Origin of the sequence: Stenotrophomonas sp. SI-NJAU-1, from assembly GCF_020883215.1 — a bacterium.
Taxonomy (GTDB): Bacteria; Pseudomonadota; Gammaproteobacteria; order Xanthomonadales; family Xanthomonadaceae; genus Stenotrophomonas; species Stenotrophomonas indicatrix.
Genome location: NZ_CP086598.1, coordinates 372501 through 429411, shown reverse-complemented (window position 1 = coordinate 429411; position 56911 = coordinate 372501). Strand labels below are relative to the sequence as shown.

The following is a 56911-nucleotide window of genomic DNA, read 5'->3' as shown; positions in this document are numbered from 1 at the left end:
CGGGTGTGCCGCATCGCACCTCGGTAGCGCCGAGCCATGCCCGGCGGGTGTCCCGCATCGCACCTTGGTAGCGCCGGGCCATGCCCGGCGGGTGTGCCGCATCGCACCTTGGTAGCGCTGGGCCATGCCCGGCGGGTGTGCCGCATCAGGTGCGCAGGCTCGCCAGCGATTCGGCCTGGATGCGCTCGTAGATCTCGAACTCATCGTTCACCGCCGCACCCAGCGCCTGTTCGAAGGCCTCGCGATTGGCATGGGCGGCGTACGCGCGCTGCTCACCGCCGCCCAGGTTCGACTGGAAGATGCCTGCGGCACTGACCGGCAGGAAGTCCTCGTAGACGATCGGGTCGGCCGTGGCCAGGCCCGCAGCAACCAGCACTTCGGCCGGCAGATCGGCCACGCGCTCCGGCGCGGCGCGGCCAGCGTCGGTCAGCTGGTAGCGGTAATACCCCAGGCCTTCCTGGCGCAGGGTGTCGTGGTCATCCGGGAAACTGGCGAACACCGCCTGCAGGCGCTGCCCATAATCACCACCAGTGCTGCCCGCGCCGTCGGCATCGCGCGCCTGCGTCAGCAGCTGGTCGTACAGCGCGCGGCCCTTGGCAGTCAGCGCCAGGCCGCGCTGCTCGATCTCGCCGAAGCGCGCGGTATGGGTACCGGCGTCTCCGCCCTCGTTGCCCGGGAAGTGCACCGCCTCTTCCAGCGCCTTGAAGCTGGTCTGCCGCAGCAGGATCGGGCAGACGCGACGCGGCGGGCCCTCGATCACCGCCTTGGCCGCCATGCCGTGCTCGATCATCGCCGCCTGCGCAGCGTCGATGTCCAGCGTGCGCGGGGTCAGGTGGTTGATGTGCGGGCCACGGAAGCTGACCACGTCGGCCACCAGCCGGTGCGCCTTGTGCAGGGCATGGTAGGTCGGCAGGTCGACGGTGGCGTCGCCATGCCAGCGGAAGGTCTCCAGCGCCTGTTCGACGAAGCGCTCGGCATCGGCCTGGGTCAGGCCACCGTCACGCTCGGCCTGGTCGATCAGCGCCAGTGCGTCGTCGGTGAAGATGCGGCGGCGGGCGAGGATTTCGGCCGACTGCGCACGCAGTGCCCCGTCTTCGATCAGCTCCAGGCGCAGCAGCGAGGTGAACACGCGGAACGGGTTCAGTGCCAGCGCGGCGGCGGTCAGCGGACGGAAGGCGGTGGAATGCACCGGCACGCCGGCCACCGACAGATCGTAGTAGCCCACCGGGTACATGCCCATCACCGCGAACAGGCGGCGCAGGGTTGCCAGTTCCTGCGGGGTGCCGACGCGGATCGCGCCATGGCGTTCTTCATCCAGGCGGGCACGCTCGTCGTTGCGCAGCAGCTGCGCGGCCAGCGCCGGGTCCTGCGCCAGGACCTGCGTGTTGATCCGCTCCACCAGTTCCACCAGCGTGCCGTACAACGGCACTTCGGTGCGGTACATGCGGGACATGGCCTGGGCGAACAGGCGGCGGATCACATCAGGCGAAACGAAAGAGGCGCTCATCAGTCACTCGATTACGGGAACGGGGAACAGCTCGGACCCGTATTGTCGCCGGAGCGCGCGGCGGCGGCGATACGCAGAGCAACATGACCTGCGATGGGTAGTGCCGGCCGCTGGCCGGCAACCTCCGTGCGGCGGGGGCATGCAGTTGCCGGCCAGCGGCCGGCACTACCGTTTGAGCTGGCGCTTCAGCGTGGCATCGAGGGTGATCGGCCGATCCCAGTGCTCGTAGCTGGCCACGATGGCGTGACGAACGGCCCGGTAGTGCAGGTTCTGCGGCTTGGCCGGCATCCGCCTCACCACCTCGGCCCAGCCGCCCTCGGGGTCCTGGCTGAAGGCACGCACGCTGTCGCGGCAGGTCTGGCCACTGGCCTTGGCCCAGAAACAGGCGAAATAGATGTCGCCGGCCTGCCACTGGTGGGTGGTGGCCAGCGCAGCGATGTAGCCGCGCGGTACACCGGCGTAGCGCGATACCTCGTCGAGGAAGGCATCGGGGTAGCGCTCGGCGTAGTGGTTGATGTCGGCCAGCTGGGTGTCGACCCAGGCATCGCCGGTATCCACTTCGTACGTCGCCGAACGTTCGGCGGTCTGCTGCGCCAGCACGATGGCCGGCGCCAGCAGCAGGGACAGCAGCAGGGCGCGCAGTGGCAGTTTCATGCTTCGATTCTGCCGCAGCCGCCGCGCCGTGTCAGGCCGCGGCAGCGGCCTTGGCCTCGATCGTCGCCAGCGCCGCCGGCCAGTCCCAGGCGGTATCGGCGTTGACCATGCGTGGTTCGTCGTCGGCCACGCCGTGCTGGGTCTCGTGCGCCCAGGTCACCGCGTAGGGGGTATGGATGCCCCAGCCGCCGAGGGTGATCACCGGTTCGATGTCCGAGCGCAGCGAATTGCCGACCATCACGAACTGCTGCATCGGCAGGTCGAATTCGGCCAGCACGCGGGCATAGGTTTCCGGGTCCTTCTCGGACACGATCTCGATGCGCGGGAACAGGTCCGCCAGCGCCGCGACCTTGATCTTGGCTTCCTGGTGGAACAGGTCGCCCTTGGTGATCAGCACCACCGGGTACTGTGCGGCGATGGCGGCCACCGACTCGCGTACGCCGTCGATCAGTTCGACCGGGTGGCGCAGGGTGTCATGGCCGATGTCGAGGATGCGCTGGATGTCCTTGGCTTCGATCCGCTGCGAGGTGATCTCGATGGCCGCTTCGATCATCGACAGCGTCATGCTTTTCACCCCGTAACCGAACACGCCGAGGTGGCGCTGCTGCACTTCCAGCAGGTGGCGGGCGGTCTGGGTGTCGTGGACGTCGATGTAGCGCGACAGCAGATCCAGGTAATCCTGTTCGGCCTTGCGGTAGTAGTCCTCGCTCTTCCACAGCGTGTCGTCACCGTCAAAACCGACCAGGCCGATGGCGCGCGAGGGCGCAGGCGTGGAGGTGTTCATCGGCCTAGGATACAGGCGCGGCGATGACGAAAAAAACCCGGGTGGCCGAAGCCACCCGGGTTGCCCATGCACCGGTTGTCCCGAATTCAACCGTGGATCAGCGACCCTGGCCTGCGGCCGTGCCACCGGCGCCGGCACCCGCCTGCTGGGCGGCCACGTAGGCCTTGTACTCGTCGGCGCTCAACTGGCCGTCCTTGTTGGCATCGGCCTGGTCGAACACCTGCGCAAGGCCCGCATTCACCTGCGACTCGCTCTTGCTGATGGTGCCGTTGCCATCGGTATCGATGCTGGCCCACGTTTGGCCACCGCCGTTGGCCTGCGCCGAGGCTGCTGCGGCCGCGTCGGTGGCCTGGTCAGCCGCCTGGCCTGCCTGTGCCGCCGCCTGCTGGGCCTGCGCCGCTTCGTTCTGTGCCTGCGCGGCCTGCTGCTTGGCCGACTGCGCCATCGCCGGGATGGCCAACACGCTGCCGGCGGCGACGATCAGGGCGATCAGGGGCTTGCGGTTGCGAATAGTCATCTGGGGTGTCTCCTGAAGGGTGGTAGTGCGCGGTCGTTGTCTCCGCACGGCACCCACCCTGCCACCGCGTTTCTGAATCGATTTTGCGCCGCGATTCCCTCGAACACGCATGGTTAACCACTGGCGCAGACGCATGCGTTAGCGCGGTGGTTAGTGCGAAGTGAGCAGGTAGTAAGACGAGCATTCAGCGCTGCAGCATTTAACCGGCAGCGAACGAAAAACCTGCGTCAGTCGACGGTTTTTTCCGATGACCGCGAACTGAACAACACCCATCCCAATGCAACACCGGAGAGCGCACCGGCGATCTCCAGCACCACGCGGCTGCCCAGTTCGTTCGGATCGTGGATGGTGGACAGGAACAGGCGCGCATACAGCGGCGACTCCAGCCGCACGATGCCCATGTAAAACAGCTTCCAGGCATCGATGCCGGCGGAGATGATCACCGCGATCACGCACGACCAGCCGATCGCATGGCCCACGGTCCAGCGCAGCACCCGGCACAGGTGGTGCCACAGGAAATACACCAGCAGGCCGACCAGCAGAGCGATGAGGCCCGCCTCGAGCGTACCGAGCAGGCCGAAATGCAGGGGAAGGTTCATCGGGTGAGAACGCAGGAGAAGGCGGCCAGTGTAAGGGGTATCGGCAGGGCTGCGCCCCTGCACCTGCAGAGGCCAGGGCAACAGCAACCGCAACCGCAAAAGCAACAGCGGGCATTCCGTGGGATGGCGGGGCGGTGTCGGATTGCGGGGACGCCGTAAACCCATCCCTGGGGGCTTGGCCGCGGCATCCATGCCGCGGACACCCCGCAATCCGACACCGCCCCGCCTTCGACAGGTTCCCGACGACGGTTGGATTTGTTCCGGTAGATCCACGCCATGCGTGGATGGATTTCCATCGAATCGAATATTTCGACAATTGAACGAAGAACATCCACGCATGGCGTGGACCTACCGTGTCGACCAAGGTCGACACCCACCAGGAGCACGCCATGCCATTCCGACAGATCGCGGAAATCTGTCGAAGGCGGGGTGGGTCCGGTTGCGGGGGCGTGAGCCGCATGGATGCGGCGACCGAGCTTACATGGACGTACTTGCAGCGGCCCCCGCAACCGGACCCACCCCGCCCACTCTCAGGAACCCAGCTTCTGCTGTTGCTGTTGCTGTTGCTGTTGCCGTCGATTCGGCGGGTGCAGGGCGCAGCCCTGCCGACACCCCCTTACCGCACTGGCACGTCGTAGGCGGTACCGGGGTCCGGCTCGGGCTGCAGCGTGTAGTGCCACCACTCCTGCGCATAGTTGGCGAAACCACGCCGTGCCATCGCCTGTACCAGCTGCTGGCGGTTGGCCCTCTGTGCGTCATTCAGGCCGGGCGTCTGCGTGTGCGCGCGCGGGCCGAAGAAGTCGAAATCGGTGCCCATGTCCATCGGCGTACAGCGCCCGCTGCGGCAATCCAGCACGCCCAGATCCACGGTGGCACCACGGCTGTGGCCAGAGCGCTCGGCGATGTAGCCGTCGCTCAGCAGCTGCGGCTTGTCCAGATCCGGATACTGCAGCGCCTTGCGCGACTGTTCCTGCGGATCACTTACCCAGGCCATGAACGCCTGCACCGCGCGCACCGGGCGGTAGCAATCGTAGAGGCGCAGCGCGAAACCCTGCGCGCGCAGGTCGGCCTCTACATCGGCCAACGCCTTTGCCACCGGCGCCAGCAGGTAGCATGCAGGCGCCTCATAGCCGGGCACGCGCGCAGCGGTGAAGTTGTTGGCACCGGCGTAGCGGATGTCCATCTCGATGCGCGGTGACAGCGTGCGGATCTCCACCAGTCCTGCCGCAGTGGCGTCGGTGGCGGTCGAGATGCGTGGTGGCTCAGCGGCGTGGGCCGCCGCTGCCAGGGCAATCGCCAGTACGAGTGAAATGCAGGTCCTGGAAGTCATAGCTGAAGTCGATCTCCGGATCGATGGCGCGCAGCTCCAGCGTCGGCGTGCCTGCATCGGGATTCAGCCACGCCTGTGCCGAGGGTTCCAGCGTATCCCACTGCAACAGCCAGCGCCCTTCCAACTGCTTCACTGTTGCCTGCAGCGCGGGCGATTTGTCCACACTCAAGCGCAGGCCATTGCTGGTGGGGCATAGCGAGGCGGGGCCAAGCCAGGGATCGCGGTAACGCCCCTGCCATTGCGCCAGATCAGTGGTTGCGGCCGGTCGGGCCGCCCGGGTAGAGGGCGCACGACTTCCCGTGGCGGCGCGCGCGGCCCGGTCGGCCTTCAGCTCGGCCAGGTAGTACCCCACAGGTTGCGCGTCATCCGGCGCGGTGAACTGTTTCAGCGTCGACTGCATCAACGCGGTGCGGGCTTCTTCGGCCTCGCCGTTGATCAGCATCACCACGCCGACCTTGCGATCCGGCAGCAGCGCCAGCGAGGAATACATGCCCGACAGCGTACCGGTGTGCGAGACCTTCCAGTGCCCGTCCATGTCCGACACCCGCCAGCCCAACCCATAGCCATAGAAGTGGGCGTTGTCCCACTTGCGTTGGCGTTCGCCCAATGGCATCGGCATGTGCAGCGTCCACAGCATGCGGCGTTGCTCGGCGCCCAACCACGCCGGTGCCAGCGCCGGGTCCAGCAGCACCTGCATCCAGCGCGTCATGTCGCGCAGCGAACAGCGGATGCCACCGGCCGCCATCGACGTCAGATCGGGGCTGAGCGTTCCATCGGCACCGGCCACCACATTGCGGCCATCGCGACGCACATGCGGTTGCGCAACATTGCCGACCTGCTTCACCGACCATGCACCCACCTGGCAACGGGTCATCCCCAGCGGTTCAAACACCTGCTCGCGCATCAGCTGGTCATAGGGCTTGCCACCGGCGGCCGCAGCCACCTCCCCGGCAACGACGTACATCAGGTTGTCGTAGGCGTAGCCGCTGCGGAAACTGGTGACCGGCTTCAGGTGTGCCAACCCGGCGATGACATCGCTGCGGGTGAAGGCATTGGGCTCAGGCCACAGCATCAGGTCACCGGCACCCAGGCCGAGGCCGCTGTTGTGAATCAGCAGATCGCGCACCTGCAGGTGTTCGCCCACCCACGGGTCATGCATGCGGAACGCCGGAAGATGGCGGCGTACCGGGTCGTCCCAGCGCAACTTGCCCTGCTCCACCAGCGTGGCCAGCAGCGCGGCGGTCATCGCCTTGCTGTTGGAGGCGATCTTGAACAGCGTGTCTTCGTCGATGCGGCCGCCGTCACCGCGCCCCCCTTCGGTGTGGCGATAGACCACCTGGCCATCCTCGACCACCGCCATCGCCAGCCCCGGCAGGTGCTCGTGCTGGCCCACGAAGGCGATGTCGGCGTCCAGGCGTGCGGTGTCCACTGCCCCTGCTGGGGCGGTGGGGCTGGCCAGTACTGCAGCCAGTAGCAACAGACGATGCAAGTCAGTCTCCGTCAGGCAGCGCGCAGGCAGGTACGGCGTTCATCACGCCACGCCGCCCCGCAGGGCGGCGCGCAGATGCATCCTCAATAATTCCAGGTCACCGTCAACTGCGCATAGCGCGGCGACTGGAAGCCCGTGCCATAACCATACATCGGGTTCGGCGTGCCGATGCTGTCCTGCGGTTCGTAGTCCTGGTCCACGGTGACCACGCGCTGCTGGTTGAGCACGTTGTACACCGCCAGCTTCAGGCGCAGGTCGGTGGGGATCGGCACCTTGTAGGAAACGCTGACGTCCAGATCGTAGGTCCACGGGGTACGGCCATCGCCACCGCGCGGCGAATGCACGAACACGCGTTCGGAGGGGACCGTCGACTGGCAGTTGGACACACACACGTAATAGCTGTGGAAGTCGGTGTCGTCGAAGGGATTGCCCGCACCGAAGCGGGTGATCGGGCTGCCCGACTGCACGCCCAGGGTGGCGGCCACGCTGAGGTTCTCGGTCAGCGCGTAGCTGCCGCGGAACTTGAACTGGTGGCGGCGGTCATTGGCCAGATAGCCATAACCGCGGTAGTTCACCCATGGGTTGTCGAAGTTCTCAGTGCGGCCAGCGTCGGCGAAGTCGGTATCGGAGTTGACCGGGCCTTCGGCGTTGCCGCGGCCGTAGGCCAGCGTATAGGAGGCATTGAAGCCCCACTTGCCATCCCACGCGCGATCGACCTGCAGTTCCAGCGCCTTGTAGTCACGCTTGGGCTTCACCCAGCCGCGTTGGCCCACGTAATTGCCGTCGTCGTCATACAGCGCCCAGCCTTCCTTGGAGGTGTCGATGTCGATCCAGCCATCGTTGCTGCCATCGCAATTGGTGTCCCCCCAGACTGTGTTCGTGCGCCCGGGGTTTCCCATGATCCAGACGCCGTCGATCGCACCACACTGGCCGGTGGCGGTGATGTTCATGTCATCGATGGCGTTGCTCAGGCGCCGGTAGGTGACGCTGGCGGCAACCGACCACGATTCACTCAGCATGTGCTGGAAGCCTAGAATCGCCTCATCCTGGTAGACCGGATCCATGTCCCGGTTCACCTCGGCGCGCAGGTCCGGCACGCTGCCATCGCCCTGCGAATTGTCGACCGGACCGATCTGGCCGCCCAGGTTCGGCACGTTGTTGGCGGCGCCGGTGTAACCCAGGAACTCATACCAGGTGCGCTCATCGAGGAAGCCACCGGCCTGCTTGATGTTGATGACATTGGCCACCGGCAGGTAGTAACGACCCAGGTTGCCGAACACCTTGGTGGTGCCATCACCACGAACGTCCCAGGCGAAGCCCAGGCGTGGCGCGATCATGTTGTCGATCTTGATGTAGCTGTCGCCGTCGCCGCCCTTGTTGTCGAACCCTTCCACGCGCGCGCCGATGTTGAGCAGGAAATTCGGGGTGACCTGCCAGTTGTCTTCCAGGTAGTAGGCTGAGTTGATGGTCTCGAACGAACCGGCCACTTCGTAGCGGCGGGTACGCGCGACCAGGCCGCTGGCGGGCACGGTGCCGCCGTTGAGTGAACTGCCCGGCGTGCGGTAGTAGATGTCGTAGCGCAGGCCACCGGGACCGGGATAGGCGCGCTCGTAGTCGGAGGTGTTTTCTTCGCGGTCCAGGCCAAAGCGCAGCAGATGGTTGCCGATGGACCATTCAAAGTCGGCGCGCGCGGCCTTGCGCGTATCCAGCGCCGACTCCAGCTGCGAACTGCTGGTGCAGCTGCGGTCACCCTGCAGGTTGGAAGGCACGCCCTGGCTGGCAGTGCGATTGTCGAACACGCGGTTGCAGTTCTCGTCCATCAACGAGCTCTGCGTGCGGTTGCGCTTGTTCTCGCCATACATCAGCTTCATGGTCAGATCGTTGTTGACCTGCCAACTGTAGGTGCCCGACCAGTTCCTGCCGCCCACCGTGTTGTAGATCTGGTTGTTGCGCTCGGCTGCGACAGTGCCGGTGTCATGGTCGTAGCGATAGACGTCGGTGACGGTATCGCTCTTGTCGGAGAATCCGAACAGCGACAGCATCTGGTTGTCGGTGATCTGCCAATCCAGCTTGCCTCCCCAGAACGGATCATCGGCAGTACCCCGGTTGAACACGGTACCGGCATCATTGGTCGAATTGGGCGTGTAGTCGCGCGCTTCGTACATGCCGAAGAAGAACAGCCGGTCCTGCACCAACGCACCGGAGGCGAACACATTCAGCGCACTGCGCGAGTAGTCGTCACGGCTGGCGGTGATGTAACGGCTGCCGTCGCCGTCATAGCGGTCGCGCGCCTGCGACTGCCAGGCGCGGGGCTCGAACACCAGTTCGGCACCGGCCTTGAAGTCGTTGCTGCCCGAGCGGGTGACGGCGTTGATGACGCCGCCGGTGCTGCGACCGAACTCCACCGAGTAGCCGCCGGTCTTGACCTGGAACTCCTGGTAGAACGAGAACGGTACCGACGAGAACCCGACCCGGTTGTAGAAGTCGGTGACGTTCAGGCCGTTGATGTAGACGGTGTTCTCCGCCACCGACGAACCACCGAAGGAGATGCCCTGTCCACCCAGCGAGCCCTTGCCCTTCACCGCGCCAGGCGCCAGCAGCGCCACTGCGGTGATGTCACGGTCCACTGGCAGCCGCGACAGTTCCTCGCGGGTGATGTTCGTGGCCGACTCGGTGGACTTCACGTCCACCATCGATACCACCTGCGGCGCGCGTACTTCCACGGTTCCCAACGTGCTGACCGCGCCCAGCGGCACATTCACCGTGGTTGCACTGCCCAGGCTGACGGTGACCTGGCCGACGCGGCTGGCAGCACCACCCGGCAGGCTGACCTCCATGTCATAGGTGCCGACCGGCAACAACGGAATGCGGTAGCTGCCCTTGCTGTCGGCCTGCACCGAACGCACAAAGCCGGTGGCGGGGTTGCGCACGGTAACGGTGGCACCGGCAGGCACCTGCCCGGCATCGCTGGTCAGGCGGCCGACCACGGCACCGTCCTGTGCGAATGCGCTGGGCGCCAGCGTGGCCATGCACGCGCCGAGGGCGACGCACAAGGCCGCCCGCTTGATGTTGTAAGCCTTCATCCCCTGCTCTCTCCTGCAAGAATTGAATGGTGGTGGGGTGGTGTGTCGCGCTAGCGTTGCCCGGCTGGCAGTACCCGCCACTGGAGGTCGTAGCTCCATTGGTCGAAGTACAGGTTGCCGCCTGACCACTCGGCCTCGCCGCGCTGCGAGTCGACCGTTTCCGAGCGGTAGTGCTGTTTGGCCGGCACGAACGCCTGGCCGAAATCGTCGTTGAAGGCGATGCGGTAGCCATCGAGGCCACCGAGGTAGAAGTCATGCAACGCGGGCGTGTCGCTGGCCAGCGCGCCGGTGGTCACATCCATCGGCAGCCAGCCATAGGGCGCCAGGTAGACCTGGCCCCAGTCGTGCAGGTTGTTGTAGCCGCTGCCATCGTCGGAGAACACCATGCCCGACTGCCAGCGCGCGGGTATGCCGTTCATGCGCAGCAGGGCGATCAACAGCAGTGTCTGCTGCCCGCAATCGGCATGGCCGGCGCGCAACGCGTAGTCGCTGATGTTGCTGAGGGTCGAGTACTCACGCGCACCGGCCCACGGAATACGGTCGACCGCGGCGAACAGCTTGCGCACCACTTCATACGGGCGCGTCTCGCCCTGCAGCACCTGGTCGGAGAACAGCTTCAGCGCGGGCGTGAAGCGCACGTGCGGCAGCTGCTCGGCCAGATAGGGCTTCAATGCTGGATCATCCGGCGTGGCCTGCACCTTCGTCGCATCGATTGCCGTGTGGCGCGCGAAGATCGTCAGCGCATAGCGGATTTCAAAGTGCGTCGGCTGCCCGGCCACCGCCTTGGCCTCCAGGTAGGCGGTGCGCTGCTGGGTGCTGGCCGGGGCGACTCGAGCCTTGCCTGGTGCACTGCCGATCCACTGCACGCGCTCCTGCTGGCCGGGAATCTCGCGCGGGTACGGAATCCAGGCACGTACGGTTTCGCCGGCCGGTACGGCATCCGCCTTGACCGTCAACGATTGGGTGAATTCGATGCGCTGCGGCAGCACGGATGCCATGCCGCTCTGTTCGGCGGCGGCAACCACGCGCGCGTGATGCGCGTTGAGCACCTCGTTGGGGCCCGGCGCCGGCATCGGCGCATCCGCGCGGCGGCGTGCACGCGCTTCATCGCTGAGCAGGAACAGGTTCGATGGTGCGCGCTTGAAGTACCGGCGCGTGCCATCGATGTCGAGATGCTCGATCAGGCCAAGCTGGTCCCAGCGCGCGAATTCCTCGTCGGTCAGGTCGGGAATCCAGCGGCGTACCGCTGCTTTGGCAGCGGCTTGGTCAAGGGAGAAATCCAGTTTGATGCGGCGCATGCGCTCGCGCTGGAACGCGCTTTCGGCAGCATCGCCTGCGGTCGCCAGCAACGCATCGGCATCGCTGAAACGACCGCTGTCGACCAGATCGATCAGCTGCGTTTCCCGTTCGCGATCAGTGGCGCTGCGCGGATCCGCGGCCGGTGCCGCCGACGCCCACAGCAGCAGCGCGGCACACAGGCCGGCAGCGGCAGGCAGAGACGGTTTGCGAACGGCAGGATCCACAGCGACACTTCCCAAGCGCGGGTGGTAACGGCTGTGTAACACGGGCCGGAAGACCGGTCAATAATTTATTCTTGCTTTCGAGGCCGAAAGGAATAAATATTCCAACAGGCATTCGAGGAGGGTGTGCAGCGCATGATCCTGGCTTCCCGCGAACCGCGTCGGCACTGGCCGCACCGGTTGACCTTGGCACTGGCCCTGGGCCTGCTGGGCGCACCCGCATTCACCCAGGCGGCCACGCCTGTACCCGACCCCGGCGCCCCGTTGCCTTACGTGATCGGCCTGCACGAGGCCTACCTCACCGCGGACTACTGGGCGGCACGGCTGGACAATGCCGACGCACCTATCCTGGACCGCGCGCAGATCGAGGCGCAGAACGCACGGATGCGCGCGCAGGACAAGCACATCCAGGACATCGCCACCCTGCCTGCGCAGCTCAGCGCGGCACAGGTGCGTGACAGCATCGGCGCGCTGTCGAGCTGGCCCACGCGGGCGCTGTATGACGACAAGGGCCGCGCCATCGCACCGGACGTGCGCAGCGCGATCGAAGCCAACCTCGGTCTCGATGCAGTTCCGTCGCAGGTGTCGCCGAACTACGCCCTGGTGGTGAAGCGCGCCGCGCTGCGCACCTTCCCCACCCGCCAGCGTGTCTTCAGCACCGTCGGCGACACCGACATCGACCGCTTCCAGGAGTCGGCGCTGTTTCCCGGTGACAAGGTAGCCGTCGTCCACCGCAGCACCGACGCCCGCTGGCTGTTCGTGCACAGCGAGCGCTACAGCGCATGGATCGAAGCCGACGCGGTGGCCAGCGGTGACAAGGCCACGGTGCTCGGCTACGGCGCGAAGGGCCCGTACCGCATCGTCACCGCTGCCACAGCGCACACCGCCTATACACCCGAGGAACCGCGTGTCTCGCGCCTGCAGCTGGACATGGGCGTGCGCCTGCCGGTGTTGGCCGACTGGCCCGCCGCCGAGCCGGTGAACGGGCAACAGGCGCACGCCTCGTGGGTGGTGCAGCTGCCGGTGCGCGAGGCCGATGGCCGCCTGAAGCTGGTGCCGGCGCTGCTGCCGCGCTCGCAGGACACCGCCGCCGACTACCTGCCGCTGACCCCGCGCCTGCTGCTGCAGCAATCGTTCAAGTTCCTCGGCGAGCGCTACGGCTGGGGCCACGACTACGACACCCGCGACTGCAGTGGATTCGTATCGGAGATCTACCGCAGCTTCGGCGTGCTGCTGCCACGCAATACCAGCGCACAGGCGGTCAGTCCCGCGCTGGACCGCTTGCCGTTCACCGCCAAGGACGGCAAGGCCGTGCGCGACCGCGCCGTCACCGATCTGCAGGTGGGTGACCTGGTCTACATCCCCGGCCACGTGATGATGGCCATCGGCCACGTCGATGGCCGCACCTGGGTGATCCACGATACCGCGGGCGGCAGCTGGTTCGGCGCCGACGGCAAGCGTGTGCAGGCCCACCTCAATGGCGTATCGGTCACCCCGCTGGAGCCGATGATGGCCAGCGACAGCGTCCGCTACATCGATCGCATCACCAACATCCAACGCCTGCGTGCCAAGAACCCCTGAATGAAGATCACCGCCATCGAACTGGGCATGCTGCGCGTGCCGCTGAAGACCCCTTTCAAGACCGCGCTGCGCACGGTGGAAACCGTGGAGGACGTGGTGGTGCTGATCCGCACCGACAGTGGCCACACCGGCTACGGCGAGGCGCCTGCCACCGCGGTGATCACCGGTGACACCCACGGCTCGATCATCGAAGCGATCCGGCACTTCATCGCCCCGCGCCTGATCGGCCAGGAGGTGGTCAACCTCAACCGCCTGTGCACGCTGGTGCAGACCGCAATGGAGCGCAACACCAGCGCCAAGGCGGCGGTGGAGATCGCCCTGTACGACCTGTGGGCGCAGCTGCATGGCGCGCCGCTGTACCAGATGCTCGGTGGTGGCGACCCGGTGATCACCACCGACATCACCATCAGCGTGGACTACATCGACAAGATGGTGGCCGATTCGCTGTCGGCGATCGAGCGCGGCTTCGAGTCGCTGAAGATCAAGGTCGGCAAGGACATCGGCGTGGACATCGAACGGGTCAAGGCGATCCATGCCGCCGTCGAAGGCCGTGCGCTGCTGCGCCTGGATGCCAACCAGGGCTGGACCGCCAAGCAGGCGGTGCATGCGATGCGCACGCTGGAAGATGCAGGTGTGGTGCTGGAACTGCTGGAGCAGCCGGTCAAGGCCGCCGACATCAGCGGCCTGAAGTACGTGACCGATCGGGTCAACACCCCGGTGATGGCCGACGAGAGCGTGTTCAGTCCGAGCCAGGTGATGGACCTGATCCAGCAGCGCGCCGCCGACATCATCAACATCAAGCTGATGAAGACCGGTGGCCTGTCCAACGCAATCCGCATTGCCGACATCGCCGGCATCTACGGCGTGCCGTGCATGATCGGCTGCATGATCGAATCCAGCATCAGCGTGGCCGCAGCGGTGCACCTGGCGGTAGCCAAGAGCGATGTGATCACCAAGGTCGACCTCGACGGCCCATCGCTGGGCCAGTTCGACCCGGTCAGCGGCGGGGTGCGCTTCAACGAGTCGGAGATCAGCATCAGCGATGTGCCGGGGCTGGGTATCACCGAAGTGCGCGGGTTGGAGATGCTGGGTTGATCCGCGCAGTCGAGCATGGCTCGACTCTACAAGGGCCGCGCCCCGGTAGATCCACGCCATGCGTGGATGCTCCTGCTCTTGCTTCTGCCCTACCCCGTACCCCCTTCGCGGCTGGCACGCGCGCGATCTGTCCGAGGTCGGGCGGGTGGGGTTTGCAGGGGTGTCCGCGCCATGGGCCCGAGGCATGCCTCGGGCGGGTTGGGCAGGACGCCCAACCCCGGTCTTGCCGTTTGCGCAGGACAGCGCAAACGAGCAAGCGCGGCCAAGCCTCCATGGACGGATTCACGGCGTCCCCTGCAAACCCCACCCGCCCGACCCATCCCATGACACGCTCTACGCTGCCAACCGCAACGCCGTTGCAGACACCCGGACGCCCCGCATGCCGCCCCTGCTGAAAATCCGCACCGAGCGCGGGCAGATGTCGGCCATCGAACGCCGCATCGCCGACTTCATCCTCGACAACGCGCACCTGCTGCGCGACTACTCCTCGCAGCAGCTGGCCAGCGCGCTGGGCATCAGCCAGTCCAGCGTGGTCAAGTTCAGCCAGAAGCTCGGCTTCAAGGGCTACCCGGACCTGAAATATTCCATCGGCGAGGACGTGGCCCGTGCCGGTGCCGACCCACAGCAGGCGCCCGCCGAACCGGACATCAGCGATGACTACCTGCGCCTGGGCGACGCCCTGCGCCGCAGCAAGGCCCAGGCCGAGGAAGAAACCCGCCAGGCCAACCCACGCGAGGAGATCGAGCGCATCGTGCAGCTGCTCGACGGCGCGCCCAAGCTGTTTGTGTACGGCCTGGGTGACGACGGCCTGTACGCGCGCGAATTCGCCATGCGGCTGTCGCTGCTCGGCCTGCTGGTGGTGCCGCATACCGATCCGATCCTGATGCTGGCCAACCTGTCCGCCGCGCGCCCGGGCGATGTGCTGCTGATGTTCTCCGAGTTCGGCAAGTTGCCGCAGCTTTCGCAGCTGTCGCGCCAGTTCCAGGACATGGGCGGCAAGGTGGTGTCGATCACCCGCCACACCGCCAATCCGCTGCGTGCGCATGCCGATGCGGCACTGGTGGTGTGTGCGCACGACCGCGCACCGCAGGTGGCGCAGCTGCTGTACCGTAGCGCCATGCATGCCCTGCTCGATTTCCTGTTCGTGCTGCTCTGCCACGCCAATCCGGATCGCCAGCAGCAGCTGGCGGTGAACCTGGAACGGATCGACCACCTGCTGGATTCCTGACCGGAGCGCCCGATGAACCTGCTGCTGGCCCGCCTTGCATCTGCCGCGCTGCTGCTCGTTGCTGCAGCGGCTCTCCACGCTGCCCCGCTGGACAACGCTCGCCAACTGATCGTGGTCACCAGCGAGACCTGGGACAGCACGCAGGGCCAGCTGCAGGCCTTCGTGCGCGACGGCAAGCACTGGCGCAGGCACGGCCAGGCCTTCCCGGTGGCGCTGGGCCGCACCGGCAGTGCCTGGGGCCTGGGCCTGCATCCTGCCCAGACCGACGGTCCGCAGAAGCAGGAAGGCGATGGCCGCAGTCCGGCCGGTGTGTTCGCGCTGGGCAGCGCGTTCGGCTACGCCATCACCCGGCCCGGCACGGCGATGACCTATCAGCCGATGCTCGAGAGCAGCTACTGCATGGACGTGCCAGCATCGCCGTTCTACAACCGCATCGTCGATGCGAAGAAGGTGGGCAGCGCCGCCATCGCCGGTTCCACCGAACCGATGCGGCTGGACCTGCACAACCAGGGCGACGTGCGTTACCGCGAAGGCTTCGTGATCGCGCACAACCCGGACAACCAACCCGGCAAGGGCAGCTGCATCTTCGCCCATCTGTGGCGCCAGCCCGGCGAGGCCACCGCTGGCTGCACTGCGATGCCAGAGGTGCGCATGCAGGCGTTGCTGGACTGGCTGCGCCCGCAGGACACGCCACGCTTCGTCCTGTTGCCAAGGGCCGAATACCGGCGCCTGCAGGCGCAGTGGAAACTGCCCGCGCTTGAAGGAGCCGTACGTTGAGCGCCGCCGACGAACCGCAACTGCAGCGCGCGGTCAGCCGCTGGCAGATCGTCGGCCTGTCCATCAACGATGTGGTCGGCAGCGGCATCTACCTGCTGCCGGCGGCCACGGTCGCCCTGCTCGGTCCCTTCAGCCTGTGGGGCGTGGTCGCCGCCGGCATCGTCGTCGCCCTGCTGGTGCTGTGCTACGCGCAGGCGGCCAGCTATTTCGATGAACCCGGTGGCAGCTACCTGTACGCGCGCGAAGCCTTTGGCCGCTTCGCCGGCTTCGAGATCGGCTGGATGATCTGGCTGACCCGCATCAGCTCGGCCGCAGCGCTCAGCAATGCGCTGGCCGACGCCGTGGCGCGGTTCTGGCCGTGGGCAGGCGCAGGCATGGGCCGTATCGCGATCATCGTTGTCTCGCTCGGTTTCCTCACCGGGGTGAACATCATCGGCGTGCGTTCGGCCGCCCGCACCGGCATCGTGCTGGTGATCGGCAAGATGCTGCCGCTGCTGTTGTTCGTGGCCATCGGCGCGTTCTACATCGACCCACAGCTGGCCTTCTCCGGCCAGCGCCCGGACCCGCACGACCTGCAGCGCATGGGCGAGGCGGCGCTGCTGTTGCTGTATGCCTACGCCGGTTTCGAGAACATTCCGGCCGCGGCCGGTGAATACCGCAACCCACGCCGCGACATCCCGTTCGCGCTGATCACCATGATCGTCACCGTCACCGTGATCTACGCGGCGGTACAGATCGTAGCGCAGGGCACGCTGCCCGGCCTGGCCAACTCGGCCACGCCACTGGCCGATGCGGCCTCCAGCTTCGGCGGCGAGGCGCTGGCGCTGATCCTCACCGTGGGCGCGACCATCTCCATCCTCGGCACCAACAGCAACACGATGATGATGGGCCCGCGCTTCCTGTTCGCCCTGGCCCGCGATGGCTACGGCCCGAAGGTGCTGGCGCAGGTGCACCCGCGCTTCCGCACCCCGGCCGCGGCGATTTTCTGCCAGGGCCTGATCGCCCTCGGCCTGGCGCTGTCCGGGTCGTTCGTGCAGCTGGCACTGCTGTCGATGACCACACGCCTGTTCGCCTACATCGGCACGGCCGCCGCAGTGCTGGTACTGGCCAAGCGCTATGCCGACCGTCCCGGCGCGCTGAAGCTGCCCGGCGGCCCGTTGATTCCGGTGCTGGCCCTGCTGCTGTGCGTGGCCCTGTTTGCCAGTGCCAGCTGGCAGAACATCGTCGCGGCGCTGGTCGCCTTCGCCGTTGGCGCGGTGATCTACAAGCTGCCGCGCAAGGATGCCGTTGCTGATTGACCTGCCGATCACGCTGCCGGTCCGGCGCGTTAACCGGCCGATGGGCACGATCAGGCTTCGTCCACTGCGGAGCCTCCTGCCCATGAGCCCCGATTACCAGATCCCCGGCCGCGTACCGGAAGACAGCACCCCGCGCGAGGCAATTTCCGACTACTGGCGCGACCGCTACAGCGCCGAACCATATTACGACGCCAGCCTGATGTTCGATGACTACGAGCCGGCCTATCAGATCGGCCACGCAGCACGCTTCAACGAAACCCGCGCCGATCAGGTGATCCGCGCCTACGAACAGGTCGAAGCGGAGTTGCAGTCCCGCTGGGCGACCGAGCGCGGCAAGAGCCGCCTGGAATGGGATCAGGCCCGCGCCGCTGTCCGCCGCGGTTGGGATGAAGCCCATGTGGCCGATCCGCGGCTGGCGCGCCACGGTTGACCCCTCCAGCTGTTGACTGATGCAGCCACAGCAGCGCCGAGCCCCTGCTCGGCGCCTTCTGCTGTGCAGGCCTGGGCCGGGCAGGCGCTCGGCGCTACCTCAGCGGGTCATTCCTGTTCCGGCAGCGGCGGAATCGACGAAGCGCGCTTGGGCTCGGCCGCGTTGGCGGCAATCAGGTCGCGGGTGTTCTTCTGCACCGCCACCGCGCCAAACAGCGACAGCGCGAATGCCATGCCGTAGAAGCCCTTTTCGCTCAGCACCAGGGTGGCGTTCCACAGGCCGACCAGCAGCAGCAACAGCGCCGACAGCAGTGCGAACCAGCACAGTGCGTAGTACAGGCCGCTCACCGGAATGGCCTCGACGCGGTCGCGCACGCTCTTCTGCAGCGATACTGCCGCAAACAGGCCGAACAGCAGCAGGGTCAGGTAATAGCCCTTCTCGTTCAGCGGCATCTCGGCATTGAACAGGCCGACCAGGTAGGCCACCGCGCCCAGCAGCAGGGCCACCCACGAAGCGGCGATGAAGGCGGGCGAGGGTCGATGGATGAGGGGTGCGTTCATTGCAGGTCCTTGGCAGACAGGCGGGCAATGCTTTGCCCGGGCGACAACACCCTAGACGATCCGCGCCATGCCGCACAGGGGGGAGCAGGACCTTCGGGCCACGACCGTCACCGCCTCGGTGGTATACAAGGGAGAGCCTGGCCATCCGCATCCCCTTCCGCTGGAGATACCCATGACCCGCACGCCCCTGCTGCTCGCCCTCGGCCTGCTGCCGATCCTCGCCACCACCGCCTGCAACGCGGCCGGCCCTGATGCGTCTGGCCAGAAGGCCCCGGCCACCGCCGCGGCCAGCGCAGACCAACGCCCCTTCACCGCCACCGAGGTCAGCCGGTTCGACCAGCCGTGGGCGATGACCTTCCTGCCCGATGGCAGCCTGCTGGTCACCGAAAAGCGCGGCAAGCTGCAGCACCTTGACCTGGCCAACGGCCAGAAGCATGAGATCACCGGTGTGCCGAAGGTCGCCTACGGCGGCCAGGGTGGGTTCGGTGACGTCATCCTGCATCCGGATTTCGCCCGCAACCGTGTGGTGTACGTCAGCTACGTCGAGGAAGGCACGCTGGACACGCGCGGCGCGGCCGTGGCCCGTGCCACGCTTGCCCTCGATGCCAACGGTGGCGGCCAGCTGAAGGACCTGAAGGTGATCTGGCGGCAGACGCCGAAGGTCAGTGGCGAAGGCCACTACGGCCACCGCCTGGCCTTCGGCCCGGACGGCAAGCTGTGGATCAGTTCCAGCGAACGGCAGAAGTTCGATCCTGCGCAGGACATGAGCGGCAACCTGGGCAAGATCATCCGCCTCAACGACGATGGCAGCCTGCCGGTCGACAACCCGTTCGCCTCGCAGGGCGGTGTGGCCGCGCAGGTGTGGTCGCTCGGCCACCGCAACGTGCTGGGCATCGCCTTCGATGCCAACGGCAAGCTGTGGGCGCAGGAGATGGGCCCGGCCGGCGGCGATGAGCTGAACCTGATCGTGCGCGGTGCCAACTACGGCTACCCGATCGTGTCCAACGGCGACCACTACGACGGCCGTCCGATTCCCGACCATGACACCCGCCCGGAGTTCGCCGCACCGAAGGTGACCTGGAACCCGGTCATTTCCCCGGCCGGCCTGATGTTCTACAGCGGCAGCCTGTTCCCGCAGTGGAAGGGCAGCGCCTTCATCGGTGGGCTGTCGTCCACCTCGCTGGTGCGGGTTGCCTTCGACGGCGACAGCGCGCGCGAGGCCGAACGCTTCAACATGGGCGAGCGCATCCGCGAAGTGGAACAGGGCCCGGACGGCGCGCTGTGGCTGCTGGAAGACGGCAGCAAGGCACGGCTGCTGAAGCTCACGCCGAAGGCCTGATGGCCGGGTGGTGCCGGCTGCTGGCCGGCACCTGCAGGAGCCCTGGTTGCCGGCCAGCGGCCGGCACCACCGATCTGGAACGGCCCTGCATACGGGGCCGTTTTCGTTACTGGATGGTGCCGACCTTCACCTCGGTGCGCGTGCAGGCCTTGTCCAGGCACTGGCCGGTCAGCCAGACCTGGCCATCGCCGATCATCACGCCCTGCTGGTTGACGAACACCGTGCCGAAGTCCTGCGCGGACACCGCCTTGACCACCGCCGGGGTGATGATCTTTTCGTAGTTGCGCTGGAATTCACCGGGCCCGGTGATCTTCCTGCCATCGCTGATGTTCAGCGGGAAACGCACTTCTTCAACCACCGCCGCGCGATCGCCACCGACCACTGCGGTCTTGAAGGCAGTGAATACTTTTTCATACTGCGCCGCATCGCCGAGCAGCGTCTCGATGCGCGCGCGGGCGTCGTCTGCCGCAGGTGCTGCGGGGTTGGCAGCATCGGCCGGCGTCGCAGCCGCATCCTTGGCGTGCTCCGCCGCAGCCTGTGGCGCGGCGACGGCATCGGGCGTGGTGCTGGCGGCCGCCTCGGCCGGCGTCGCGCCCGTCATCGGCGGAGGCGCATCGGCGGCAGGTTCGGGCGGCGGTGCCGGCTGCGAGCACGCTGCCAGCAACAGGACAGGAACAAGGTAGGCCATCGTACGCATGCGCGGTCTCCATCGGATCAGGCTCCGATGGTAGCGCCGGGCCGTGCCCGGCGTGTTCGCCATGGGTGAGGACACCGGCCATGGCCCGGCGCTCCTCATTGCCAGTAGATCCACGCCATGCGTGGATGCTCTACCGATCAGGCCTTCAGCAGTTCGAACTGCACCGCGTCACCGGCCATCGACGAGGCGCACACCCACACGTCGAACAGGCCCGGCTCGGCACGCAGCACGCCGTCGCGGCCGGTGAATGCCAGCTGTTCACGGGTCAGGGTGAACACCACCTCGGCCGACTCGCCCGGCTGCAGGGCCACCTTGCGGAAGTCCTTCAGCTCGCGTACCGGCCGCACGCGGCTGGCCACGCGGTCGTGGATGTACAGCTGCACCACTTCCTCGCCAGCCACGCTGCCGGTATTGGTCAGCGTGGTGGTCACGGTCAGGGTGTCGTCCCAGCCGACGCGCGCACTGCTCAGCTGCGGCACGCCGTAGGCGAAGGTGGTGTAGCCGATGCCATGGCCGAACGGGTACAACGGCTCGTTCGGAATCTCGCGCCAGCGTGCCTTGAATTCCGACATCGTCGGCAGTTCCGGGCGACCGGTGCGCGGGTGGTTGTAGAAGTACGGCTGCTGGCCGGACACCTGCGGGAAGCTGACCGGCAGGCGGCCGGACGGGCTGTAATCGCCGAACAGCACATCGGCCACGGCATGGCCGGTCTGCGTGCCCAGGTACCAGGTGATGGCCACGGCATGCGCATTGCGCACCGCGCCCTGCAGGGCCAGCGCGCGACCATTGCGCAGCAGCACCACCAGCGGCTTGCCGGTCATCGCCACCGCTTCGGCGAGCGCCTGCTGTGCCGGCGGCAGGGTGATCTCCACGCGCGACTGCGCCTCGCCGCTGTAACGCTGCGGCTCGCCCAGCGCCAGCACCACCACGTCGGCGCGCAGCGCAGCGGCCACGGCCGCCTCGGTGCCACCGGCAATGGCGGCTTCCAGTTCGCAACCCGGCACCACTTCCAGCAGCGCGTCATCGCCGATGGCCGCGCGCACGCCGGTTTCCAGATCCACGTAGCGCTGCTTGTCGCCGAACAGCGTCCAGCAGCCTTCGATGTTGTCGCGATCCTGCACGAACGGGCCGATCAGCGCGATCTTCTGCCCGTTCTTCTGCAGCGGCAGCACGTTGTCGCGGTTGTTCAGCAGCACGATCGAACGGCGCGCGGCATCGCGCGACAGTTCGTCATGGGCGTCGATATGGGAGGTATCGGCTTCGCGCGCCGGGTCCAGCGAACGGTACGGGTCGTCGAACAGGCCGATGGCTTCCTTCAGCCACAGGATGCGGCGCACGCCTTCATCCAGCACGCTCATCGGCACCTCGCCGCTCTCCACCAGGCCCGGCAGGTGCTCGGCGTAGAAGCCGCTCTGCATGCTCAGGTCCAGGCCGGCGGTGAACGCCTTGGCGGTGGCATCGCGGTCGTCGGCGGCATAACCGTGCGCGACCAGTTCCATGTCGGCGGTGTAGTCGGAGATCACCACGCCCGGGAACTTCCATTCACCGCGCAGGATGTCGGTCAGCAGCTCGGCGTTGGCGCTGGCCGGCACGCCGTTGATGTCGTTGAACGAGGACATCACGGTGATCGCGCCAGCGTCGAAAGCCGCCTTGAACGGCGGCAGGTGCACATCGCGCAGGGTCTGCGGCGAGATGTCCACCATGTTGTATTCCATGCCGGCCATCACCGCGCCATAGGCGGCAAAGTGCTTGGGCGTGGCCAGCAGCGAGTCGGCGGCCCGCAGGTCGCTGCCTTGGAAGCCACGCACGCGGGCAGCGGCGAAGGCACAGCCCAGTACCACGTCCTCACCGGCACCTTCGGCACCGCGTCCCCAGCGCTGGTCACGGGCGATGTCCACTGCCGGTGCGTAGGTCCAGTGCAGGCCGGCAGCGGTGGCTTCAACCGCAGTGGCGCGCGCGGTGCGCTCGGCCAGGTCCGGCTCGAAGCTGGCGGCCTCGCCCAGCGGAATCGGGAACACCGTGCGCATGCCGTGGATGACGTCGGCCGCCAGGATCACCGGGATGCCCAGGCGGCTCTCCTCGGTGGCGACCTGCTGGATGCGGCGGCCGAGCTCGGCGCCGACACCGTTGAACAGCGAGCCGACCTTGCCCTCGCGCACCTGCTGCAGCACCTGGTCGGCATTGCGCACGTTGGCTTCCGGGTTCACGTCCGGGGCGAACGGGCGGACCATGTCCGCGAAGACACCCAGCTGGCCGACTTTTTCCTCGACGGTCATCTGGGCAATGAGGGATTCGATGCGATCGGAGGCCACCGGCAGTCCTTGATGAAAACGTTTACAAGCCCGGCATTCTAGCGATCCCGGACGATTTGGCGAGAGGTTTCGTCATTCAGTTTCAGCCACCAGCCGGATCCGTACGGTCCGGCCGGGGGCATCGCAGCTTACTCCGAGCCGGCCAACTGGCGCTGCCCGGCCATCAACATCGCGTCGCTGGACGCCTGGAACACCCGCAGGCCAAAGGCCGGCAGGATCGCCAGCAGATGGTCGAAGATATCCGACTGCACCGCCTCGTATTCGCCCCAGGCGGTGCTGCGGGTGAAGCAGTACAGCTCCAGCGGCAGGCCTTCGGTGGTCGGCTGCAGCTGGCGCACCAGCAGCGTCATGTCGGTATGGATGCCCGGGTGGCTGGCCAGATAACGCTCCACGTAGGCACGGAAGGTGCCCAGGTTGGTCACCCGGCGGCTGTTGACCTCGGCCACGCCCTGCTCGCGCAGGCGCCCGTTCCACTGGCCCAGCTCCTGCTGCTTGCCGCGCAGGTAGTCGCCCAGCAGGGCGAACTGGCCGAGGAAGGCCAGGTCTTCCTCCTCCATGAAACGCACGCTGTGCTGGTCCAGGAACAGCGCGCGCTTGATCCGGCGGCCACCGGCCTCCTGCATGCCGCGCCAGTTCTTGAACGACTCGGTCACCAGCTTCTTGGTCGGGATGGTGGTGATGGTCTTGTCGAAGTTCTGCACGGTGATGGTGTGCAGGGCGATGTCGATCACGTCGCCGTCGGCATTCTGGCTGGGCATCTCGATCCAGTCGCCGATGCGCACGCGGCCGTCGCCGCTGATCTGCACGCTGGCCACCAGCGACAGGATGGTGTCCTGGAAGATCAGCATCAGTACTGCGGTGGCCGCGCCCAGGCCGGTGACCAGGTAGCGCAGGTCGACACCGGCGAGGGTGGCAACGATCGACAGCCCGGCGATCACGAAGATGATGATCTTGGCGACCTGCAGGTACCCCTTGATCGGCTTGTTGCGCGCCTCGGGGCGACGTTCGTACAGGTCGTTGGCCGCATCCAGCGCATGCGACAGCGCCAGCACCACGGTCAGGATCGCCCACGCCTGGCAGGCACCGATGATGAAGCCGACCAGGCCCGGCGGCAGGTCCGGCACGATACGGATGCCCGAGGCGATCACCTGGCTGGGCACCACGTTGGACAGCCGCGAAATGACCCGCATCAGATGGCTGCCGCGGCCGGTATCGGCGCCGGGCAGGCGGTTGAGCAGGCGACGCAGGCCGCGCAGCAGGATGCGCTTGGTCACCCAGTTGGCCAGGCCGGCGGCAACCAGCAGCGCCGAGATCATCAACGCCAGGTAGGCGCCAGGATAGGGTTCCAGTGTGTTCTGCAGCTTTTCCAGCCACTGTACCGCCACCACTGCGTCCACCATCGGTTGTCTCCTTCTTCATTGCTGTTGAGGTTGCCGGCCAGCGGCCGGCATTACCGGGGGTTGCCAGCCGACGGCCAGCACTACCGGCGTGTCAGTCCCGCGAGCGTTCGATGATCACGCCGACCGCACGTGCACCGCGCACCGCCCCGGGCTTGCTCAGCTTCAGGCGCAGCCACTTCACGTCGAACTCGTCCAGCACGATCTGCGCGCAGCGCTCGGCCAGGGTCTCCACCAGGCCGAATTCCGATTCGCGCACGAACTGCTCCAGGCGCTTGCTGACTGCCTTGTAGTTCAGGGTATGGGCAATGTCATCGCTGGCGGCCGGGCGACGGTTGTCGAACCCCATCTCCAGATCGAACACCAGGTCCTGGCGGATCCGCCGCTCCCAATCGTAGATGCCGATCAGGGCGTCGATCGTCAGCCCTTCGATGAAAACCTTGTCCATTGCGGTTACCAGCCGGAAAACAGGCGGCCATGGTAACGGGACGGCAGTGAGCCTGCCCGGAACGGAGGCGGGCCGCCGGGCATTCGCAAGGTCTGGAAAAGACAAAGGGCCCTGCTAGCGGGGCCCTTTGGTACTACCGTTTTGTCCCCGGGGGGAGCTTTCTCAAGCCGCGTGTCCCGGTGGCGCAGGCACTGAGGTTAGGCAAGGACCCAATCGCCGGTCAAGGCCAATTGCGACAAAGCAACTCACGGAATTCGTCCGAGCCGAAACACAGGAAATCGGTCACGCAGGCAACGGCGTTCCCCGATGGTGATCGCCGCCGTCTCTGGCCAGCATCGACCCTTCCTTCACCACCGCACATCACGATGGCTGCATACGATGCATTGAGGCGCGCTCTGTCAGCGGAGCGCCTGTCGACCTACGAGAGAATTGCATCGGCCTGCAGCCCGGGTGTCACCGCCGAATCCCTGTACCTGTGGAACATGCGGATGTGCGGTGCGCTGATGATGCCGGTGCATCTGTGCGAAGTTGTCATCCGCAACGCAGCCGCATCGGCGCTGGCCCGGCAACATGGGCCTCGATGGCCGTGGAATGATGCCTTCCGACGCAGGCTGCCGGCATCTTCATCCGCTTCGGCGAGAACCGCACTGGAACTGGTCACCGGCCGTACCACCGACACGCCCGAGATCGTCGCCAACCTGCCGATGGTTTTCTGGCAGCAGCTCTTCACCTGCCGCTTCGACGCTTCGCTGTGGATACCAGCACTCAGCGGCGTTCTACGCCATGCGCCTTCGGCCCATCCCAGTGTCACCAGGAAAGCCATCCACGCAGATATCGGACGCATCCGCCACCTGCGCAACCGCATCGCCCACCACGAACCGATCCTTGAGCGCGACATCGGCGCCGACCTGGCCGCGATCGGGCGGCTGATCCACGCCCGGTGCCCGCACACGCTGGCATGGCTGCAGCGCCATGAACGGGCGACGACGGTATTGGCGGCGTCGCCGTTGGCAGGGCGCCCATGATGCGTCCGCCGGGCATGGCCCGGCGCTACCGTTTGCGGGGCTTCACACCGCCGGCAGCGTGGCCATGTCCCAACGTGGGGTGACGTCCACCTTCGGCGGGCTGTGCTGGCCCGCCAGCAGGCGCAGCGCGCCGGCGAAGGCGATCATCGCGCCGTTGTCGGTGCACAACGCCGGCCGCGGGAAGCAGGCGCGGCCGCCGAGGCGCTCGGCCATCTGCTGCAGGCGGGCGCGCAGGCGCTTGTTGGCACCCACGCCGCCGGCCACCACGATCACATTGGTGCCGGCCGCTTCCAGCGCGCGTTCGCACTTGATGCACAGGGTCTCGACCACGGCGTCTTCAAAGCCACGGGCGATGTCGGCGCGGGTCTGCTCGCTCTGGTCGCTGTCGCGCCAGGCCATCAGGACCTGGGTCTTCAGGCCGGAGAAGCTGAAATCCAGGCCCGGGCGATCGGTCATCGGCCGCGTGAAGCGGTAGACGCACGGCGTGCCCTGCTCGGCCAGCGCGGCCAGCTGCGGCCCGCCCGGGTAAGGCAGGCCCATCATCTTGGCGGTCTTGTCGAAGGCTTCGCCTGCGGCGTCGTCCAGGGTTTCGCCCAGCAGCCGGTACTGGCCGATGGCATCGACGGCCACCAGCTGGGTATGGCCACCGGACACCAGCAGGGCCACGAACGGGGCCTGCGGCGGATCGTCTTCCATCAGCGGCGCCAACAGGTGACCTTCCATGTGGTGCACGCCCACGGCGGGGACCTCCAGCGCCCAGGCCAGCGACCGGGCCACGCCGGCGCCCACCAGCAGCGCCCCGACCAGGCCGGGGCCGGCGGTGTAGGCCACCCCGTCGATGTCGTTCACGCCAAGCCCGGCCTCGGCCAGCGTCTGCCGGATCAACGGCAGCAGCTTGCGCACGTGGTCACGGCTGGCCAGTTCAGGCACCACACCGCCGTACTCGGCGTGCAGGGCGATCTGGCTGTAGACCGCATGGGCGCGCAGGGCAGCGCTGCCGGCCAGGTCGGTGTCATACACCGCCACGCCGGTCTCATCACAGGAAGATTCGATGCCAAGGACTCGCATGCCTGCTATTATGACGCCCCTGCCAACCCCTCGGGGGAACTGGCAGGTCTTACTGCAATCCAACAACTTGCCCCTATTCAGGATTTGTGGCTTGCAGTTTGTTTATTCGCCACTATAATGTGCGGCTCGCCGGGCGTGACCCGGTTCTACTGTGTCCCGGAGATTCCATGCCCAGCGTCAAAGTCCGCGAGAACGAACCCTTTGAGTTTGCTCTTCGCCGCTTCAAGCGCACTTGCGAAAAGGCCGGTGTGCTGGCCGAAACCCGCAAGCGCGAGTTCTACGAAAAGCCGACCCAGGAGCGCAAGCGCAAGGCCGCCGCTGCTGTGAAGCGTCAGCTGCGCCGCTCGTCGCGCGACGTTACCAAGCGTCAGCGCCTGTACTGATCGGACGCATCTTCATTGCGGTGGGCATTCCCTGCCGCAATGGAGTCGAAGCCGGCACGCGCGAGCGTCGCCGGCTTTTTGCGTTTCCGGGCCCGGGCATCCGCCCTGCCCCACTACCACCACGAGGTTCGTCATGAGCATGAAGCAGCAGCTCACCGAAGACATGAAGGCCGCCATGAAGGGCGGCGAGAAGCACAAGCTGGGCGTCATCCGCCTGATCAACGCGGCCATCAAGCAGAAGGAAGTCGACGAGCGCATCGAGCTCGACGACACCGCCGTGATCGCGGTGCTCGACAAGATGGTCAAGCAGCGCAAGGACTCGGTCAGCCAGTTTGAAGCGGCCAACCGCGAAGACCTGGCGGCCATCGAGCGCGCCGAAATCGTGGTGATCGAAGCCTATCTGCCGGCCAAGATGGGCGAAGCCGAGATCGTCGCGGCCATCCAGGCGGCCATCGCCGAGACCGGCGCCAGCAGCGCGGCCGACATGGGCAAGCTGATGGGCGCGCTGAAGCCCAAGCTGGCCGGCCAGGCCGACATGGGCCTGGTGTCCAAGCTGGTCAAGCAGGCGCTGTCGTAAGCGACGCCTGACCCGGGTCCCTTCCGCACTGCGAAGGGACTGCGGGACGCGCTCCTGCGCACCTGCTTCACCGCGTCTTCGACGTGGTGCTGCTACAACTCCGGCATGGTTGATCCAACGTCCCACGCCCCCGAAGACCGCGCGCCGCACGGCGGCCCCGCGTCCCTGCACAAGTACATCAAGCGCCTGCAGGACAGTTTCCCGATGGCCGTCGTCAAGCGCTTCGTCGAAATCGACGTGCTGACCCAGGCCGCCTCGGTTTCCTTCTATGCCCTGCTGTCGATGGCGCCGCTGCTGGTGCTGCTGCTGTGGCTGACCGCCTCGCTGTATCCGCCGGCACAGCAGGCCCTGGTCGACCAGATCAGCTCGGTGGCCGGCAGCAGTGCCGCGACCGTGGCCGAAACCGTGCTGAAGAATGCCGACAACCAGCCCGACGTCGGATCGCTGGCCGGGCTGTGGAGCACGCTGCTGCTGTTCGTTGGCGCCACTGCGGTGTTTGCCCAGTTGCAGAACGCACTGAACCTGATCTTCCGCACCAGCGGCGAACGCCTGGAGGGCATCAAGGCGTGGCTGCGCAAACGCGTGTTCTCCTTCGGCGTGGTGCTGGCGCTGGGCTTCCTGCTGATCCTGTCGATGACCGCCACCACCGTGCTGCAGGTGGCCTTTGCGCAGCTGCCCTCGATCCTGCCGGCCATCGGCTACCTGACCAGCCTGCTGCTGTACGCGGTCGGCTTCGCCTTCATGTATCACTACCTGCCGGACCGGCGCGTGGCGTGGCGCCAGGCCTTCATCGGCGGCCTCATCACCTCGGCGCTGTTCGCACTCGGCCGCTATGGCATCGGCGTGTACATCGCCACCGTCGCACCGGGCAGCGCTTACGGCTCGATGGGTGCGCTGGTGATCTCGCTGGTCTGGATCTACTACGCCACCGTGGTCTTCTTCGTCGGCGCGCTGATGACCGCGGTGATCGATGAACGCCTGCGCGCACGCCATCATCTGCTCGCTGCCGGCATCGACCCTGGCACTGCGGCGAACGCGCCCGGGAACGTGGCCGGCAAGGGGTAAACTAGGGGGACTGACTTCCCCCTTCCGCGTGGCTGCCGCCGCGCCCTGCCTCGTTGCCCATGGCCCGTATCCCCGACGCTTTCATCGACGACCTGCTGGCCCGCTCCGACATCGTCGAGGTGGTGGGCAGCCGCGTGCCGTTGAAGCGCCAGGGCAAGGAGTACGCCGCGCGCTGCCCGTTCCATGACGAACGCTCGGCCTCCTTCACCGTCTCGCCGACCAAGCAGTTCTATCACTGCTTCGGCTGCGGCGCGCACGGCACGGCCATCAGCTTCCTGATGAACTACGACCGCCTCGAGTTCCTCGACGCGGTGGATGAACTGGCCAAGCGTGCCGGCATGGAAGTGCCGCGCAGCGAGAACCCACGCAGTGCCCAGCAGCAGGATGACAGCCGCGAGCTGTATTCCGCGCTGGACGCGGCAGCCAAGTTCTTCCAGAAGAACCTTGAGGGCAGCGAGAAAGCCCGCAGCTACCTCGACGGTCGTGGCGTGGATGAAGAGAACCGCGCGCGCTTCCAGATCGGCTATGCGCCTGATGGCTACAGCGGCCTGCGCGATGCACTGGGCAAGGACGAGCGGCGGATGAAACTGCTCGACCGCGCCGGCCTGTTCTCCAAGAACGACCGCGGCCACGTCTACGACAAGTTCCGCGACCGGGTGATGTTCCCGATCTTCGACCGCCGTGGCAGGGTGATCGCCTTCGGCGGGCGCGTGTTCGAGAAGGATGACGGCCCCAAGTACCTCAACTCGCCCGAGACCGCGCTGTTCCACAAGGGCCGCGAGCTGTACGGCCTGTGGCAGGTGCGCCAGGCCAACCAGAAGATCGAGCGCTTGATCGTGGTCGAGGGCTACATGGACGTGGTCTCGCTGTTCCAGTTCGGCGTCACCCAGGCGGTGGCGACGCTGGGCACGGCGACCACGCCGGACCATGCCGAGCTGCTGTTCCGCAACGCGCCGGACGTATTCTTCTGCTTCGACGGCGACGCCGCCGGCCGCCGCGCCGGCTGGAAGGCGCTGGAATCGGTGCTGCCACGCATGAAGGACGGCCGCCAGGCCTTCTTCCTGTTCCTGCCCGACGGCGAAGACCCGGACAGCATCGTGCGCAAGGAAGGCGCCGAGGCCTTCGACGAACGCCTGAAGCAGGCCACGCCGCTGTCGCAGTTCTTCTTCGACGAGCTGACCCGCGAGATCAACCTGGGCACGCTGGATGGCAAGGCACGGCTGGCCGAGCGCGCCAAGCCGATGCTGGCGCAGATTCCCGATGGTGCCTTCGGCGACCTGATGAAGCAGCAGTTGGCGCAGCTGACCGGCCTGGGCGGCAACGCGCAGGCCGGCCGGCCGCAGATGCCGCAACGCGCCTCGCCGCGCACGATCCAGCCGGCGGCCAAGCGCAGCTTGGTGCGTGGCGCGATCGCCGTCCTGCTGCAGCAGCCATCGCTGGCCCTGACCCTGGGCGGCAAGCACCACTTCCAGGGCCTGCGCCTGCCCGGCGTGGAGCTGCTGCTGGAACTGCTGGGGCTGGTGGAACAGCGCCCGGACATCAGTACCGGCGCCCTGCTGGAGCATTTCGACGGCCGCGAAGAACAGGCCTCGCTGCACACCTTGGCCGCGCAGACGCTGGCGGGCGATGAAGCGATGTGGACGGTGGAACTGCATGACGCGGTCGGCCAGCTGGAGAAGCAGCTGCTGTTCCAGCGGATCGACGACCTCAACGCCAAGCAGCGACAACAGGGTCTGGACGATACTGACAAGTACGAGATGCGCGAGCTGCTGAAGGCCCGCGCCAATCTGCGCCTGTAGCGGCAGAGCACATCCCCGGAGAGAGCATGCTGCTGCGCCTGACCTGCCTGCTGTTGTTGTCGCTCTGCCCGGTCCTGCCGGCCTGGGCTGCGGACCCTGTCCTTGCTGAAGTCCGCCCCGGCCTCTACGCCGGTGGCCAGCCCACGGCCGCGCAACTGCGCGAACTGGCTGCGCAAGGCGTGCGCACGGTGATCGACCTGCGCCAACCCGATGAAGATCGCGGCTTCGATGAAACACGCGAGGCCGAAGTGCTCGGCCTGCGCTATGTGCGCATCCCGGTAGCCGGCGCCGAGGGCCTGGATGCCACCAACCTGCGCGCCGTGCACCAGGCGCTGCAGCAGAGCCAGGGGCCGGTGCTGCTGCACTGCGCTTCCGGCAACCGCGCCGGTGCCGTGCTCGGCCTCGTCAACGCACGCTACGAACACGCCAGCCCGGAACAGGCGCTGCAGCTGGGCCAGCGAGCCGGCCTGAAGTCGTTGGAAGCGGCCACCCGCGAGCGTCTGGCGATTCCTTCTTCCCCCCCCCTGATTCCCGGGGTAATCCCCCCGCACCAAGGAGCCCATCCACCATGACCCGCTGGTGGTCGCGCCTGCGACCGGACAACTTCACCCTCGCCCTGCTGTGCACCGTCGGCCTGGCCTCGCTGCTGCCGATGAAAGGCGCCGCCGCCCTGGTGCTCGACGATGTCACCACCGTCGCCATCGCCGCGCTGTTCTTCCTGCATGGCGCGCGCCTGCCGCGCGAATCGATCATCGGCGGCATGCTGCACTGGCGCCTGCACCTGACGATCCTCGCCTGCACCTTCATCCTGTTCCCGCTGCTGGGGCTGTTGTTCAAGCCGTTGTCCGGCTGGCTGCTGACACCCGAGCTGTACCTGGGCGTGCTGTTCCTGTGCACCCTGCCCTCCACCGTGCAGTCGTCCATCGCGTTCACCTCGATGGCGCGCGGCAACGTGCCGGCGGCCGTGTGCAGTGCCTCGCTGTCGAGCATCCTCGGCGTGTTCCTCACGCCCCTGCTGCTGACCGCACTGGCCGGTACCTCCGGCGGCGTGCATGACCCGCTGCATGCCATCGGCGGCATCATGCTGCAGCTGCTGGTGCCGTTCGTGGCCGGCCACCTGCTGCGGCCGTGGATTGCCGGCTGGGTGGAAAAGCAGCGCGCGCTGCTGCGCTACACCGACCAGGCCACCATCCTGCTGGTGGTGTACTCGGCATTCGGCGAAGCGGTTACCGAGGGGTTGTGGAGCAAGACGCCGCTGCTGTCGCTGCTGGCGGTGGCGGTGGTGTCGGCGGTGCTGCTGGGCATCGCCATGCCGCTGATCACCTTCATCGCCCGCCGCCTGCGCTTCAACCGCGAAGACGAGATCGCCATCGTGTTCTGCGGCTCGAAGAAGAGCCTGGCCACCGGCGTTCCGATCGCCAAGGTGCTGTTCGCCGGTGGCAGCCTCGGCGCGATCGTGCTGCCGGTGATGATCTATCACCAGATCCAGCTGATCGTCTGCGGCGTGATCGCGCAACGCTATGCCAAGCGCGCGCCCTGACCTGTGGAGCAGCCATCCACGCATGGCGTGGATCTACTCCAAACCACGGAGGGCGTGAACCCGCAGTAGATCCACGCCATGCGTGGATGGTTTGCCTGACGCTACGGATCCACCAGCGTGCCGACGCTCAGCTCCGGCATCCACACCCACAGGTCGTACGGCCGTCCCGCATGGGCATCGACCCGCGGCCGCGTGGCCACCTGCTCTGGAAGTGACCGCGCCATGCAACTGCCCGCGCATCCCCACGCCTGACCACGCTGCGCGCCCAACCGTACGCTGTAGATCTCCAGGTCCCGCAGCTGGGAGGCCATCGGCTGCGTCTGCATTTCCGGCGGCATACCTTGCGGCCGCTGCAGCATGGCGTGCACGTTGCCGGTCAGCACCAGCATGCGTGCGACAGCCGGCAGGCGCCCGTACAGGCGCCGCAACTCGGCGGCCATGCGGTCATCGCGTGCCTGGTTGCCGCCCTTGCTGGCATTGACGTCATAGCCAACCACTTCGATCACACGCCCCTGCGACTTCAGCACGCGCAGGCTTTCGATCATCGCCAGCATGTCGCGGCTGCGACGGCCATCGTGCTGGTCATCGCGCACGGTCCAGAACGCACGTCCGCGCAGCTGCTGGCGTGCCTGCTCCCCGCCATCGGAAGCCAGGTAATCGCGCAGCGTGGGGGTTTCCCCACGTGGCAGTTCCAGCGCCAGCACGACAGGGCCGTTGCGGCTGTAGTCGTCCACCAGCTGGCGCACCAGCAGCGGCGTTTCGCGTGTCCCGTGGAATTCGCCCAGTACCAGCAGGCGGTGGTCACCGGCGTGCTGCCGGATCTGCGCAGCGGTGTCGTCGGCGCGCGCACTGAGGGCCATGCCCAGCGCCAGCAGCAGCGCGGCGGTCCAGCGGAAGATCGAATGCATCCCTGCGCCTTCCTTTTCTTGGGGTCTGGAAACAGCAATGACGACGCCTCGACCACAGTTCAAGTGTCGACGATCAACCCTCAGCCGAGCATGGGTTCGGCTCTACAGTAGATCCACGCCATCCGTGAATGAACGCCGCTGCCCGATGAATTCAGCCCATCACAACCAAGGCAGGATCCAGTGGTCCACCAGCAGGAAGGCGAACAGCGCCATCAGGTAGACGATGGAGTAACTGAACATCTTCATCGAGAACAGCTCGTCCGGCGGGTTGAGCATGCGCCAGGCGTACCAGAGGAACACCGCGTTGAGCACGACCGCCCCGCCCAGGTAGAACGCTCCGCTCATGCCAACCAGGTACGGCAGCAGGCAGACCAGCGCCAGCACCACCGAGTACGCCATGATCTGCTTGCGGGTGTGCACCACGCCATGGGTGACCGGCAGCATCGGGATTTCCGCCTTGGCGTAATCCTCGCGACGGAAGATCGCCAGCGCCCAGAAGTGCGGCGGCGTCCAGATGAAGATGATCAGCACCAGCAGCGACGAGTACGCCCAGTCCGACTGCCCCTGCATGCCGGTCACCGCCGCCCACCCCAGCATCGGCGGCATCGCACCGGCCAGACCACCGATGACGATGTTCTGCGAGGTCGCACGTTTCAGGTAGACGGTGTAGATCACCGCATAACCGATCAGCGAGGCGAAGGTCAGCACCGCGGTGATCCAGTTCACCCACAGCACCAGGATCGCCATCGACAGCACGATCAGCACGCCGGCGAACACCAGCACCTGCCACGGCTTGACCTTGCCCACCACCAGCGGACGCCACGAGGTGCGCGCCATCTGCGCGTCGATGTGCGCATCCAGCAGCTGGTTGATGGCTGCAGCGGCGGACGCGGCAAGCCAGATGCCGAGGAAGCCGAGCAGGCCGGCACGCACCTGCTCCCAGCTAGGCACGCCGGGAATGGCCAGGACCATGCCGACCAGGGCGGTGAAGACGATAAGGGCGACGACCTTGGGCTTGGTCAAGTCCCAGTACTGGCGATAGTTGGAAAACATGGGATCAGTCCGGGGCACGCAGGCGGGCCAGCAGGCTGACCAATACAAACAACAGGGCAACGGCAACGCCGTTGTGCGCCACTGCCACTTCCAGCGGCAGCGCCAGCTTCACGTTGAGGATGCCGAGGGTGACCTGCAGCACCAGCAGCGCGACCAAGGCCGAAGCCCAGCCGCGCATGCTCGGCAGCCGGAACAGGCGCAGGCCCAGCCACAGCAGGTAAACGGCAACGACGATGGCAAACAGGCGATGGGCCATCTGGATGGCGATGCGCGAGGCACCGTCGAGCACGCCGCCTTCGTAGTCCACACCGATACCGCGCCACAGGGTGAAGCCCTCGGCGAAGTTGTGCTGCGGCCACCACTGGTTGGCGCAGCGCGGGAAGTTGTCCAGCGAGGCGCTGCCGCCGCCGCACGCCAGCGCCGCGTAGTTGGCGCTGACCCAGCCACCGAGCGCGATCTGGGTGACCAGCACCGCCACGCCAATGCGCAGCAGCCACTTCAGCTTCGGCGCCTCGGCCAGGGTGATCGGCATGTGCGTGGCACGCCAGGCCATCCACACCAGCAGGCCGAACATCAGCATGCCGCCCAGCAGATGCCCCATCACCACGATCGGCTTGAGCAGCAGGGTCACCGTCCACATGCCCAGCAGGGCCTGGAAGATCACCACCGCCAATGTCAGCAGCGCAGCGCGCGCCAGGTCGATGTTGCTCCAGCGCAGCGCCGCGATCAGCAGGATGGCCTCGCCGACCAGCGCCAGTGCGCTGGCGGTTCCATGCCAGCCCATCATGTACAGCGGTATGCCCGCGGCCACCAGCACGCAGGCGGTGACTACCGCCGTGCTTCCGAAACGCCGCTTGCGCGTGGCCAGCAGGGCCAGGGTCAGGATCTCGATGCCGAGCGCGCCAGCCAGGAAGCGGTGCACCTGCTCACGCCAGGCCTTGTGTGTTTCCAGCGGACGGATCTCCGCTGCCGGGTGGCCGATGGTCTCTTCCACGTGCTGCGGCCAGGTTGCCTGCCCATAGCAGGTCGGCCAGTCCGGGCAGCTCAGGCCGGCATCGGACAGGCGCACGAAGGCACCGAACATGATCGTGCTCGCGGTCATGATCATGGCGAACCACGCCAGGCGGTGGAAATTGCGGTGCAGCGCCGGACGCGCGGAAAGGCTCATCAAACGGGACTCACTTCAGTTTCAGCAACGTGGCCATGTCCTTGCGCAGGCCGCCGAGATCGCTCCCGGGGGCATGACGCATGATCACGAAGCCGTTCGGATCGATCACGTAGACCGGCAGACCCGCCGGATCATCGACGCCAGGCAGCGCCGCGCGCAGGGCTGGCGCCGGGGCCAGCGGCCGCAGCGCGGGCAGCGAGGCGATCGACGCCGGTGGCGTTCCCAGCCACAGGATCTCGACATTATCGGCGTTATGGCCGAACAGCTGCCACACCTTGCCCAGTCCCTGCGACAAAGTGACGCACTGCGCGTCGCAGGCTCCGGCCGGGGCCACCAGCAGGCGCCATGTGCGCGCCTCGGGGTTCCAGGGGTAGGCCGCGCCATTGGCCAGCGTCGGCGGTTGCTGGCGCAGATCCACCGGCGGCTTCAGCAATTGCCCTGCATTGCGGTGCGCGGTTGGCTGCCAGCCGGAGAAACGCAGGAGGGCGGCCAGCGCCATCGCCCCGAAGAAAACGGCGAACAGCAGCACCAGGGTCCGGCGGCCGTTGCCGCGCGCCTGCGGGGAGGTAGCAGTGTTCATGCAGGGCATTTTCTCATGGTTGGGAAAGGGATGCCGGCCAGCGGCCGGCACTATCGGGCAACGGGCCGCCTTCTGCGCCATTCCAGCACCAGCGCCACCACCAGCACGGTCAGCGCCAGCCCGAACCACTGCACGGCGTAACCCAGGTGGCGCTGCGGCGGCAGCGTGTTCGGCAGCAGGTCGAGATCGCGCTCATCGCCGAACGGCAGCGCCGGGTCCAGCCGCAGCACGCGTTCGGGCAACGATGGCAGGCCCAGTGCCGCAGCCAGGCCATCGGCCGGAAGGCGACTGGCCAGCCAGCGCCCTGCAACATCGGTGGTAGTGAACGCCGGCCCCAGCGCCAGCCCGGACGAAGGGGGCGGCGCCAACAGGCCTCGCACGGCCACCGGCGACGGCGGTGCCGGCACCACCGGCAACCTGCGGTCCGGCGGCAGCGCGCGCCAGCCAAGGTCCACCAGCAACACGCTGCCCGCATCGCTGCGGAACGGACGATAGATCTTCACTCCGGCGCGGCCGTGGCGGGTCTGGTTGTCCAGCAGCACCACGCCCGGCAGGAAGCGACCGTGATCGGCCACGCCGTGCAGCGCGCCCTGGGCCGCCAGCGCCTGCGCCAACGGCAGCGCCTGCGCCACGGCCGGGCCCTGTGCATCCAGCAACGCCTGCTTGGCCTGCATCCGCTGCAGCTGCCACAGCCCCAGCGCGGTGAATCCGGCCATCGCCAGCAACGCCATCAGCCAGCCGATCAGGCGCGTGTGCTGGCGCATCATGACAAGTCCGCGCAAACGCGGTCAGATAGGCACATCCACCCTGCCCTCGAGCCGCGCATGAGTGATTCGCTGAAGACCCTGCTGGTAATCGCGTTTCTGATCGTCATCGTCTGGAATCTGGGCGCCGGCCTGTATTACCTGCTGGTGGACCGCGGCCAGACCAAGCGCACGGTCAATGCACTGACCCGCCGCATCGGAGTGTCGGTGGCGTTGATCGTACTGGTGATCGTCAGCATCTACATGGGCTGGATCAAACCGCACGGCATCGGCGGCTGACGCCCCATCAGACCAGGCAGCGCCGGCGGCTGACGCTGCCGACGCCTGCGCGGTCAAAGCACGTAGACGAACAGGAACAGCATCAGCCACACCACGTCGACGAAGTGCCAGTACCACGCGGCCGCTTCAAAGCCGAAATGGTTGTCGCGGCTGAAGTGTCCCTTCGCCGACCGCAGCCACATCACGATCAGCATGATCGTTCCCAGCAGCACGTGTGCGCCGTGGAAGCCGGTCAGCATGAAGAAGGTCGAACCGTAGATGCCCGAGCCGAGCGTCAGGTTCAATTCCTTGTAGGCGTGGATGTACTCCTCGGCCTGCAGGGTCAGGAAGCCCAGGCCGAGCAGCACGGTCAGGCCCAGCCAGATCAACAGCTGGCGGCGGTTGCCCGCCTTCAGCGCATGGTGGGCGATGGTCAGGGTCACGCCCGAGGTCAGCAGGATCAGCGTATTGATCAGCGGCAGGCCCCAGGCCGGGATCGTCTGGAACGCGCCACCGATCGCTGCCGGGCCATTGGTCGGCCAGCCGGCCGAGTAGCCCTGCCACAGCAGCTCGTTGGTCATCACCCCGCGCCCTTCGCCGCTCAACCACGACAGGCCGAGGTGGCGGGTGTAGAACAGGGCACCGAAGAAGGCACCGAAGAACATCACTTCGGAGAAGATGAACCAGACCATCCCCATCCGGAACGAACCATCCACCTGCCGGTTGTAGTTGCCGGCCTGCGACTCGCGCACCACATCGCTGAACCACCAGAACAGGGTCAGCACCAACATCGCCACGCCGATGTAGAAGGTCCAGCGGCCCCAGCTGGCGTCATTGAGCCAACTGGCCACGCCGACCATGGTCACCATCATCGCAATGGAACCGACGAACGGCCACTTGCTCTGGGCCGGGACGAAGTACACGTTGGCGTCGGTAGGTGTCTGGGCCATGGTCGGTATCCGGGTCAGGGAGCAGCGTGGGCGCCTTCCGACGTGGCGGCGGGCGCCAGCCGATCGGACAACGCATCGTTGCGGTAGAAGGTGTAGGACAAGGTGATCGTGCGGATTTCCGGCGGCAGGTCCGGATCGACGATGAAGCGCACCGGCATGTCACGCTTCTCGCCGGCCTGCAGGGTCTGCGCGGTGAAGCAGAAGCATTCGGTCTTGCTGAAGAACCCGGACGCGCGTGCCGGCGCCACCGACGGCACCGCGCTGCCGACCACGGCCTGCTGGCTGTCATTACGGGCGAAGTACAGCGCCTCGTTGAGCTCGCCAGGCACCACATCCATGGTCAGCTGCTCGGGATGGAACGACCACGGCAGCCGCGAATTGACGCCACCATCGAATTCCACCCGTACGGTGCGCTTGCCGGTGGCAGCACCGGTACTGGCTTCGCTGCCCGGGCCACGTTCCAGGCGCACGCCGAATACCTTCTCGCAGGCGATGCGATACAGCGGTACCAGCGAGAACGTCAGCAGGAATACCACCACCGCAACGCCGATCAGGCGCGGCAGGCCGGCGCTGCGTGACGGAGCGGTGGCCGGTGTTTCGCTCATCGACCGATCACGCCGCTGAGGATGAAGCCGACGTACACCAGCACGGCGATCGCGCCCACCCACAACGCGGTGCGCTTGGCGCGCTGGCGCTGCTCCGCATAAAGCGGCGCGGTGCCCGGCCGCTGGCCTGCCGATGCGCTTGCGGCCACGCGTGGCTCGGCTCTGGCCGGGGTGATCGGGCTCTCGTTATGCATGCACCACCTCAATGACCGATATCGTCGTGGGCCAGGTCACCCGGGCGGATGGTCGGCGGCGTGGTGAAGGTGTGCGCCGGTGCCGGCGACGGCAGCGTCCACTCCAGACCGCGCGCGCCTTCCCAGGAGCGGGCCTCGGCCTTCTCGCCGTTGCGCAGCGAGGACAGCAGGATCGCAGCCATCATGAACGGCGTGGCGAACATGCCGAACGCACCGATCGAGCTGATCAGGTTCCAGTCGGCGAACGCCACCGAGTAATCGGGGATGCGGCGCGGCATGCCGGCCAGGCCCAGGAAATGCTGCGGGAAGAACAGCAGGTTGACGAACACGATCGACCACCAGAAGTGCACCTTGGCCCACTTCTCGCTGTACATGCGCCCGGTCCACTTCGGCCACCAGTAGTACACCGCCGCGATCAGCGCGAACACCGCGCCGGTCACCAGCACGTAGTGGAAGTGGGCGACCACGAAGTAGGTGTCGTGATACTGGAAGTCGGCGGCCACGATCGCCAGCATCAGGCCGGAGAACCCACCGATGGTGAACAGGATGACGAACGCCACCGACCACAGCATGGGGGCTTCGAACGTGAGCGAGCCGCGCCACATCGTGCTGACCCAGTTGAACACCTTCACCCCGGTCGGGATCGAGATCAGCATGGTGGCGAACATGAAGTAGATCTCACCGCCCAGCGGCATGCCCACGGTGAACATGTGGTGGGCCCAGACGATGAACGACAGGAACGCGATCGCCGCAGTGGCATAGACCATCGCCTGGTAGCCGAACAGCGGCTTGCGGCTGAAGGTCGGAATGATCTCGCTGACCACGCCGAAGGCGGGCAGGATCATGATGTAGACCTCGGGATGGCCGAAGAACCAGAAGATGTGCTGGAACATCACCGGGTCACCACCACCGGCCGCATTGAAGAAGCTGGTGCCGAAGAACTTGTCGGTCAGCAGCATCGTCACCGCACCGGCCAGCACCGGCATCACCGCGATCAGCAGGAACGCGGTGATCAGCCAGGCCCAGCAGAAGATCGGCATCTTCAGCAGGTCGATGCCGGGCGCGCGCATGTTCAGCACCGTGGCGATGATGTTGATCGCGCCCATGATCGAACTGATGCCGGCCACGTGGATGGCAAACACGGTGAACGCCACGTTGTAGCCGCCCTGCAGCGACAACGGCGGGTACAGCGTCCAGCCACCGGCCGGCGCGCCACCGGGCAGCAGGAAGGTCAGCAGCAGCAGGCTGAAGGCCACCGGCAACAACCAGAACGACCAGTTGTTCATGCGCGGCAGCGCCATGTCCGGCGCACCGATCTGCAGTGGGATCATCCAGTTGGCCAGGCCGACGAAGGCCGGCATCACCCCGCCGAAGATCATCACCAGCGCGTGCACGGTGGTCAGCTGGTTGAAGATTTCCGGACGGATGTACTGGATGCCGGGCTGGGCCAGTTCCAGCCGGATCAGCACGCTCATGAACGCGCCGATGACGAACATGATGAAGCTGAAACCCAGGTACAGCGTGCCGATGTCCTTGTGGTTGGTCGAGAAGAACCAACGCTCGAAGAAGCTCTGCGGGTGATGGTGATCGTCGTGCCCAACTGCCGAGTGCGCCATTGCAAAACACCTCTCAGGATCGGTTGTCGCCGCAGCCGCAATACGGCCGCGGGCAGTTACATCAGGCTCCGCTGGCCGCCGCCGCAGGCGTGTTGCCGGCCTCGGCGGCTGCCGGTGCCGCCGGCTGCGCCGGCGTTTCACTGGCAGGTGCGGTGGGTTCGGCGGGCGCGGCAGGGGCTGCCGGTGCAGGCGCCGGTTTGCGCTGCGCCAGCCACTGCTTGAATTCTTCCTTGGACACCGCCTCGACCACGATCGGCATGAAGCCATGGTCCTTGCCGCACAGCTCCGCGCACTGGCCGCGGTAGACACCGGGCTGCTCGATGCTGGTCCAGGCTTCGTTGATGAAGCCGGGAATGGCGTCCTGTTTCCAGCCCAGCGCCGGCACCCACCAGGCGTGGATCACATCGTCGGAGGTGATGACGAACCGCACCTTGGTGTCCACCGGCAGCACCAGCCGGTTGTCGACATCCAGCAGGTAGTGCGGATGGCTCTCGCGGGTCGGTACCTTGCCACTCTGCCGCATGCGGTCGGACTCGCGGTCCAGGCGGCTGGTGAAGGTCACGTTCTCGCCCAGGTACTCGTACTTCCACATCCACTGGTAGCCGGTGACCTTGACCGTCATCTCGGCATCGCGGGTGTCGTACATCTTGATCAGGTTGGCCGTGGCCGGCCACGCCATCACCACCAGGATGATCACCGGGATCACCGTCCAGATGACTTCGGCCTTGGTGTTGTGGCTGAAGGTGGCAGCGACCGCGCCCTTGGACTTGCGGAACTTGAACATCGCGTAGGCCATCGCGCCGAACACGATCACGCCGATCACCGTACAGACGATCAGCGAAAGGTTGTTCGATTCCCAGGCCAGGCGCGAGGTCTGGGTCACCCCCTTGCCCATGTTCAGCTGCCACGGCTTTGGATCGGCCGCCTGGGCCAGCACCGTCCCCGTCATCGACAGCAGGGCCCCCATCGCGGCGGCCATTGCAACGCACTTCGTGCCCCACCCTCTGCTTTGCTTCATTGCCTAGACCCTTAGCGTCGTCGGTTGCCGCCATCGCTGGCGGCGAGCAAATCTTCAAGCGTTTCAACAAGCGTTTGACGTTCGGCCGGCGCGAGGAAACTCCCCACCTCCACCTGCCGGCCGCTGGATGCCAGCCGGACCCTCTGGTCGTCGGTGAGCAGGCGCACCCAGTGCGGATGAGCCCGGAACACCGGCGATCCACCGGGCACGGGGATGACCTCCACGCACGCCGGCACTACCCGGATTTCCTCCTGCCGTTCACCACTGCGCCACAACGCGCGCAACGCAGCTGCCAGCAACAGGCTGTACAGCAGCGCGAACAGGGGGGCGAATGCATTGCCGGCCACCCACCCGAAGGCGGACACCAGCCACATCACTCCCGACAACACAGCAAACAACAGGACGAACTGCCGGGCATCGAGCGCCCGTGGGGGACGCAGTCGCAGCTGCGTACCTGACCCATCCGGAGCTGTAAGCACCTCGATCATGTCGCAACCGCGTTCCTGCCGCGGGAAACGTCTCGATGGTAGCCCTGCCCTCTCGCCGGTAGCAAGGGTGCATTCACACTTTTTCCGATGCTGCAATACAGCATGGGCCCAGCGGCACGAATGACGAATTCGGCACAAAACGGCCCAACTTTGCTGAACACGCTGAATCCACCACCGCTAGGGGCTATCAGCATTCATGAAGGTGGCTGCGCGGGCCTTCCTGAAGTCGAAAAAATGATTAAAATCGCCAAGTTTTCCACTGGCCGGACCGGCATGAACGCACCCTCCTCTCCCCTTGCCGCCAGCGACGCCCCGCGTCCCTCGGCGCTGCTGTCGCCGGAACTGCCGGCGTCCCCCAACCCCTTCCGCCAGGCCATCACCGATGCCTGGCTGAAGGACGAGGCCAGCCATGTGCGCGAACTGCTGGAGCAGGCACGCCTGCCGGCCGACGAGCAGGCCAAGGTGCAGGCGCTGGCCGCCGACCTGGTCGCCCGGGTGCGTGTGCGCGCCAAGGACCAGGGCGCGATCGAAGCCTTCATGCGCCAGTACGACCTGGGCAGCGAGGAAGGCGTGCTGCTGATGTGCGTGGCCGAAGCGCTGCTGCGCATTCCGGACCAGGAGACCGCCGACAAGCTGATCCGCGACAAGCTGGCCGATGCCGACTGGGAAAAACACCTGGGCGGCAGCGACTCGGTGCTGGTCAACGCCTCCACCTGGGGCCTGATGCTGACCGGCAAGCTGGTGCAGATGAACGACGCCACCCGCGCCGATGCGCCCAGCGCGTTCAAGCGCCTGGTCGGCCGCGTCGGTGAGCCGGTGGTACGCCTGGCCGTGCGCCAGGCAATGAAGATCATGGGCCACCAGTTCGTCATGGGCCGCACCATCGGCGAAGCGCTGGCACGCTCGCACAAGGGCGACAGCGCCAGCTACCGCTACTCGTTCGACATGCTCGGCGAAGGCGCGCTGACCATGAAGGACGCCCTGCGTTACCTGGAAGACTACCGTCGTGCGATCCACGCCATCGGTGGTGACCACAAGTCGCGTGGTGGCCGCGCCGATGGCGACGTCAACAACGCCCCGGGCATCTCGATCAAGCTGTCGGCGCTGTACCCGCGCTACGAGCACGCCAAGCGCGCGCGCGTGCTGAAGGACCTGGTGCCCGGCGTGCTGGAACTGGCGCAGCTGGCCAAGAGCTACGGCATCGGCTGCACCGTCGACGCCGAAGAGTCCGATCGCCTGGAACTGTCGCTGGACATCATCGAGCAGGTGTTCGGCGATGCCTCGCTGGCCGGTTGGGATGGCTTCGGCGTGGTCGTGCAGGCTTACCAGAAGCGTACGCCGTACACGATCGATCACCTGGCCGACATGGCGCGTCGCGCCGGTCGTCGCCTGCAGGTGCGCCTGGTCAAGGGCGCCTATTGGGACGCCGAGATCAAGCGCGCGCAGATCGAAGGCTATGCCGGCTACCCGGTGTTCACCCGCAAGCAGAACACCGACGTGTCCTACCTGGCGTGTGCCAAGCGTCTGTTTACCCATGCCGACGCGATCTACCCGATGTTCGCCACGCACAACGCGCACACCATCGCCGCAGTGCGCAGCATCGCCAACGGTGGCGTCTACGAGCACCAGAAGCTGCACGGCATGGGCGATGACCTGTACGCCGAAGTAGTGCCTGCCGATCGCCTTGGCCTGCCTTGCCGCGTGTACGCGCCGGTCGGCTCGCATGAAGACCTGCTGCCGTACCTGGTGCGTCGCCTGCTGGAAAACGGCGCCAACTCCAGCTTCGTCAACCGCATCACCGACGAGCGCGTGCCGATCGCCGACCTGGTCCGCGATCCGGTCGAGATGGTGTCCTCGTTCGAATCGATTCCGCATCCCAAGATCCCGCTGCCGGTTGACCTGCTGCGCAGCCAGAACCACGACAGGAAGAATTCCATGGGCGCCAACCTCGCCAACGACAACGAACTGCGCGCCTTGGCCGAGCAGCTCAACGCTGCAGTGAAGCCTTGGCAGGCCGCACCGCTGGTGCCGGGCGCGAACCCGACCGGTGCCTCGCTGCCGGTGACCAACCCGGCCGACACCCGTGAAGTGGTCGGCCAGTGGCAGGCCGCCGATGCCGCCACCGTGCAGAAGGCGCTGGCCAATGCCGTGGCCGCACAGCCGGCCTGGAACCGCACCCCGGCCGCCAGCCGCGCCGCCATCCTCGAGCACGCCGCCGACCAGCTGGAAGCGCGCATGCCCGAATTCATGGCGCTGTGCGTGAAGGAAGCCGGCAAGAGCCTGCCCGACGGCATCGCCGAAGTACGCGAAGCGGTGGACTTCCTGCGCTACTACGCCAAGCAGGCGCGCGAGCAGTTCAGCCACGCCGAGAAGCTGCCCAGCCCGACCGGTGAATCCAACGAACTGCAGCTGCATGGCCGCGGCGTGTTCGTCTGCATCAGCCCGTGGAACTTCCCGCTGGCGATCTTCCTGGGCCAGGTGGCTGCCGCACTGGCCGCCGGCAACAGCGTCATCGCCAAGCCGGCCGAGCAGACCAACCTGATCGGCTACTACGCAGTGAAGCTGCTGCACGATGCCGGCGTGCCGGCTGACGTGGTGCAGTACCTGCCGGGCGATGGCGCCACCGTCGGCGCCACGCTGACCGCCGACCCGCGCGTGGCCGGCGTGGCCTTCACCGGCTCCACCGACACCGCCCGTGCGATCAACCGCGCGATGGCTGCACGCGATGCCGCCATCGGCGTGCTGATCGCCGAGACCGGCGGCCAGAACGCCTTCATCGCCGACTCCTCGGCACTGCCGGAACAACTGGTCAAGGACGCCATCGGTTCGGCCTTCACCTCGGCCGGCCAGCGCTGCTCGGCCGCGCGCGTGCTGTTCGTGCAGGACGACATCGCCGACAAGGTGATGACCATGCTGGCCGGTGCGATGAAGGAACTGAAGGTCGGCAACCCCGGCCTGCTGTCCACCGACGTCGGCCCGGTGATCGACGCCGATGCACTGAAGACCCTGCAGGAACACGCCGCGCGCATGGACCGCGAAGCGCGCCTGATCGCTGCGGCCGAACTGTCCGCCGAAGCGGCCAACGGCACCTTCTTCGCACCGCGTGCGTACGAACTGAAGGACCTGGGCCAGCTGCAGAAGGAAATCTTCGGGCCGGTCCTGCACGTGATCCGCTGGAAGGGCGACCAGCTCGACGCGGTGATCGACCAGATCAACGCCACCGGCTATGGCCTGACCCTGGGCGTGCATTCGCGCATCGACGAAACCGTCGACCGCATCAGCAACGGCGTCCACGTCGGCAACGTCTACGTCAACCGCAACCAGATCGGTGCGGTGGTCGGCGTGCAGCCGTTCGGCGGCCAGGGACTGTCCGGCACCGGCCCCAAGGCCGGCGGCCCACACTACCTGCTGCGCTTCGCCACCGAAAAGACGGTGACGGTGAACACCACCGCTGCCGGCGGCAATGCCTCGCTGCTGACCCTGGGCGACTGATCCCAGGCGTCATGCAGTAAACGAAAAACCCCGCATAAGCGGGGTTTTTTCATGGCGGGGCGAACGCGAAGCTGCCAGCCCCTGGCAGCTCATTCCGCCACCACACTGAAGCGGTTGTCCGCACGCCTCACCAATTCCTCCAGCACCCGCGCGATACGCATCTCCAGGTCGCCTTCCAGCAGCACATACGCCATTCCTCGCGCCTGCAACTGCTGCAGATACCACGCGTGTTGGCGCATGCGGAATTCCTCGCCCACACGCGTCCCATCCTGCTCGAACGGGATATCCGGGGCGCACAGGAACAGCAGGTCGTACGCACGCGCCGCGGCCCGCTGCAGTGCTTCGGGCGCCGTGCCGAACATCCAGCCGCTGTAGCCCAGCGTCACCAACGGCGTGGTATCGCAGAACAACCAGCGATGCGCATGCTGCGCGGCCTGGTGCTCGTGCTGCAGCTGGGTCGCAGCGATACGCAGCAGATCCTGCGCCTGCAGCTCGCCGCACTGCTGATCCCACAACGTACGCCCGAACTCCGGCACCCATGCCGTGCCCAGGCGTTCGGCCAGCACCCGCGCCAGCGTGCTCTTGCCCGTGGACTCACCGCCGATGAAGGCCACCCGCTGCACATGGTCGGCATAGACCGACCGGCTCAGGCCCTGCCGATGCGCATGCGGATCGTCGCGCAGTTCGGTACCACTGGCCTGACCGATGTCGGTCGAACGCTCCAGCCGATGGTGCTGCACCGGCGCATTGAAGTGCTGCGCCAAGGCTGCAGCGAAACCATCGCCGTAGTCTTCGCCGGTGAAAACAGCCTGCACCGGTCCGCCAAACAATGCCACGCACAGCCATGCGGTGAACGCGCGTTGCACCTGCTCACTGTCCTTGTCCTGCGGCAGCGCACGTACGGGAATACCCAGTTGCCTGCACAACGCCGCCAGCCGCGCATCATCCAGCACTGCCACCGTCGCCTGCGGGAAGCGCGCGCGCAGCCAGCGCTCGCGACGCGCCGCGCTGTAGCCGGCAAAGCCCGGCTGCGACCAGCCGATCACCAGCAGCTGGGTGCAGCGGGAAGAAGCAAATTCGATCAGGCGCTCGTGCCCGAGGTGCAACGGGCAGAACTTGCCGACCACCAACCCGCGCGATACCCGCTCAGGCAACGCCATCGGCCGCCCTGCCCGTATCCGCTTCGGCGCGCATCAGGTGCCGCCAGTGACGCAGCGCCACCAGCGCGTTGATCCAGAAACCGACATACAGGATCGAGGTCAGGTGCAGCCCGCGGCTGTAGTACAGCGGCACCGCGATGGTGTTGACCAGCAGCCACACCCACCACGATTCCAGCTTGCGCCGCATCATCAGGATCTGTGCGATCACGCTCAGCACCAGCACCGCCGAGTCGATGTAGGGCGCATACGCATTGGTCAGCCGGGTCAGCATCCAGCCGTAACAGAAGGTCGCCAGCACCGCCAACGGCAGCAGCCAGCTCCACGCGCGTGCTGGCAAGCGGGTGATGGGCAACGGCGCGCCATGGTCACCACGCAGCCACTGCCACCAGCCGAACACGCTGATGACCACGAAGAAGAACTGCAGGACCATGTCCGCGTACAGGTGCGAGCCCTCGAACACCGCGGCGAACAACGCGCAGCCGACGATGCCCAGCCACCACGTATGCACGTTGTTGCGGCCGGCCAGCAGGATCGAGCCGGCAACGGCGATGTTGGCAGCCAGCTCCAGCTGGAAGTTCGGGTCGGACAGGTTCATCGCGCTATTGTCGCGTAGATCCGCGCCATGCGTGGATGCAGATCCCCGGAAAAAAGAAAGCCCCGCTTGCGCGGGGCCTCCTTCGTACTGCTTCAGGCAATCGTCGGAATCAGAACTTGTACTGCATCGACGCAGCCAGCACGTCGCCGCTGACCTTGTACTTGCCGGTCACGGTGTTGGCCGTGGCCGAGGTCGAGCTGATATTCGGATCCTTGGTGAACAGGTGGGTGTAGCCCACGCTGTATTCCATCTTGTCCGAAGCGGCGTAGGTCATGCCCAGCGACAGCCACTTGCGGGTGGTGTCCGGCACGCGCACGTCCCGGTGGGCGTCGGTGGTCGGGGTCTGGTCATAGGCCAGGCCGCCACGCAGGGTCAGCTTGTCGTTCACGCGGTAATCGGTACCGATCGACGCGAAGGTGGTGTCGCGGTAGTGGAACGGCAGCACGCTGTCGGGCTGGTTGGAGTCATAGTCGACGCGCACTTCATCGAACTTGCTCCACGCCGTGCGGGTGACTTCGGCCATGATCTGCCACTGGTCGTTCACGCGGTGGGTGAAGCCAACAGTCGCACTGGCCGGCAGGGTGATGGTCGCCCGGCCATTGCTGTCGACGAAGGTGCCCGGAGCGGCCTGGCGCAGGAACGCCTCCGCAGTCGGCGTCATGGTGAAATCAGCCTTGCCGTCGGTGATCTTGTGCTCGACTTCCGAGCGGTAGCTGAAGGCGATGTTGGTGCCTTCCACCGGGGTGACGGTCATACCCAGGGTGTAGCCGACGGACACCTCGTCACCCTTGATGCGCAGGTAGCCATCAGCGGTGCCGGGCGAGAAGCCGAGCTGGGCGGCCTGCCGGGCAGCGGCCTGCGAAGCGGCAGCAGCCTGGGCCTGGGTGCCACCGGCCGCCAGCACGCGCGCAGCAGCGGTGCGCTGGGCGCTGGCGTTGATGGCGGTACCGCCGTCGACGGCACTGGTCAGGTCGACATTCAGGCGCTCGGCGAACACCGACGCACCGAACGACAGGTACGGATTGACGTCATAGGAGAACGCAGCACCCAGGTCGATGGCCTGCAGCTCGGTCTTGACGCCGTTGTAGCGGCCGACCCAGTCACGGTCGTATTCGGTCTTGAAGCCGAACGGCACGGTCAGCGACACGCCGAAATGCATGTTGTCGTTTTCGCCGAACGGGACGTGGAAGTAGGCTGCCGGAACCGGGGCAATCATGCCGGCGTCGCCGCCGTTGCCGCCGGAAATCGGCGCGCCGTTGCCGTAACGGCCTTCGCCGCGGAACTTGGCGCCGAAGCTGATGGCGCTGACATCGCCCTGCACCACGGTGCCGTCGAGCAGGCGCATGGAGGCCGGGTTGGTGGCGATGACCGAGGCGTCGCCTTCGGTCGAGGTGGAACCAGCGAAGGCGCGGCCCAGGCCCTTGGCACTGTTTTCCTTCAGCTGGAAGGCGGCGGCATTGGCGTCGGCGGCGGCCAGCGCACCGGCAACGCCGACGGCCAGCAGGGTCAGGCGGGCAATGGTGGAAGCAGTTTGCATCGTAGTTCTCTCTCCGGTAAGCGGTGATGGTGCTCTGAGTGCGCCTGCGCCCGTCAGGCCGGATGGCCTTTCGAAGCGCGCCGGATTCCCCTCCCGACATACGACGCCGTATGCGAGTATTACCCAGAGCCGTTAATGAAACAATAACAGCGCTGGCGCTTTCTTCGTCGCAAAAGCTGAACAGGCTCCCTCCCCGCCAAAAGCGCCCGCACGCTAGGCTAGTGCCATGTTTGTCTCCCTCCCCTCGCGCAAGAAGGCGACCCTGCGCTGGGCTACACCCGTGCTGTTTGCGGCACTGTGGCTGGCATTCCTGTGGTCGATCTCGCGCCCGAACGATGCCCGCGGAAGCCTGTGGCTGGACTGGGGCGCCCTGTCCACCGGCCTGACCCACCCGCTGGACTGGTGGGCAACGCTGCAGGACGGCAGCGTGCTGCGCCTGTTCACCGCCCTGTTCCTGCACGCCGACTGGTCGCACCTGCTGGGCAACCTGGTGTTCCTGCTGATCTTCGGCCTGCCGGCCGACCGGGTGCTGGGCCCGTGGCGGTTGCTGCTGCTGTTCCTGGTGGGCGGGGCGATCTCCAACCTGGTCGCCATCTACACCATGGGCAGCCCGGACCAGATCATCATCGGCGCCAGCGGTGCGGTGTCGGCGCTGATCGGTGCCTATCTCGCGCTGTTCCCCGGCGCGCGCCTGGGCGTGGTGATCCCGCTGGGGCTGTTCCTGGAGTTCGTGCGCGCCCCGGCCTATCTTCTGATCGGTGTGTGGGCGGCGCTGCAGGTGGTGTTCGCCTACATCGGCCCGACCTTCGGCATGGTCGCCTGGTGGGCGCACATCGGCGGCTTCGTGTTCGGCGTGGTGTACGGCATGTACGTGCGCGCGGCGATCGCACGGCGATTGCGCAAGCGGCACGGGTTCTAGCGTCCGCTTGGTGCATTCTGCGAAACGCCCGAGCCATGCTCGGGCGGTGTCCGCTCATCAGTCGAGCATGGCTCGACGCTACGCAATCAAGGCTTGGCCGGGATCTCTGCGGGCTTGGCTTCGGGCTTGGCTTCCGGCTTCGCTTCCAGCTTTGCTTCAGCCTTGGGCTCCGCCTTCGGTGCAGGCTTGGCGGAGGCCTTTGCTGCCCTGTCCGCTTCGGCCTTCGCAGCTTCTGCCTTCAAGCGCGCCGCAACCGAACCCGGGTTCTTCAGTTCGGCCAGTGCATCGTTGATCGGGCCATCGCCCGGCAACACGGCGCCTGCGTGGTAGCCCTCGGTGCCTTCCTCATCACCGCGCAGGTGGCCCGGCAGCGTCGCTTCACTGTAGTCACTCAGGCTGGCCGGCAATGCTTCGTCTTCCGGACGCGGCGCTGCCTTCAGTTCCACTTCCGGCACGATCCCGGTGGCCTGGATCGATTTACCGCTGGGCGTGTAGTAGCGCGCCGTGGTCAGCTTCACCGAATCACCGTTGTCCAGCGGCAGCACGGTCTGCACCGAGCCCTTGCCGAAGGTGCGGCTGCCGATCACGCGCGCGCGCTTGTTGTCGCGCAGTGCGCCGGCCAGCACTTCCGATGCACTGGCCGAACCGGCATCGACCAGCACCACCACCGGCGCGCCCTTCAGCAGGTCGCCCGGGGTCGCGTCGAAGCGTGCATCGCTGATGCTGATGCGGCCGCGGGTGCTGACGATGTTGCCCTTGTCGAGCAGGTCATCGGCCACCTGCACGGCAGCGGTCAGCAGACCACCCGGATTGCTGCGCAGATCCAGCACCAGCCCCTTGAGGTTGCCGCCGGACTGCTTCTGCAGCTGCTGAAGGTGCTTCTGGAAATCAGAGCCGGTGTCGGCCTGGAACGTGCTCAGGCGGATGTAGCCATAACCCGGTTCCAGCAGGCGGCTGCGCACGCTGGTCACGCGGATCGTCTGCCGGGTCAGGCTGACGTCGAAGGGCTTGGGCTTGCCGTCGCGGACGATGGTCAGCACCACCTTGCTGCCGGCCGGGCCACGCAGCGGTTCGCTGGCATCGATCGCGCTGATCGGCTTGCCATCGATGGCGATGATCAGGTCGCCGGCGAGGATGCCGGCCTTGGCCGCCGGCGTGTCGTCGATCGGCGAGATCACCTTCATGCTGGCGTTGTCCGGCTGCTGCTGCAGCTCCACGCCGATGCCTTCATAGGCGCCATTGGCCTGTTCGTCGAACGCCTCGGCATCTTCCTTGTTGAAGTAGGTGCTGTGCGGATCGAGGTCGAGCAGCAGGCCGCGCACAGCCGACTGCATCAGCTTGTTGTCATCGACCGGATCGACGTAGGCCGCGCGCACCGCGTTGTAGACGGCCACGAAGCGCCGGATGTCGTCCAGCGGCACCTTCGAGGTCACCGCCTCCTCGCTGCTCGCCGCCTTCCCGGGAGTTTCCTGCAACGGGACGGGGGCGGTCTGCTGTGCCCAGGACAGGGCCGGCAACAGAGCCAGCAAGAGGGTGGCGGTACGGGCTGCGCGCATGGATCACTCCTGTCGACGATGGCATCGTGCCCAAGGCACATGCACCGATTATGCGCGAAGCGTGGCTAAATTCCCGTTGAATCCGCCCTGCTGCGGCCAGGCGGAATTCAGCGCCGCTGCAGCCAGCTGTCCGGATTGACCGGTTGCCCGCCGCGGCGCAGCTCGAAGTACAGCGCCGTCACGCCCTGGCCACCGGAGTTGCCGACCTTGGCCACCGCATCGCCACGGCTGACCCGCGCACCGGCATCCTTCAGCAGGGTGTCGTTGTGCGCGTACAGGCTCATGTAGCCGTTGCCATGGTCGACGATCAGGATCATGCCGTAGCCGGTCATCCAATCGGAGAACACCACGGTACCGTCGGCCACGGCGGTGACGGTGCTTCCGGCGGGGGCGCCGATCAACACGCCACTGCTGGTACGGCCATCCGGCAGCTTGCCGCCATAGCGGGCCAGCAGATTGCCCGACAGCGGCCAGCCCAGGCCACCCACCTTCGGCGCTGGTGCCGAGGCCACGGCCGGCGGAATCTTGGTTGCCGGTGCCGGGCGGCCTTCGGCCTTGGCCTGGCGTGCGGCCTTTTCGGCAGCGGCCTTCTCCGCAGCGGCCTTGCGGGCGGCGGCACGGCGCTCGGCCTCGGCACGGGCCGCGGCAGCGCGCAGGTTGGCCAGCAGGGTTTCCAGCGCCTTGGCGTCCTGGCCCAGTGCCTGTTCCTTCTCGCGCTTGTCCTTGAAGCGCTCTTCCAGCGAAGCGACGGTCTGCGCACGCTCGCGACGGTCCGATGCGAGCGTGGCGACCTGCTGCTTCTGCTCGCGGTGAGTGCCCTGCAACTGCTGTTGGCGCTGGGCGATCTGTGCCTGCAGCGTCTCCAGTTCCTTGAGGTCGGCCGTCAGCGTGGTGATGCGCTGCGCGCGCTCGCGCTGCAGGTAGCGGTGATAGGCCAGCGCACGGTTGGCATCGGCCACCGTGTCCTGCGAAAGCAGCAGCTTCAACGGCGCGTGGTTGCCAAGCTGGTAGGCCGCGCGCAGCAGTCCGGCCAGTTCGCGATTCTGCTTTTCCAGGTTGGACTGCAGTGCATTGCGCCGTTGTTCGGCCTGGGCCAGCGCTTGGGTCTGCTCGCGCAGCGCCGATTCGGTCTGGGCCAGCGCACGGCCACTGCGTGCCACCTTTTCATCGGCCTCGCGCAGCTGCTGCGACGCCTGTCCGCGCTGGCCCTCGATCTGCCGGCGCTCCTGCGCCACGCCCTTCAGTTCGGTGCGCAGCTTCTGCAGCTTGCGTTCGGCCTCGCGGGCCGAAGAGGTCTGCGCCGCACCCGGCAATGGCAGCGCCAGGGCCAGCGCCATTCCCAGCAACAGGCAACGTCCACCGCGCAGGGTGGCGATGTGATGCCGGCGTGAGGGGAAGACGTTGTTGCGCAAGGGCTTTCCAGTGACTTCAGGCAGATGCGGAGACGTGCAGGGAATGGTGACATCTCCGCACGCGGCCTGCCAGCCGCACAACAACGAGGTTCCCATGAAAGCTCTCTCCATTCCGCTGCTGTTGGGCATTGCGCTGGCCAGTGGCCCGGCCTGGGCCCAGGCAGACGTGAGCAAGGTCAACGGCAGCATCAGCGCCGATCCGGGCCAGCGCTACGGCAAGCTGGACACCGTCAATGGTGGCATCCGTGTCGGCGAAGGCGTGGAAACCGGCAGCATCGATACCGTCAACGGCGGCGTCAAGGTCGCCGCTCGTGCGCGCACGGGCAGCATCGAGACCGTCAACGGCGGCATCCGCCTGGGGCGCGAAGTGACTGCCCACGGCGATGTCAGCACGGTCAACGGCAGCATCTTCAGCGACCAGGGCAGCCAGATCGAAGGCGGCGTGGAAACCGTCAACGGTGGCATCGGCCTGGTCGGCAGCCGCGTGCGCAAGGACGTGGAGACCGTCAACGGCGACATCACCGTCGGCATCGGCTCACAGGTCGGCGGTGGCGTGCATGTGCGCAAGCCGAACTTCAGTGTCTCGCTGACGGCCAGTCGCAAGCCGCGGGTCATCATCGGGCCGAATGCCGTGGTCAACGGCAGCCTGCTGTTCGAGCGCGAGGTGGTGCTGTACGTCCACCGCAGTGCGCGCATCGGCCCGGTCACCGGCGCCGATCCGATCCCCTTCGATACCGATACCGCCCCGGCCGACTGAGCCTGCGGCTTGGGCGATACTCCCGCTACCGGTCGCGCGTGCTGCGTGGCCGTCCCTTGTGTTTCCAGGAACCGATGATGCCCCGCAAACTCCTCCTGTGCCTGGCCGCCGCGGCCGCGCTCAGCGCCTGCAAAGGCGAAGACACCCCGGCTCCGGCGCCCAGCGTCGACAGCGCCGCCAAGCCGGCCACGCACACCTTCTCAGCGGCGATCAACGCCGCCGACTTCGCCGAGATGGTGAAGACCCTGGCCTCTGACGAGTTCGAAGGCCGCTCGCCCGGCAGCAAGGGCGAAGAACTGACGGTCAACTACATCCGAGACCAGATGCAGCGCATCGGCCTGCAGCCCGGCAACGGCGACAGCTGGTTCCAGGACGTGCCGATGACCGAGACCACGGCCGATGAATCGACCGTGCTCACCCTCACCCAGGGCGGCAAGACCCGCGAACTGAAGTTCGGTACCGACATGGTGGTGGGCACCCGTACCGGCCAGACAGAAGTGAAGGTCGATGCCAGCGACCTCGTCTTCGTCGGCTACGGCGTGGATGCGCCGGAGCAGAAGTGGAACGATTACGCCGGCCAGGACTGGAAGGGCAAGACGGTGGTCATGTTCGTCAACGACCCGGGCTTCCATGTCGATGACGAAAAGCTGTTCGACGGCAAGCGCATGACCTACTACGGCCGCTGGACCTACAAGTTCGAGGAAGCTGCGCGCAAGGGAGCTGCTGCCGCGCTGATCGTGCATGACACCGCGGGCGCGTCGTACGGCTGGGACGTGGTGAAGAACTCCTGGGCCGGCCCGCAGTACGACCTGCCGGCCAAGGACGATGCCGAACCGCGCCTGCCGGTACAGGGCTGGTTGAGCGCCGAGGCGGCCAAGGCCCTGTTCGCCGGTGCCGGGCTGGATCTGGACCAGGCCTACAAGGATGCCAGCAAGCGCGGCTTCAAGCCGGTACCGCTGAAGGCAACCGCTTCGGTGGACCTGAAGAGCAAGGTCGCGCAGAAGCAGTCGCGCAACGTGGTGGGCGTACTGCCTGGCAGCAAGCGCGCCGATGAGGCCGTGCTGTACATGGCGCACTGGGACCACCTCGGCAAGCACGAAGGCGAACAGGGCGACAACATCTACAACGGTGCCGTCGACAACGCGACCGGCGTGGCCGGCATTCTTGAGGTGGCCGAAGCAATGGCCCATCAGGAACCGAAGCCGGAACGTTCGGTGGTGTTCCTGGCGGTGACCCTGGAAGAATCCGGCCTGCTGGGTTCGAAGTATTACGTCGCCCACCCGACCTTCCCGCTGGACAAGATCGCCGGTGTCATCAACATCGACGCGATGTCGGTGGCCGGTCGTGCCAAGGACGTGACGGTGACCGGCTTCGGCAGTTCCGAGCTGGAAGACATCCTCAAGCCGCTGGCTGCAGCCCAGGATCGCACCCTGCACGGCGAGACCTCGGTGCAGAGCGGCTTCTACTTCCGTTCGGATCACTTCAACTTCGCCAAGGCGGGTGTGCCGGCGCTGTATGCCGACGGCGGGGAAGACCTGCGCGACGGCGGCGTCGAGGCTGGCCGCAAGGCGGCCGCCGACTACGGTTCCAACCGTTACCACGGCCCGAAGGATGAGTATGACCCGGCCACCTGGAAGCTGGATGGCACGGTCGAGGACCTGCAGCTGATGTATGGCGTCGGCAAGGAACTGGCCGGCGGCGATCGTTGGCCCAACTGGTACGAAGGCAATCCGTTCAAGGCTGCCCGCGACACGATGATGAAGGCCAAGGCACCGGCCGCTGCGGCGAAGTAAGTCCCCCAGCCGTTGAGTTCCAAAGAAAGCGGCGCCCTTGGGCGCCGCTTTTTTGTGCGTGAGTGCTGGGACCCGGTAGTGCCGGCCGCTGGCCGGTTGGCACGTGCAGCCGCGTGATGTTCATGAGGTTGCCGGCCAGCGGCCGGCACTACCTTCAGTTTCTCGCGCGCAAAGAAAAACCCCGCTGCGTGAGCAGCGGGGTTTTTGGATGTAAACCCTGGCGATGACCTACTCTCGCATGGCTTAGGCCACACTACCATCGGCGCAGCTACGTTTCACTTCCGAGTTCGGGATGGGATCGGGTGGTTCCATAGCGCTGATTTCACCAGGGAGACGGTTGCAGCAGCGCTTGCAGCGCCAGCTCACGTACTTGCCCTTGGGGCGGAAGGAACTCAAAAAAGCAGAGCCTTCACTTAATAGAAAAAACCCCGCTGCATAAGCAGCGGGGTTTTTGGGTATAAACCCTGGCGATGACCTACTCTCGCATGGCTTAGGCCACACTACCATCGGCGCAGCTACGTTTCACTTCCGAGTTCGGGATGGGATCGGGTGGTTCCATAGCGCTAATTTCACCAGGGAGGCGGTTGGAGTGTCGCCTGGGCGTCGTGTCCTTGCAGGGGGCGGGCATGGTGATGCCTGCGTTGCAAAGAGACGCGCCTGAGCGCCTGCCTCTCGTTTGGTCTTGTGACGTAGCGTGCACTTGGATCTATCGACATGTCATGTCGGCCAAGGCAACTTGAGGTTATATGGTCAAGCCTCTCGGATCATTAGTATCAGTTAGCTCAATACATTGCTGTACTTACACACCTGACCTATCAACCACGTAGTCTACATGGTTCCTTCAGGGGGCTTGTGCCCCGGGAGATCTCATCTTGAGGCGCGCTTCCCGCTTAGATGCTTTCAGCGGTTATCGCTTCCGAACATAGCTACCCGGCAATGCCACTGGCGTGACAACCGGAACACCAGAGGTTCGTCCACTCCGGTCCTCTCGTACTAGGAGCAGCCCCTCTCAAATCTCCAACGCCCATGGCAGATAGGGACCGAACTGTCTCACGACGTTCTGAACCCAGCTCGCGTACCACTTTAAATGGCGAACAGCCATACCCTTGGGACCGACTACAGCCCCAGGATGTGATGAGCCGACATCGAGGTGCCAAACACCGCCGTCGATATGAACTCTTGGGCGGTATCAGCCTGTTATCCCCGGAGTACCTTTTATCCGTTGAGCGATGGCCCTTCCATACAGAACCACCGGATCACTAAGTCCTAGTTTCCTACCTGCTTGATCCGTCGATCTTGCAGTCAAGCACGCTTATGCCTTTGCACACAGTGCGCGATGTCCGACCGCGCTGAGCGTACCTTCGAGCTCCTCCGTTACTCTTTAGGAGGAGACCGCCCCAGTCAAACTACCCACCATACACGGTCCCCGACCCAGATAATGGGCCCAGGTTAGAACGTCAAGCACGACAGGGTGGTATTTCAAGGATGGCTCCACCACAGCTAGCGCCATGGTTTCATAGCCTCCCACCTATCCTACACAGACGAACTCAACGTTCAGTGTAAAGCTATAGTAAAGGTTCACGGGGTCTTTCCGTCTTGCCACGGGAACGCTGCATCTTCACAGCGATTTCAATTTCACTGAGTCTCGGGTGGAGACAGCGCCGCTGTCGTTACGCCATTCGTGCAGGTCGGAACTTACCCGACAAGGAATTTCGCTACCTTAGGACCGTTATAGTTACGGCCGCCGTTTACTGGGGCTTCGATCAAGAGCTTCGCCTTGCGGCTGACCCCATCAATTAACCTTCCAGCACCGGGCAGGCGTCACACCCTATACGTCCACTTTCGTGTTTGCAGAGTGCTGTGTTTTTGATAAACAGTCGCAGCGGCCTGGTTACTGCGACCCTCTTCAGCTATAGCTCGCACGAGCCACCAAAAAGGGTGCACCTTCTCCCGAAGTTACGGTGCCATGTTGCCTAGTTCCTTCAC

At 66.2% G+C, this 56911-nt stretch carries 50 protein-coding genes and 3 rRNA genes (1 of these 53 running past the window's edge); 19 read left to right on the top strand and 34 right to left on the bottom strand.

The features are described 5' to 3' along the window. Window positions 1–145 precede the first annotated feature (145 nt). The 9 genes from LMF57_RS01950 to LMF57_RS01910 all read right to left on the bottom strand — a co-directional run bounded on the left by LMF57_RS01950 (window position 146) and on the right by LMF57_RS01910 (window position 11486). A complete protein-coding gene (locus tag LMF57_RS01950; protein ID WP_229290616.1) occupies window positions 146–1507 on the bottom strand; it encodes a VOC family protein in 1362 nt (453 codons plus the stop codon). Window positions 1508–1672: 165 nt separating this feature from the next. Beyond that, window positions 1673–2161 carry a hypothetical protein gene (locus LMF57_RS01945; protein WP_229290614.1) on the bottom strand — a complete coding sequence of 163 codons (489 nt, stop codon included), beginning with the start codon at window positions 2159–2161 and terminating at the stop codon, window positions 1673–1675. 31 nt (window positions 2162–2192) lie between these two features. Continuing rightward, window positions 2193–2945 carry an HAD family hydrolase gene (locus LMF57_RS01940; protein WP_032975604.1) on the bottom strand — a complete coding sequence of 251 codons (753 nt, stop codon included), beginning with the start codon at window positions 2943–2945 and terminating at the stop codon, window positions 2193–2195. A 97-nt stretch (window positions 2946–3042) separates the two neighbouring features. Further along, window positions 3043–3462, bottom strand: coding sequence for an EF-hand domain-containing protein (locus LMF57_RS01935; RefSeq protein ID WP_117309363.1), 420 nt, complete (start codon window positions 3460–3462; stop codon window positions 3043–3045). Between the two features lie 227 nt (window positions 3463–3689). After that, window positions 3690–4061: a hypothetical protein gene (locus LMF57_RS01930; RefSeq protein ID WP_140226273.1), complete on the bottom strand. Its 372-nt coding sequence runs from the start codon at window positions 4059–4061 to the stop codon at window positions 3690–3692. A 616-nt stretch (window positions 4062–4677) separates the two neighbouring features. Further along, window positions 4678–5391 carry a M15 family metallopeptidase gene (locus tag LMF57_RS01925; protein WP_117309361.1) on the bottom strand — a complete coding sequence of 238 codons (714 nt, stop codon included), beginning with the start codon at window positions 5389–5391 and terminating at the stop codon, window positions 4678–4680. Next, window positions 5324–6880, bottom strand: coding sequence for a serine hydrolase (locus LMF57_RS01920; RefSeq protein WP_229290613.1), 1557 nt, complete (start codon window positions 6878–6880; stop codon window positions 5324–5326). Before LMF57_RS01920 ends, LMF57_RS01925 begins: the two co-directional genes overlap by 68 nt. A gap of 83 nt (window positions 6881–6963) precedes the next feature. After that, window positions 6964–9963, bottom strand: a complete 3000-nt coding sequence (locus LMF57_RS01915; protein WP_208081651.1) for a TonB-dependent receptor — start codon at window positions 9961–9963, stop codon at window positions 6964–6966. 50 nt (window positions 9964–10013) lie between these two features. Then, on the bottom strand, window positions 10014–11486 hold the full coding sequence (locus tag LMF57_RS01910) for a transglutaminase domain-containing protein (RefSeq protein WP_208081650.1): 1473 nt from the start codon (window positions 11484–11486) through the stop codon (window positions 10014–10016). A gap of 132 nt (window positions 11487–11618) precedes the next feature. On the opposite strand from LMF57_RS01910, the gene LMF57_RS01905 reads away from it, so the two are divergent. The 6 genes from LMF57_RS01905 (at window position 11619) to LMF57_RS01880 (ending at window position 17892) form a co-directional block, all read left to right on the top strand. Beyond that, window positions 11619–13064 (top strand): SH3 domain-containing protein, encoded by a 1446-nt coding sequence (locus tag LMF57_RS01905; RefSeq protein ID WP_208081649.1) that lies wholly within the window; start codon window positions 11619–11621, stop codon window positions 13062–13064. Beyond that, a complete protein-coding gene (locus LMF57_RS01900; protein WP_025878242.1) occupies window positions 13065–14159 on the top strand; it encodes a dipeptide epimerase in 1095 nt (364 codons plus the stop codon). It begins immediately after the preceding gene. Window positions 14160–14538: 379 nt separating this feature from the next. Continuing rightward, entirely contained in the window at window positions 14539–15387 is an 849-nt protein-coding gene (locus tag LMF57_RS01895) for a MurR/RpiR family transcriptional regulator (RefSeq protein ID WP_025878243.1), read from the top strand. Between the two features lie 12 nt (window positions 15388–15399). Then, window positions 15400–16164: a L,D-transpeptidase family protein gene (locus tag LMF57_RS01890; protein WP_208082197.1), complete on the top strand. Its 765-nt coding sequence runs from the start codon at window positions 15400–15402 to the stop codon at window positions 16162–16164. After that, complete coding sequence (locus LMF57_RS01885; RefSeq protein WP_229290612.1) at window positions 16161–17462, top strand: amino acid permease; 1302 nt, start codon at window positions 16161–16163, stop codon at window positions 17460–17462. The genes LMF57_RS01890 and LMF57_RS01885 overlap by 4 nt, the downstream gene beginning before the upstream one ends. 82 nt (window positions 17463–17544) lie before the next feature. Then, complete coding sequence (locus LMF57_RS01880) at window positions 17545–17892, top strand: hypothetical protein (protein WP_229290611.1); 348 nt, start codon at window positions 17545–17547, stop codon at window positions 17890–17892. A gap of 107 nt (window positions 17893–17999) precedes the next feature. On the opposite strand, the gene yiaA is transcribed toward LMF57_RS01880, so the two are convergent. Next, entirely contained in the window at window positions 18000–18452 is a 453-nt protein-coding gene (gene yiaA / locus LMF57_RS01875; protein ID WP_025878247.1) for an inner membrane protein YiaA, read from the bottom strand. Between the two features lie 172 nt (window positions 18453–18624). Here yiaA and LMF57_RS01870 point away from each other — a divergent pair, with 172 nt between their 5' ends. After that, window positions 18625–19791, top strand: a complete 1167-nt coding sequence (locus LMF57_RS01870) for a PQQ-dependent sugar dehydrogenase (protein WP_229290609.1) — start codon at window positions 18625–18627, stop codon at window positions 19789–19791. Between the two features lie 106 nt (window positions 19792–19897). Here LMF57_RS01870 and LMF57_RS01865 read toward each other — a convergent pair whose 3' ends face one another. From LMF57_RS01865 to folB, 4 genes are all read right to left on the bottom strand, one after another. Next, window positions 19898–20488 (bottom strand): hypothetical protein, encoded by a 591-nt coding sequence (locus LMF57_RS01865; RefSeq protein WP_117309353.1) that lies wholly within the window; start codon window positions 20486–20488, stop codon window positions 19898–19900. A 137-nt stretch (window positions 20489–20625) separates the two neighbouring features. After that, complete coding sequence (locus LMF57_RS01860) at window positions 20626–22800, bottom strand: glycoside hydrolase family 3 N-terminal domain-containing protein (RefSeq protein WP_059065753.1); 2175 nt, start codon at window positions 22798–22800, stop codon at window positions 20626–20628. Window positions 22801–22928: 128 nt separating this feature from the next. Then, window positions 22929–24200 carry a mechanosensitive ion channel domain-containing protein gene (locus LMF57_RS01855; protein WP_229290608.1) on the bottom strand — a complete coding sequence of 424 codons (1272 nt, stop codon included), beginning with the start codon at window positions 24198–24200 and terminating at the stop codon, window positions 22929–22931. Between the two features lie 91 nt (window positions 24201–24291). Then, a complete protein-coding gene (gene folB / locus LMF57_RS01850) occupies window positions 24292–24645 on the bottom strand; it encodes a dihydroneopterin aldolase (RefSeq protein WP_025878255.1) in 354 nt (117 codons plus the stop codon). 365 nt (window positions 24646–25010) lie between these two features. Between folB and LMF57_RS01845 the strand changes: the two genes are divergently transcribed. Next, window positions 25011–25670 carry a hypothetical protein gene (locus LMF57_RS01845; protein ID WP_032952052.1) on the top strand — a complete coding sequence of 220 codons (660 nt, stop codon included), beginning with the start codon at window positions 25011–25013 and terminating at the stop codon, window positions 25668–25670. Between the two features lie 42 nt (window positions 25671–25712). Here the strand turns inward: LMF57_RS01845 and tsaD are convergent, their stop codons facing one another. Beyond that, window positions 25713–26738 (bottom strand): tRNA (adenosine(37)-N6)-threonylcarbamoyltransferase complex transferase subunit TsaD, encoded by a 1026-nt coding sequence (gene tsaD / locus LMF57_RS01840; protein WP_229290606.1) that lies wholly within the window; start codon window positions 26736–26738, stop codon window positions 25713–25715. A 167-nt stretch (window positions 26739–26905) separates the two neighbouring features. On the opposite strand from tsaD, the gene rpsU reads away from it, so the two are divergent. The 6 genes from rpsU (at window position 26906) to LMF57_RS01810 (ending at window position 32102) form a co-directional block, all read left to right on the top strand. Continuing rightward, the gene (gene rpsU / locus LMF57_RS01835) at window positions 26906–27121 is read left to right on the top strand and encodes a 30S ribosomal protein S21 (protein ID WP_002808376.1); all 216 of its coding nucleotides are present in this window, start codon (window positions 26906–26908) and stop codon (window positions 27119–27121) included. A 133-nt stretch (window positions 27122–27254) separates the two neighbouring features. Continuing rightward, a complete protein-coding gene (locus LMF57_RS01830; RefSeq protein ID WP_032975623.1) occupies window positions 27255–27698 on the top strand; it encodes a GatB/YqeY domain-containing protein in 444 nt (147 codons plus the stop codon). 105 nt (window positions 27699–27803) lie between these two features. Next, the gene (locus LMF57_RS01825) at window positions 27804–28763 is read left to right on the top strand and encodes a YihY/virulence factor BrkB family protein (protein ID WP_051501539.1); all 960 of its coding nucleotides are present in this window, start codon (window positions 27804–27806) and stop codon (window positions 28761–28763) included. A gap of 59 nt (window positions 28764–28822) precedes the next feature. Beyond that, window positions 28823–30562, top strand: coding sequence for a DNA primase (gene dnaG / locus LMF57_RS01820; protein WP_117309350.1), 1740 nt, complete (start codon window positions 28823–28825; stop codon window positions 30560–30562). Between the two features lie 26 nt (window positions 30563–30588). Next, window positions 30589–31134 carry a protein tyrosine phosphatase family protein gene (locus LMF57_RS01815; RefSeq protein ID WP_229290605.1) on the top strand — a complete coding sequence of 182 codons (546 nt, stop codon included), beginning with the start codon at window positions 30589–30591 and terminating at the stop codon, window positions 31132–31134. After that, window positions 31131–32102 (top strand): bile acid:sodium symporter family protein, encoded by a 972-nt coding sequence (locus LMF57_RS01810; protein WP_117309349.1) that lies wholly within the window; start codon window positions 31131–31133, stop codon window positions 32100–32102. The genes LMF57_RS01815 and LMF57_RS01810 overlap by 4 nt, the downstream gene beginning before the upstream one ends. A 101-nt stretch (window positions 32103–32203) precedes the next feature. Here the strand turns inward: LMF57_RS01810 and LMF57_RS01805 are convergent, their stop codons facing one another. The 5 genes from LMF57_RS01805 to LMF57_RS01785 all read right to left on the bottom strand — a co-directional run bounded on the left by LMF57_RS01805 (window position 32204) and on the right by LMF57_RS01785 (window position 36578). After that, complete coding sequence (locus LMF57_RS01805) at window positions 32204–33010, bottom strand: calcium-binding protein (RefSeq protein WP_208082203.1); 807 nt, start codon at window positions 33008–33010, stop codon at window positions 32204–32206. A 159-nt stretch (window positions 33011–33169) separates the two neighbouring features. Then, a complete protein-coding gene (cyoE, locus tag LMF57_RS01800) occupies window positions 33170–34063 on the bottom strand; it encodes a heme o synthase (RefSeq protein WP_208082204.1) in 894 nt (297 codons plus the stop codon). Between the two features lie 4 nt (window positions 34064–34067). Then, the gene (locus LMF57_RS01795; protein WP_025878285.1) at window positions 34068–35231 is read right to left on the bottom strand and encodes a COX15/CtaA family protein; all 1164 of its coding nucleotides are present in this window, start codon (window positions 35229–35231) and stop codon (window positions 34068–34070) included. Window positions 35232–35241: 10 nt separating this feature from the next. Further along, on the bottom strand, window positions 35242–35811 hold the full coding sequence (locus tag LMF57_RS01790; RefSeq protein ID WP_117309346.1) for a hypothetical protein: 570 nt from the start codon (window positions 35809–35811) through the stop codon (window positions 35242–35244). A 50-nt stretch (window positions 35812–35861) separates the two neighbouring features. Then, on the bottom strand, window positions 35862–36578 hold the full coding sequence (locus tag LMF57_RS01785; protein ID WP_025878288.1) for an SURF1 family protein: 717 nt from the start codon (window positions 36576–36578) through the stop codon (window positions 35862–35864). Between the two features lie 57 nt (window positions 36579–36635). On the opposite strand from LMF57_RS01785, the gene LMF57_RS01780 reads away from it, so the two are divergent. Then, window positions 36636–36854 (top strand): twin transmembrane helix small protein, encoded by a 219-nt coding sequence (locus LMF57_RS01780; RefSeq protein ID WP_010484233.1) that lies wholly within the window; start codon window positions 36636–36638, stop codon window positions 36852–36854. Window positions 36855–36907: 53 nt separating this feature from the next. Here LMF57_RS01780 and LMF57_RS01775 read toward each other — a convergent pair whose 3' ends face one another. From LMF57_RS01775 to LMF57_RS01750, 6 genes are all read right to left on the bottom strand, one after another. Next, complete coding sequence (locus tag LMF57_RS01775; RefSeq protein ID WP_117309345.1) at window positions 36908–37783, bottom strand: cytochrome c oxidase subunit 3; 876 nt, start codon at window positions 37781–37783, stop codon at window positions 36908–36910. 14 nt (window positions 37784–37797) lie between these two features. Then, on the bottom strand, window positions 37798–38388 hold the full coding sequence (locus tag LMF57_RS01770; RefSeq protein WP_025878292.1) for a cytochrome c oxidase assembly protein: 591 nt from the start codon (window positions 38386–38388) through the stop codon (window positions 37798–37800). Next, window positions 38385–38582 carry a membrane protein gene (locus LMF57_RS01765; protein ID WP_033830167.1) on the bottom strand — a complete coding sequence of 66 codons (198 nt, stop codon included), beginning with the start codon at window positions 38580–38582 and terminating at the stop codon, window positions 38385–38387. Before LMF57_RS01765 ends, LMF57_RS01770 begins: the two co-directional genes overlap by 4 nt. An 8-nt stretch (window positions 38583–38590) precedes the next feature. Then, the gene (gene ctaD / locus LMF57_RS01760; RefSeq protein WP_025878294.1) at window positions 38591–40198 is read right to left on the bottom strand and encodes a cytochrome c oxidase subunit I; all 1608 of its coding nucleotides are present in this window, start codon (window positions 40196–40198) and stop codon (window positions 38591–38593) included. Window positions 40199–40259: 61 nt separating this feature from the next. Further along, entirely contained in the window at window positions 40260–41177 is a 918-nt protein-coding gene (gene coxB, locus LMF57_RS01755) for a cytochrome c oxidase subunit II (protein WP_229290603.1), read from the bottom strand. 50 nt (window positions 41178–41227) lie between these two features. Continuing rightward, the gene (locus LMF57_RS01750; protein WP_025878297.1) at window positions 41228–41704 is read right to left on the bottom strand and encodes a DUF2244 domain-containing protein; all 477 of its coding nucleotides are present in this window, start codon (window positions 41702–41704) and stop codon (window positions 41228–41230) included. Between the two features lie 273 nt (window positions 41705–41977). Here LMF57_RS01750 and putA point away from each other — a divergent pair, with 273 nt between their 5' ends. Beyond that, window positions 41978–45196, top strand: coding sequence for a bifunctional proline dehydrogenase/L-glutamate gamma-semialdehyde dehydrogenase PutA (putA, locus tag LMF57_RS01745; protein ID WP_208082205.1), 3219 nt, complete (start codon window positions 41978–41980; stop codon window positions 45194–45196). A gap of 89 nt (window positions 45197–45285) precedes the next feature. Here putA and LMF57_RS01740 read toward each other — a convergent pair whose 3' ends face one another. The 3 genes from LMF57_RS01740 to LMF57_RS01730 form a co-directional block, all read right to left on the bottom strand. Further along, the gene (locus tag LMF57_RS01740) at window positions 45286–46356 is read right to left on the bottom strand and encodes an AAA family ATPase (protein WP_229290601.1); all 1071 of its coding nucleotides are present in this window, start codon (window positions 46354–46356) and stop codon (window positions 45286–45288) included. Then, complete coding sequence (pnuC, locus tag LMF57_RS01735) at window positions 46343–46951, bottom strand: nicotinamide riboside transporter PnuC (RefSeq protein WP_229290600.1); 609 nt, start codon at window positions 46949–46951, stop codon at window positions 46343–46345. Before pnuC ends, LMF57_RS01740 begins: the two co-directional genes overlap by 14 nt. A gap of 109 nt (window positions 46952–47060) precedes the next feature. After that, on the bottom strand, window positions 47061–48488 hold the full coding sequence (locus LMF57_RS01730) for an outer membrane protein transport protein (RefSeq protein WP_140226253.1): 1428 nt from the start codon (window positions 48486–48488) through the stop codon (window positions 47061–47063). 226 nt (window positions 48489–48714) lie between these two features. On the opposite strand from LMF57_RS01730, the gene LMF57_RS01725 reads away from it, so the two are divergent. Further along, the gene (locus tag LMF57_RS01725; RefSeq protein ID WP_229290598.1) at window positions 48715–49407 is read left to right on the top strand and encodes a rhomboid family intramembrane serine protease; all 693 of its coding nucleotides are present in this window, start codon (window positions 48715–48717) and stop codon (window positions 49405–49407) included. 86 nt (window positions 49408–49493) lie between these two features. On the opposite strand, the gene LMF57_RS01720 is transcribed toward LMF57_RS01725, so the two are convergent. Together LMF57_RS01720 and LMF57_RS01715 are read right to left on the bottom strand one after the other, a co-directional pair. Then, entirely contained in the window at window positions 49494–50963 is a 1470-nt protein-coding gene (locus LMF57_RS01720) for a S41 family peptidase (RefSeq protein WP_229290597.1), read from the bottom strand. A 107-nt stretch (window positions 50964–51070) separates the two neighbouring features. Further along, window positions 51071–52300 carry a peptidoglycan DD-metalloendopeptidase family protein gene (locus LMF57_RS01715; RefSeq protein ID WP_227416585.1) on the bottom strand — a complete coding sequence of 410 codons (1230 nt, stop codon included), beginning with the start codon at window positions 52298–52300 and terminating at the stop codon, window positions 51071–51073. A gap of 169 nt (window positions 52301–52469) precedes the next feature. On the opposite strand from LMF57_RS01715, the gene LMF57_RS01710 reads away from it, so the two are divergent. Together LMF57_RS01710 and LMF57_RS01705 are read left to right on the top strand one after the other, a co-directional pair. Continuing rightward, window positions 52470–53132 (top strand): hypothetical protein, encoded by a 663-nt coding sequence (locus LMF57_RS01710; RefSeq protein ID WP_117309338.1) that lies wholly within the window; start codon window positions 52470–52472, stop codon window positions 53130–53132. Window positions 53133–53209: 77 nt separating this feature from the next. Beyond that, a complete protein-coding gene (locus LMF57_RS01705) occupies window positions 53210–54925 on the top strand; it encodes a M28 family metallopeptidase (RefSeq protein ID WP_229290595.1) in 1716 nt (571 codons plus the stop codon). Window positions 54926–55140: 215 nt separating this feature from the next. Here LMF57_RS01705 and rrf (LMF57_RS01700) read toward each other — a convergent pair. The 3 genes from rrf (LMF57_RS01700) to LMF57_RS01690 all read right to left on the bottom strand — a co-directional run. Then, window positions 55141–55255, bottom strand: a 5S ribosomal RNA gene (gene rrf / locus LMF57_RS01700). A 132-nt stretch (window positions 55256–55387) separates the two neighbouring features. Further along, window positions 55388–55502: ribosomal RNA gene (gene rrf / locus LMF57_RS01695) — 5S ribosomal RNA — on the bottom strand. 169 nt (window positions 55503–55671) lie between these two features. Then, window positions 55672–56911 (bottom strand): 23S ribosomal RNA (locus tag LMF57_RS01690) (it continues 1640 nt past the right edge of the window).

Excerpts from the sequence above, each read along its gene's own strand:
- LMF57_RS01740 (WP_229290601.1), bottom strand. The coding sequence starts at position 46,356 with ATGGCGTTGCCTGAGCGGGTATCGCGCGGGTTGGTGGTCGGCAAGTTC.
- LMF57_RS01940 (WP_032975604.1), bottom strand. The coding sequence starts at position 2,945 with ATGAACACCTCCACGCCTGCGCCCTCGCGCGCCATCGGCCTGGTCGGT.
- LMF57_RS01865 (WP_117309353.1), bottom strand. The coding sequence starts at position 20,488 with ATGCGTACGATGGCCTACCTTGTTCCTGTCCTGTTGCTGGCAGCGTGC.
- ctaD (WP_025878294.1), bottom strand. The coding sequence starts at position 40,198 with ATGGCGCACTCGGCAGTTGGGCACGACGATCACCATCACCCGCAGAGC.
- coxB (WP_229290603.1), bottom strand. The coding sequence starts at position 41,177 with ATGGCCGCCGCGATGGGGGCCCTGCTGTCGATGACGGGGACGGTGCTG.
- LMF57_RS01785 (WP_025878288.1), bottom strand. The coding sequence starts at position 36,578 with ATGATGCGCCAGCACACGCGCCTGATCGGCTGGCTGATGGCGTTGCTG.
- LMF57_RS01710 (WP_117309338.1), top strand. The coding sequence starts at position 52,470 with ATGAAAGCTCTCTCCATTCCGCTGCTGTTGGGCATTGCGCTGGCCAGT.
- LMF57_RS01930 (WP_140226273.1), bottom strand. The coding sequence starts at position 4,061 with ATGAACCTTCCCCTGCATTTCGGCCTGCTCGGTACGCTCGAGGCGGGC.
- LMF57_RS01805 (WP_208082203.1), bottom strand. The coding sequence starts at position 33,010 with ATGCATTCGATCTTCCGCTGGACCGCCGCGCTGCTGCTGGCGCTGGGC.
- LMF57_RS01730 (WP_140226253.1), bottom strand. The coding sequence starts at position 48,488 with ATGCAAACTGCTTCCACCATTGCCCGCCTGACCCTGCTGGCCGTCGGC.
- LMF57_RS01945 (WP_229290614.1), bottom strand. The coding sequence starts at position 2,161 with ATGAAACTGCCACTGCGCGCCCTGCTGCTGTCCCTGCTGCTGGCGCCG.
- LMF57_RS01825 (WP_051501539.1), top strand. The coding sequence starts at position 27,804 with ATGGTTGATCCAACGTCCCACGCCCCCGAAGACCGCGCGCCGCACGGC.
- LMF57_RS01880 (WP_229290611.1), top strand. The coding sequence starts at position 17,545 with ATGAGCCCCGATTACCAGATCCCCGGCCGCGTACCGGAAGACAGCACC.
- LMF57_RS01780 (WP_010484233.1), top strand. The coding sequence starts at position 36,636 with ATGAGTGATTCGCTGAAGACCCTGCTGGTAATCGCGTTTCTGATCGTC.
- LMF57_RS01795 (WP_025878285.1), bottom strand. The coding sequence starts at position 35,231 with ATGAGCCTTTCCGCGCGTCCGGCGCTGCACCGCAATTTCCACCGCCTG.
- LMF57_RS01950 (WP_229290616.1), bottom strand. The coding sequence starts at position 1,507 with ATGAGCGCCTCTTTCGTTTCGCCTGATGTGATCCGCCGCCTGTTCGCC.
- yiaA (WP_025878247.1), bottom strand. The coding sequence starts at position 18,452 with ATGAACGCACCCCTCATCCATCGACCCTCGCCCGCCTTCATCGCCGCT.
- LMF57_RS01855 (WP_229290608.1), bottom strand. The coding sequence starts at position 24,200 with ATGGTGGACGCAGTGGTGGCGGTACAGTGGCTGGAAAAGCTGCAGAAC.
- LMF57_RS01705 (WP_229290595.1), top strand. The coding sequence starts at position 53,210 with ATGCCCCGCAAACTCCTCCTGTGCCTGGCCGCCGCGGCCGCGCTCAGC.
- LMF57_RS01890 (WP_208082197.1), top strand. The coding sequence starts at position 15,400 with ATGAACCTGCTGCTGGCCCGCCTTGCATCTGCCGCGCTGCTGCTCGTT.
- LMF57_RS01905 (WP_208081649.1), top strand. The coding sequence starts at position 11,619 with ATGATCCTGGCTTCCCGCGAACCGCGTCGGCACTGGCCGCACCGGTTG.
- folB (WP_025878255.1), bottom strand. The coding sequence starts at position 24,645 with ATGGACAAGGTTTTCATCGAAGGGCTGACGATCGACGCCCTGATCGGC.
- LMF57_RS01720 (WP_229290597.1), bottom strand. The coding sequence starts at position 50,963 with ATGCGCGCAGCCCGTACCGCCACCCTCTTGCTGGCTCTGTTGCCGGCC.
- LMF57_RS01870 (WP_229290609.1), top strand. The coding sequence starts at position 18,625 with ATGACCCGCACGCCCCTGCTGCTCGCCCTCGGCCTGCTGCCGATCCTC.
- LMF57_RS01830 (WP_032975623.1), top strand. The coding sequence starts at position 27,255 with ATGAGCATGAAGCAGCAGCTCACCGAAGACATGAAGGCCGCCATGAAG.
- LMF57_RS01845 (WP_032952052.1), top strand. The coding sequence starts at position 25,011 with ATGGCTGCATACGATGCATTGAGGCGCGCTCTGTCAGCGGAGCGCCTG.
- LMF57_RS01900 (WP_025878242.1), top strand. The coding sequence starts at position 13,065 with ATGAAGATCACCGCCATCGAACTGGGCATGCTGCGCGTGCCGCTGAAG.
- putA (WP_208082205.1), top strand. The coding sequence starts at position 41,978 with ATGAACGCACCCTCCTCTCCCCTTGCCGCCAGCGACGCCCCGCGTCCC.
- dnaG (WP_117309350.1), top strand. The coding sequence starts at position 28,823 with ATGGCCCGTATCCCCGACGCTTTCATCGACGACCTGCTGGCCCGCTCC.
- tsaD (WP_229290606.1), bottom strand. The coding sequence starts at position 26,738 with ATGCGAGTCCTTGGCATCGAATCTTCCTGTGATGAGACCGGCGTGGCG.
- LMF57_RS01750 (WP_025878297.1), bottom strand. The coding sequence starts at position 41,704 with ATGATCGAGGTGCTTACAGCTCCGGATGGGTCAGGTACGCAGCTGCGA.
- LMF57_RS01935 (WP_117309363.1), bottom strand. The coding sequence starts at position 3,462 with ATGACTATTCGCAACCGCAAGCCCCTGATCGCCCTGATCGTCGCCGCC.
- LMF57_RS01925 (WP_117309361.1), bottom strand. The coding sequence starts at position 5,391 with ATGACTTCCAGGACCTGCATTTCACTCGTACTGGCGATTGCCCTGGCA.
- LMF57_RS01765 (WP_033830167.1), bottom strand. The coding sequence starts at position 38,582 with ATGCATAACGAGAGCCCGATCACCCCGGCCAGAGCCGAGCCACGCGTG.
- LMF57_RS01810 (WP_117309349.1), top strand. The coding sequence starts at position 31,131 with ATGACCCGCTGGTGGTCGCGCCTGCGACCGGACAACTTCACCCTCGCC.
- pnuC (WP_229290600.1), bottom strand. The coding sequence starts at position 46,951 with ATGAACCTGTCCGACCCGAACTTCCAGCTGGAGCTGGCTGCCAACATC.
- cyoE (WP_208082204.1), bottom strand. The coding sequence starts at position 34,063 with ATGTTTTCCAACTATCGCCAGTACTGGGACTTGACCAAGCCCAAGGTC.
- LMF57_RS01715 (WP_227416585.1), bottom strand. The coding sequence starts at position 52,300 with ATGGCGCTGGCCCTGGCGCTGCCATTGCCGGGTGCGGCGCAGACCTCT.
- LMF57_RS01725 (WP_229290598.1), top strand. The coding sequence starts at position 48,715 with ATGTTTGTCTCCCTCCCCTCGCGCAAGAAGGCGACCCTGCGCTGGGCT.
- LMF57_RS01790 (WP_117309346.1), bottom strand. The coding sequence starts at position 35,811 with ATGAACACTGCTACCTCCCCGCAGGCGCGCGGCAACGGCCGCCGGACC.
- LMF57_RS01775 (WP_117309345.1), bottom strand. The coding sequence starts at position 37,783 with ATGGCCCAGACACCTACCGACGCCAACGTGTACTTCGTCCCGGCCCAG.
- rpsU (WP_002808376.1), top strand. The coding sequence starts at position 26,906 with ATGCCCAGCGTCAAAGTCCGCGAGAACGAACCCTTTGAGTTTGCTCTT.
- LMF57_RS01770 (WP_025878292.1), bottom strand. The coding sequence starts at position 38,388 with ATGAGCGAAACACCGGCCACCGCTCCGTCACGCAGCGCCGGCCTGCCG.
- LMF57_RS01915 (WP_208081651.1), bottom strand. The coding sequence starts at position 9,963 with ATGAAGGCTTACAACATCAAGCGGGCGGCCTTGTGCGTCGCCCTCGGC.
- LMF57_RS01815 (WP_229290605.1), top strand. The coding sequence starts at position 30,589 with ATGCTGCTGCGCCTGACCTGCCTGCTGTTGTTGTCGCTCTGCCCGGTC.
- LMF57_RS01895 (WP_025878243.1), top strand. The coding sequence starts at position 14,539 with ATGCCGCCCCTGCTGAAAATCCGCACCGAGCGCGGGCAGATGTCGGCC.